Here is a 56,986-nt window from a genome sequence, read left to right as displayed (position 1 = left end):
ACCGGAGCAACTGGTGCGACTGGTGCCACGGGCGCGACGGGAGCAACGGGAGCCACAGGTGCGACCGGCGATACCGGCGCAACTGGAGCAACTGGTGCCACCGGCTCGACCGGGGCAACTGGAGCGACTGGTGCCACCGGCTCGACGGGAGCAACCGGAGCCACAGGCTCGACGGGAGCAACTGGAGCCACAGGTGCGACGGGCGATACCGGCGCCACTGGAGCAACCGGTGCCACAGGCTCAACCGGAGCTACCGGATCCACAGGTGCGACCGGCGCCACTGGCGCAACTGGTGCCACCGGCTCAACCGGGGCTACCGGAGCAACGGGAGCCACAGGTGCGACGGGCGATACCGGCGCCACTGGAGCGACTGGTGCCACCGGCTCAACTGGTGCGACCGGAGCGACTGGTGCTACCGGCTCAACCGGAGCGACGGGTAGCGGCGGTCCGACCGGAGCCACCGGACCGACAGGCCCAGGCGGCGAAACCGGGCATCAAGGTCCGCAGGGCAACAACGGGCACGGCAATGGCGAACAGAACGCGCCAGGCAATTCTGGCGACCACAACAATGCCGATAACAGCTCGCATCAAGGACAGGGCAACTCTGCCGGTGGCCAAGGCAATGGAAATGGCGGGCCCCACGCCACCGTAACGGCAAGCACGCTGGGGCTGACGGACTCCAAGCAGTTCTTGAAGTCCGGCTCGTCCGGCGGCGGCGGCCCTGCCTCGTTCGGGAAGCTTGTCAGCCAGGCTGCCAATTCGGCGACGACCGATCTCTTGAACGTGCTCAACACGGTCAAAGGCTTTGGCCAGAACCAGAATAAGCCGTCCGGCGCGACGTCCGACCTGGTATCGGACAAGGGCAAGCAAGGTGCTGGCTACGGTCAGGCCGACGACACGCTGAAAAAGGCTCTGAAGGATATTCTGAAGCCGAATGACTGAGTGTCGGTCAAGAAAAGCACGCGCGGGCTTTGCGGAAACGCAGGGCCCGCGCCCTTGCGTCTTGGACAGAGGGAAAAGGCTCGTGCCGTGGCCTTGTTCGCATTACAATAGAGTTGCCGTGCACCCACGCCGGCGCAGTCGTTGCGGCAGCGTTCTCGAACCCTCGCAAGGTCGCAGGGGAAGTAGATGGTGAGCGTTCCTCAATACACCCTGGCTCAGCCGGTCCCAATCCGTACGGATATGGAAGCGCGCAAAGCCGGGAACGGTCAACAGATCGCAGAGGACCGGACCCCTGGCGGCCCCGCCGCTTTCGATCGGATCGGGCCGCGAGTCAAGGCAATGCTCCAGGTCGCCCGCTATCACGGTGTCGAACTGGATCCTAATGAATTCCGAGCAACGGCCGAAGGCTCGTTTCCAACCGCCTCCGACCTCTCGCAGTGGGCCCAGAACGCCGGGATGTGGTCTCGTGCGTTGCGTATCCGCTGGTCGCATCTGTTGCGCTTTGAGCACGCGGGGCCAATCGTCCTCCTGTTCAACGATGGCGGAGCCGGTCTCCTTGTCGGGGCAAGCGCCGAACACAACCTCGTTTTCCTCAAGAGCGTCGACGCTTCCGACGACGCGGACGCTCTACCAATCGACGAGCTCCGCCTCGCTCAGGTGTGGTCTGGCGAGGCCGTCTTGTTGCGGGCTGCGCGGTCCCACGTCGCGGCGGACGCGCCATTCACGTTTGGTTGGCTGATCGATCTGGTGCGGCTCGAGAGCCGCCCGCTACGCGACATTGGCATCGCCTCGTTTACGCTTAGTATTCTTACCGTTCTGCCACCTCTCATCGTAATGACGGTGGTCAACAAGGTGCTGCAGTTCAGCAGCTTTTCGACCTTGGTGCTTCTCTCGGCCGTGATTGCTGTTGTCTTCGTCTACGAGACACTACTCGGCCATGCTCGGCGGCTGATCGTCAACGTTGTCGGCGCGCGTCTGGACACGAAGCTCAATCTGCATGTTTTCGGCAGGCTGTTGCGCCTGCCTCTCGACTATTTCGAGCGGCATCCTGCAGGCGAGACGATGTATCACCTTGCCCAGGTTTATCGCATTCGTGAGTTCCTGACCGGCAAGCTCCTCAGCACATTCCTGGATCTGATCACGCTGTGTGTCCTGATCCCGGTCATCTTCTACATAAATCCCATACTGGCCTGGATGGTGCTCGCCTGTGCGGTCGTGATCATGGCGACGATCTTCGCCTTCCTCGCGCCGCTGCGCCGACGCTATCAACGCGTCGTGGACGCGGAGACCTTGAAGGCAGCCGCGCTCGGCGAGACCGTCGTCGGCATCAAGACCGTCAAGGCGCTCGGGCTCGAACCGCAGCGCAAGGCGATGTGGGACGAACGGGTGGCCGACGCCGGCAAGGCGCGTCTCGCTTTCGGGCAACTGGCCAACTGGCCGCAGACTCTCGTCACGCCGATCGAGCGTGTGATGGTTCTCGGCACCATGCTCATCGGCGCCTATCTCGCGATGAACGACCGGTCGGGCTACATGGTCGGCAGCCTGTTCGCTTTCATGATGATCGCCCAGCGCGTCGCCCAGCCACTGGTCGGACTGGCACGGCTGGTCGAGGATTATGAGGAGGTCAGCGCCGCGATCGGGGAAGCCGCTTCGGTTCTCAACCGGCCATTGGAGAGCAGTTCCAATTCTGCCGGCCTGCGGCCAAGGCTCGTCGGCGAGATCAAGTTCAGCGATCTGACATTCAGTTACATCGGCACCAAGACACCGGCACTCGACCGGGTCAGCTTCGATGTCCCGGCCGGTACCATGTTCGGCATTGTCGGGCGCAGCGGATCAGGCAAATCGACGATCGCGCGCCTGTTGCAGGGAATAAACCGTGACTACAGCGGGTTCCTTAAGCTCGATGGGGTTGATCTCAAGGAAATCAACCTCCGCCATTTGCGCCAGGGACTGGGCGTCGTCCTTCAGGACAATTTTCTGTTCCGCGGCTCGATCAGGGACAACATCATCGCGGGACGTCCTGGTCTGACGCTGTCCGACGCGATGCGTGCCGCTCAACTGGCAGGTGCGGCCGAATTCATCGAGCGCATGCCGAACGGCTACGACACCTATATCGAGGAGGGTTCGCCCAACCTATCTGGCGGCCAGAAGCAGCGGCTGGCAATCGCTCGTGCGCTCGTTCACGATCCGACGATCCTGATCCTCGACGAGGCGACGAGCGCGCTCGATCCGGAGAGCGAGGCCGTAGTGAGCGCGAACCTGATGCGCATCGCCAGCGGTCGCACGATGATCATCGTTTCGCATCGGCTCGCCTCTTTAACCGAATGCGACCAGATCCTCGTCATCGACCAGGGCAAGGTGCTCGATGTCGCTTCTCACCCGGTGCTTCTGGAGCGGTGCGCTGTCTATCGCCAGCTCTGGTTCCAGCAGAACCGGCATCTTGACGGGCGTCATGGCCGTCTGGCGGCAGTGCCGTCTCGACCCGACTGAGCTGGCCGGCAATGAGCAGCACCACTCATTCCACCCTTCCAGTTCACCGGCGCCGGCGAGATGCGAGCGATCCGACTGCTCCTGCCATTCTTGAGTTCAAATGGCCGTCGACGGCAGTCGCCAATGCGCCGATTCCCTGGGTGGCGCGCAGTATCGTGTGGATTATCTCCAGCATGGTCGCCGCCTTGATTGTGCTCGCGGCGCTGATCCCCGTCGACCAGGTCGTCACCACAAGGGGGCTTGTGGTCTCGCAATCGCCCAACATCATCGTCCAGCCGTTGGAGACTGCGATCGTACGATCGATCGAGGTGCGCGAAGGCCAGCGTGTAAAGGCCGGCCAGGTGCTGGCTCGCCTGGATGCCACCTTCGCTTCAGCGGACCTTACGGCGCTGGCCACTCAGGTCTCAACCCTCGAAGCCGAAGTGGCGCGCCTCAAAGCCGAGGCCGAGGGCTTGCCTTTCAGCTATGATGGACTGGACCCGAGCTGGACATTGCAGGCCGCGATCTTCGATCGCCGAAAGGCGGTATATGATGCAAAGCTGGAAAGCTTCGACAGGCAGCGTGACGAGTTGAGCTCCGTCATCTCGCGCTCACAATCCGACGCAGAGGGCTATCGGCAGCGTCTGGCTGTCGCGGCATCGATCGAAAAGATGCGTCAGCAGCTCGAAGAAAGGCAGGTTGGGAGCCGTCTCAACACGCTTCTCGCCGAGGACAACTCGGCGGAGATGTCGCGCTCGCTGAACAACGCCGAGCAGACGACCGAGGCTGCCAAGCGTCAGCAGGCCGCGGCCGCAGCCGAGCGTGACGGCTACGTGCAGAGCTGGCGTGCCGATGTCTCGCAGAGCCTTTCGGAAGCGAATTCACGCATGTCGGACGCGCGCGAGCTTCTAAACAAGGCGAAGCTGCGCAAGCAGCTGGTGGAGTTGAAGAGCGAAGCCGATGCGACCGTTCAGTCGGTCGCCAAGGTGTCGGTGGGTTCGGTTCTGCAGTCCGGCGAGCGCCTGATCACACTTGTCCCATCCGACGCGGTGCTCGAGATCGAGACCAATATCGTTGGGCGCAGCAGCGGCTTCGTCCATGTCGGCGACCCTGTGGCTATCAAGTTCGATACCTTTCCCTACTCGCAATATGGCTTGGCGCATGGCACCGTTCGCGCGGTCAGCCCGGACTCCTTTTCGGCCAGGGAACAAGCGCGCGATCCAAACAGTTCGCTGGCAATGCTGCCCTCCGATGCGGACCTATTCTATCGCACCCAGATATCTATCGACGATGTCGCACTCCACGGTTTGCCGGCGGACTTCGCGATCAGTCCCGGCATGCCTGTGACTGCTGACGTGAAGGTGGGCCGCCGCACAGTGCTAAAATATCTGCTGGGCGCCCTGCTGCCGATCGGACAGGAAGCGATGCGGGAGCCCTAGATGGCGATCCTCGACCGCCTGACCGCACGTATTCATCCCGCGCTGGCACTTCGCCGGGCGGTTCAGCTCTCCGGCAGCGGCAAGCCTGAAGAAGCTTTTGTGCTGATGGCCATTGCCGCGCGCGGCGGCATTGTGGAAGCGCAATATCAGGTCGGCCGTTGCTACCTGGAAGGCATTGGCGTGCCGCCAAGCCATTCGGAGGGCGCGCGCTGGTTGCGGCGCGCAGCCGATCGCGGCAGCCCCGATGCGCAAGCCCTCCTAGCTGCGCTCTGCGTAGCCGGGCTGGCGCCACAAGAAATTGGAGTTGGTTCAGAAGGCTTGTTCGAACGAAATTCCTCGGGCGAGCCAGACTTCGCGGCAGCGCTCGACCTCGCGCGGAAAGCCGCCGAAGCCGGATCCGCTACAGGACAAGCCCTGCTCGGCTACATACTGAGCAAGGGTCCAAAAGCGATGCGCGATCTTGACGCCGCGCATGGCTGGTACGAAAAATCAGCGGCGGCCGGTTGCCCGGAAGGATGCCTTGGCCTGGCCCTTTCTTTGACCCGATTGAGGCAGCCGGAGCAGAGAACCAGAATCGCCTCAGAGCTTCGCCGGGCGGCGGACGCCGGTCTGCCGACGGCGATCTATCTGCTTGCCGTGCTCACCGAGCACGGGATGGGAGTGGCTGTCGATCTGGACGCGGCTCAGCGGCTTTACAGGGATGCGGCGGAGACGGGACTCGCATCCGCTCAATTCCGGCTGGGGCTGGCACTCATCGAGGGTAGCCTGGTGGATCTGGACCCTGTCGCCGGTGAAGCCTGGATGCGTCGCGCCGCGCTGGCAGGAAATATCGAAGCCGCTTATCGCTTGGGCGAACTGTATGCGAGCCGGCCTCAGCGGGACTTTGCGGAGGCAGCGAGCTGGTACCGCCGGGCTGCTGATGGCGGTCACCAGCCGGCCTTACGTGCATTGGCTTCGCTCTATCTCTCGGGCAATGGTGTGGCTCAGGACGCTGAGGAAGGAACTCGCTTGCTGCGTTCCGCAGCAGCCAGCGGCGACCGCGACTCCCAAGTTGACCTAGCAAACCTCGTCCTTGAAGGCGCGGGCGAACCAGATGACGCTGTCAGCGTAGCCGGATGGTTTGGGGCAACCGCATCATCAGGCGATCTGGTTGCGGCGTTCAATCTCGGTCTCTGCTTCGCGGAAGGCGTGGGTGTCGGCAAGGACCAGGAGCGTGCGGCGCGTTGGATGGGGCGGGCGGCCGAAGGCGTTGCCGAGGCACAATATATGTATGCCCGCATGCTTCAGGAAGGACGAGGCGTGGCTGCCGATCAGAGGCAGGCTCGCGTCTGGTTTGAGCGGGCGGCAAAAGCTGGCCTTGTGGGCGCGCAGGTCGCTCTTGCCGAAATGCTTTACAACGGTCGCGGTGGAGAACGCTCTGTCGTTGCCGCAGCCTATCTTTTCAAGCAAGCCGCCGCTGCTGGACATGCCGGGGCGATGTTCGCGATCGGGGCATTGTACGAGACCGGACAAGGCCTATCGATCAATCCTAAAGCGGCGCAGGAATGGTTTGCAGCGGCCGCTGAAAGAGGCCACGGGCATGCGCAGCTCATGCTTGGCCGCTATCTCTCCAGGGGCATTGCCGGCGACCATGACTCCGCTGCCGCCCGCATTTGGTTCGAGCGGGCGGCAGCGCACGGTGTCCAGGAAGCCTCCGACGAGCTCGCCGAAACATAGCGGCGATATAGCTCGCGGTTTTTGGCTTCCGGGATCGGTATCTGGGATACGCCTCAGATGTTCGCCGGCGTGAGGCATGCAAGCACGCAGGCCGCCGATCGACGCCCTAGGGGAATAAGCTTGAAGCGAGGGCAAGCAGAGGCTCAACGGCCAGTTGGTGTTGAAGCGGGCTCGATCGGCTACATATTTAAGGCATGCCCGTCCGTCGAAAAGTCGACTTAGCAGAAAAACTGATAGCAGAGTGGCCACTCTCCCCAGCGGCAACACTTGGATCGTCCGTAAGGGCGAGGGGCATTTTCCTCGACATGGGGCGCGCCTACCTCTTGCACTGAGAAAGCTGCTTCACATCGAATCCAGGGTGCTCAGCCTGAGGCTGCCGGAAGGCGATGACGCCGATGTTGAATCGGCCTCCGCAATCATCACTCAAGCAATGCACAACATCGAAGACCTGCCGGTGATCCCCCGCGAAGTCGAGGACATCCTGACAATCTCCTCCGCCGAGCGGCACCGCTGGCTGAAGGACGGGCGCTTGCAGAGCGCCGGAACCAGAACGGTCAAACTTCGCGGCCGCGCAAGAAAGATCACCTTCCACGTCTTCGAGCCGCGCCATATCGAAGATGTGCTCGACCGCGACCTGGTCAGCGCCTGGCGGGACGAGGATGCCGCGACCTCTGCTGAGAACCGGCGACGCGCTGCCGCGAAGGCTGCCCTGAAGCGTGCTCAAAAAAGTGGCCGTAGGGGTTCAACTTCAGGCGATGGCGACCGGGACAATGCATCTCGCTCCAACTTGCGCGGCTGGGAGGATTTCGAGAGTGAGGGTCTTCTGCGCTGACAATTTTAAGGCGCGCCTCGGCAACTTGGCGGGCGATCCCGACTGACGGGCGTCAATCCTCAGAACTTGTAGACTCTGCCAAGCGGGCGTACAGTATTGTTTGGTTGCTACATGTTACAGAAGTATAGAATAAGAATTTAACAAATTTAAAACGAAGGACATTCGCCGGGGCGGAGGGCAACCGAGCGGTATCGGTTGGCGTGAACTCGTGGTCCTGGAGGCCGGCTATGGCGAAGACGATCAACAAGGGCTTGGGCGTTGGCCAGCCTGGGCCAGATCAGCCGTTTCTCGACACCACCGCCTACGGATCCGGGCCGGACGACTCTGTCTCGGATGTGACCGAGAACGCCGCCATCACCCACCACGTGGCCACGGTGAACGGGATTTCCGTTTCCTACACCGCGACAGCCGGTCATCTTGTCGCCGTCGATCCGTCGAGTTCGAAGCCGGCCGCCAAGGTCTTCTATGTCGCCTTCACGGCGGACGGCATGGACGCGACAACCCGGCCGGTGACCTTCTTCTACAATGGCGGGCCTGGCTCGTCATCGGTCTTCCTGCTGCTCGGCTCGTTTGCGCCCAGGCGCATCAGAACCAGCATGCCCGGCTTCACGCCGCCTCCGCCCTACGCCATGGAGGACAATCCCGATAGCCTGATCGAACGCAGCGACCTGGTCTACATCAACCCGGTCGGCACCGGCTATTCCGCGGCGATCGCACCTTTCAAGAATCGCGACTTCTGGGGAGTCGATCAGGACGCCGTCTCGATCAAGCAGTTCATCAAGCGGTATCTCAGCGCTTTCAATCGCTGGAACTCGCCGCGCTTCCTGCTCGGCGAATCCTACGGCACGGCTCGCAGCTGCGTGCTGGCTTGGCTGCTGCACGAGGACGGCCTCGACCTCAACGGAATCACGCTGCAATCCAGCGTGCTTGACTATCCCGCCAACTTCTCCAACGCGGTCGGCCTCATGCCGACCTTTGCCGCAGATGCGTGGTTTCACAAGAAGACCGGCATCGAGCCACTGCCAGCTGACCTCGCCTCATACATGGAGACCGTGACTCAGTTCGCGCAGGGCCCCTACAGCGCAGCACTTAACGCTTTCCCGAAGGCAGACCCCGTGGCGGTGGAGACGCTGAGCCGCTACCTCGGCTTGCCCGCCAGCGAACTCGGTGCTTGGCGGCTGAACGTGGAGGCTGCCGACCGGCTCGGTCATTCCGCCTTCCTAATCGAGCTTCTGCAGGACCAGGGCCTGGCGCTGGGCGCCTATGACGGGCGGGTGACCGGCATCGATACGGGCATATCGGCCATCGTCTCGCCCGATGGCGGCATGAACGACCCGACCATGGCGGCTGTGGGCGGTGTCTACACCACAATGTGGAACAGCTATCTCAGCAACGACCTCAAATTCACTGCCACCTCGAACTTCATCGACCTCAACGATCAGGCCTTCCAGTTTTGGGACTTTAGTCACACCGATCCGACGGGCGCAGTGCAGAAGCCGGACAGCCAGGGCAACCCGACCCTCTACACGGCAGGCGATCTCGCCGCCACAATGGCCGCCAATCCCGACCTGCTGGTGCTCTCGGCCAACGGCTACTACGATTCGGTGACGCCTTTTTTCCAAACCAAGCTGACGCTGGACACGATGCCGCTGGAGGACGCCCGGGTGCGCGCCAATCTTGCGATCAGAAATTACCCCTCGGGACACATGATCTACCTCGACGGCGCTTCGCGAACGGCCATGAAAGCCGATCTCGCCGCCATGTACGACCGGGCGGTCGGCACACGTCGCGCCCAGTTGCAAGCTAGAGCGGCGCTGTCGCGCGCGGTGCCCAACATCATCCGGCCCTATTTCAAGCTGCCCGGCGTCGGCGACGTCGCCTTCCGTCCTGCTGCTGCCGGTGCAGAAGCGTGGAATGTACCGGATCTGTGCCGGGCCTATGGCTGGCCGAGCGGCCTCGTCGGCGGCGGCGTCATCGCGATCATCGAGTTCGGCGGCGGGTGGGTGCAGAAGGATATTGATGCCTATTTCCGCTCGACGGGCCTGCCGGCACCGACCATCGTCGACGTGCCGATCGGGGGCGGCCGCAACGATGCGAACAAGCACTCCGGCAACCCGGCTGCCGACCCGGACCGCGAAGTCGCGCTCGACATCGAAGTCGCCGCCGCAGCCTATTCCGTGGCCACCGGCGATGCGGCAAGCATCCGCGTCTACTGGGCTGACGGGAGCGACTGGGGCGCGATGGCGACCGCGATCATCGCCGCCGCGGCCGACGGCTGTGATGTCTGCTCTGTGTCTTGGGGCTCCGACGAGGCCAACTGGACGTCGGCGGCAACAATGGCAGGCACCGACTATCCCGGCAGGCTGAATAAAGCGGCGGAGGCCGCCACCAAGGCCGGCATGATTGTCTTCGCCGCATCGGGCGACAACGATTCCTCGGACGGCGGGGCCGATCCGGCCAATGTTGACCTGCCGTCCTCCAGCCCGTTCGTCGTTGGCTGCGGCGGCACCATGAAGCCGCACGGCGCCAATGCGGAAGAGACCGTCTGGAACGACGATCCCGGCAACCCGAACGGCTCGGGAACGGGCGGCGGCTTCTCGGAGCTCTTCCGCCCCATGCCGGCATGGCAGGCGGGAGCTCCGCACGGCCCCGGCCGCATGGTGCCCGACGTCTCCGCCAGTGCCGATCCCTATACGGGCTACGGTGTCTTCGTGCACGGCCGGCAGGAAGTGATCGGCGGCACCAGCGCCGTGGCGCCGCTCTATGCCGGACTATTTGCCGCCTTCGGGCGCAAGCTCGGAATGGTGGCGCCGCAGCTTTGGCTGAACCACACCTGCTTCAACGACATAACCAGCGGCGATAACGGTTATTTCCGCGCCCGCATCGGCCCGGACCCCTGCACCGGCATCGGCACTCCTATCGCGGACAAATTGGGCGCGCTGTTTGAGGCGCCACGCAAGCCTGCTGCCGAAACGGCGCGCCCAGCGCCCCGCCGACGGCGAAATGCAGCGGCGGCTGCTTGAAACCGCCGGCGCTCCCGAAGACCTGATTGCGGCGCGACCCCCGGGACCCAGGCGGTTTGTATATGCTTGTATAGATAAGTTCGATCGGCTAGGCTCGAGTGAGATCGCTAAGCAGACCGTTCCAAGGAGGATCGCATGCGCAACGCTCCGCTCTTCGACCTGTCGGGCCGGAAAGCGCTTGTTACCGGCGCAAGCCGCGGCATCGGGCGTTCCATTGCCGAGGCACTGAGCGCGGCCGGCGCCGATGTCGCCGTCACGGCACGCAGCCTTGCCTCGCTTGGGGAGACGACGGCAGCCATCGGCGCCGCAGGTGGAGTAGCGCATGCCATCGCCTTGGACGTCACCGATGTCGGCCGCTGCAGGACGGCGACAGCCGAGGCCGCCAGCCTGCTCGGCGGTCTCGATATTCTCGTCAACAATGCCGGGATGGAGGAAGTCCGCCCCTCGCTCGATGTCGACGAGGCGCTTTGGGACAGAATCGTCGACACGAATCTCAAAGGCGCATTCTTCTGCGCCCAGGCCGCCGCGCAGCGCATGAAGGATGCCGGCCGGCCCGGCGCCATCATCAATCTTTGCTCGCTCACCTCCGAAGTCGGGATTCCGACGGCTGTGCCCTATGGCTCGTCGAAGTCGGGTCTGCTCGGCATGACGCGCGCGCTGGCGGCCGAGTGGGCGGATCTGGGGATCAGGGTCAACGCCATCGCCCCCGGCTATTTCAGGACAGCAATGACGGAAGTGTTCTACGGCAATGAGGCATGGCGGCAATCCATGCTCGCCAAGATTCCGCAGCACCGCTTCGGCGACCTATCGGACCTGCACGGGATTGCGGTATTCCTCGCCTCCGATGCCTCGGCCTACATAACCGGCCAGTCCATCCCCGTCGATGGCGGCTTTCTCGCGTCGATCTGAGGTGGCCTCCCATCAGCTGGGCTCGAGTTGGCGGGACGCAGAAAATGCTGACAGCTGTTATACGTACATGTATATGCTTTTGTAGTCTGGCAATTGTTCTACCTGCGATCCTTGCCCCGTATTGCCGGTCTCAAGGCCTTCCAGGCGTGTGACCGGCCATCGCCAATTGCCACTGCGTTCCAGGAGAAGGAGCAGCCATGTCCGATATCAGCTTCCACGACCTGTCGGCCCTCGATGCCGACCGGCGGGCCAGCCTGCTGAGGCGCGCCGAAACCGATCTTTCTGTCTTCGTCGAAAAAGTCCGTCCGATCATCGAGGCGGTCAGGACCGAAGGTGATGCGGCCCTGCTTCGGTTCGCGCGCGAGTTCGACAAGGCCGAAGTGGCCGATGGCGGGCTCAAGGTCTCGGAAGCGGAGTTCGGCGCGGCATTCGACAAGGTCGAAAAGGATGTCGTGGAGAGCATCCGGTTCGGTATCGAGAACATCAGGCATTTCCACGAGGAGCAGCGTCCGGAAACGATGTGGCTGAAGGAAGTCCGGCCGGGCGCCTATGCGGGTGACAGATACACCCCGATCGCCTCCGTGGCGCTTTATGTTCCGCGCGGCAAGGGCGCCTTCCCGTCGGTGACGATGATGACCTCGGTTCCGGCTGTGATTGCCGGCGTGCCCCAGATAGCGATCGTGACGCCGCCGACTTCCGATGGATCCGTCGATGCCGCGACCCTGGTTGCCGCACGCCTCGCCGGCGTCGAGACCGTGTACAAATGCGGTGGCGCCCAGGCGGTCGCTGCTGTCGCCTATGGCACCGAGACGGTGAAGCCCGCCGTCAAGATCGTCGGGCCGGGCAGTCCCTGGGTGGTGGCGGCAAAGAGCCTGCTGTCCTCGGTCATCAACACCGGCCTTCCAGCTGGCCCGTCCGAAGCGATCATCTTTGCCGATGACAGCGTCGATGGCGGCCTTGCCGCGCTGGACCTTTTGATCGAAGCCGAGCACGGGCCGGATTCCTCGGCCTATCTGGTGACGCACAGCCGCAAGGTCGCCGAGGCCGCCCTTGCGGCGCTGCCGCAGCATTGGTCCCGCATGAGCGAACAGCGCGTCGAATTCTCGCGCGCGGTGCTGACTGGAAAGCGCGGCGGCATCGTGCTTACCGCGTCCCTTGAAGACAGCTACCGCTTCATCAACGACTATGCCCCGGAGCATCTCGAGATCCTGTCGACGGAACCATTCGCGCATCTCGGGCACATCACCGAAGCGGCCGAAATCCTTATGGGTCCGCATACGCCGGTGACGCTCGCCAACTTTGTCCTCGGGCCCAATGCCGTGTTGCCGACCAGCCGGTGGGCGCGCACCTATGGGCCGCTGTCGGTCACGGATTTCGTCAAGCGCTCGTCGGTCGGCTATGTGACGTCGGCGGCCTATCCGGAACTCGCCCAGCATGCGCGCAGGCTCGCCCGCTACGAAGGCTTCAGCTCGCATGAAAACGCGGTGTCGGAAATCCGCAGCCAGTATCTCTCGGTCTGAGAGAAAGCGAAGACGATGAAGGCCGCGCGGCTTTACGGACCCGGCGACTTGCGGGTTGAGGATATCGCTGCCCCGGACGTCCCCGATGCGGGCTGGGTGAAGCTCAAGGTGGACGCCGCGGGCATATGCGGGTCCGACCTGCACAATTTCCGCACCGGCCAATGGATAAGCCGCTCGCCTTCGACGGCCGGCCATGAATTGACGGGCACGGTGATCGCCGTCGGAGAGGGCGTCGACACCATCGCCATTGGCGACCGGGTGGTCGCCGATTCCCGCTTCTGGTGCGGAGAGTGCGCGCAATGCCGTTGTGGCGGCCGGCATCTCTGCACCTCGCTCGGCTTCGTCGGCGAAATATGCGATGGCGGATTTGCCGAACAGGCGGTTCTCCCTGCGCGCCTGCTGCATCGTGTCGACGCCGCGCTTGACGTACGGGTGGCGGCGATGGCCGAGCCGCTCGCCGTTGCGCTGCACGCGGTGCGGCGCCTGCCGAAAACAGCAGGCTCGGTGCTTGTCCTCGGCTGCGGGACCATCGGCGGCCTTGCCGCGTTGCTGCTCTCGCGCACCTTCGCGGGCACTGTGCTGATCGCCGACCGCAACCAGGCCCGCTGCGCCCGCGTTGCCCGCGTGACCGGCGCCACGATCGTTGATCTGGACCCGCATGCCATTGCCTCAGCGACTGCGAATACCCCTTTGCTCGCGGCCGTCGAGGCGACAGGCAGCATCGCCGCGCTCGGTCAGTTGCTGGGTGTTCTCGGCCCGGGCGGCACCATTGCGATGGTCGGCATCTTCCACGGCCGGCTCGACATCGACCCAAACATGCTGGTCGAGCGGGAGATCGCGTTGCTGGGCTGCCACGCCTTCGCCGGCGAGCTTCCCGATGCCATCCGGATGCTGGGTGACCTGAGCGAGCCGCGGATCAGCCTGATCGACCGCGAGATCGGCCTGGATGACGTCCCCGCGGCCTATCAGCGGCTGTTGGCAGGCCAGGGCGACGGTTTGAAAACAATCATTCGAATGCGGCAACCTCTCGAGCATTCCCGATTTCCGATGCTTGCCGGAAAGGACATCTGAAATGAACACTTTGCCCGATACGGCCAGCCCCCTCTACGAGAAGGTCAAGGACTACATCCTGACGAACATCGGAACCGGCCGATGGAGCAAGGACCGTAAGCTGCCGTCGGAAAATGAATTCGTGGCAGCGCTTGGTGTGTCCAGGATGACGATTCACCGCGCCTTACGGGAACTGACCTCCGCGGGATTTCTGATCCGGCTCCAGGGGGTGGGAACATTCATCGCGCCGCCGCGGCCGCAATCGGCCCTGATCGAGATCAACAATATCGTCGCCGAGATCCTGGCACGCGGCAACAAGCATCGTTCCGAGGTTCTCGTCCTCGAAAAAATCATGCCGGCAAAGGAGCTTGCGCTGTCCTTCGAATTCGCCAGGCGCTCGTCGGTCTACCATTCCGTCGTCGTCAATTTCGAGAACGATCTGCCCGTGCAGCTGGAAGAGCGCTTCGTCAATCCGAGCCTGATACCCGACTACGACAAGCAGGATTTTTCCAAGACCGCTACCTACGACTACCTGATGCAGAAGACACCGGTGACCGAGGTCGAGCATATCATCTCGGCCATCCCCGCCGATGCCGAGACGGCGCGGCATCTGGGCATCGATGCCGGCAGCTGCTGCCTGCTTCTGAACCGCCGAACGTGGACGGGAGCGATCGTCGCCACCATTAGCAAGCTGACCTACGTCGGCAGCCGCTATTCGCTCGGCAGCCGGTACTCGCCTTCCAAAAGCGGCTGATCGCGACAAGCGAGTCCCGTTCCGGCGCAAACCGCGTGACGGATTTCCTGGATGCGCTCGACCCGAACGCCATGCGGCAAACGGATGCGGCCCGATGCCCAGGAAGCCGCGGGTTCGAGCGGCTCCAGCTTGTATATGCATGTATGTATTTTCGCCTTGACATTCACCGCCGCTGACGTTGACTATCCTTGCGCTTCCGTTGAAGTGGCAGGTAAGACGCCGAGGCACAGTGCCGCAAGAGCATAAGCCTGCATTCTCATCCAGGCCGGATATCCAGTTCAAAGAGCGTCGCGATCATAAAGGGGAACAGAGATGATGCATAACCTAGCAGGACAATTTCGTGCACTCGTCGCGGCTGCCGTCATCGGGTTCGCCCCGGCGGCCTATGCCGCCGACGCGGCCATTCCCGCGAAACCTGAAGCGGGAACCTTCAAGATCGGCATCGAGCCATGGCTCGGCTATGGCCAGTGGCACGTCGCCGAAGCCAAGGGTCTTTTCAAGGCAAGCGGGCTGTCGGACGTCCAAATCGTCAACTTCGCCGAGGACAAGGACATCAACGCCGCGCTCGCGAGCGGCCAGCTCGATGGCGCCAACATCGCGACCCATACCGCGATGGGCATGGTTGCGGCGGGCCTTCCGGTGAAGATCGTGCTGTTGCTCGACGTCAGCATGACGGCCGACGCCATGATCGCCGGTAAGGACATTTCCTCCGTCGCCGACCTCAAGGGCAAGCAGGTCGCCTTCGAGGAGGGCACGACCAGCGACATCCTGCTCAAATATGCCCTTGCCAAGAACGGCATGTCCATTGCCGATGTGCAGCCGGTGCCGATGCCGGCGGCTGACGCCGGCAGCGCGCTGATTGCCGGGCAGGTCCCGGTCGCGGTCACCTACGAACCTTATCTCACCGCGGCCAGGGCGCAGAACAAGGACGTCAAGCTCCTCTTCACCGCCGGCGAGGATCCCGGCCTGATCAGCGACGTGCTTGTGGTGCGCGACGAGGTGATCAAGTCGCGTCCCGGCCAGGTGCTTGCCATGATCAAGACCTGGGATGCGGCCCTGAAAGACTACAATGGCGACACCGCTGGCGGCCGCGCCATCATTTCCAAGGCCGTCGGTTCCAGTGTCGAGGACCTCAACACCGCCTTCGACGGCGTGCGCTATTATTCCCTCGCCGAGAACAAGAGCGCTCTGACCGGCGAGTTCTCCACCAAGACATTCGCTGATGTCGAAGCCGCCGCCAAGAATGCCGGGCTCCTCCAGGCCGACGTGACGCCGGAGCAGATGATCGACCCGTCATTCGTCAAGGCCGCGGAATGACCAAGGCTGCGTTACGGTGGTAGCGCGGATGTCCGAGCAGCGCGCCGCCAAAACGAGCCAGTCCGGCCCAGCACAAAGACCGGCTGCGAGACCGGTGTCGCGCCGACGATCCTCCGGGATCGGCGCGCCCATCACGCGGTCGCGTTTCCTGATGATCGCCGTGGCCGTTTTTGCCGGCCTCGGCCTTGCCTGGTGGGCGGCGACAGGCCTGGAGCTGGTGAAGCCCATCTTCCTGCCTTCGCCGGAAAGCGTGGCGGGGCAGCTCGGCAAGCTCTGGAGCGACGGCACGTTGTGGCTGGACCTCAAGGCCTCGATATATCGCATCTCCGTCGGCTTCCTGATCGCCTCGGCACTGGCGATTCCGATCGGCGTGCTGATCGGCAGCTTCAGGGTCTGGGAAGCTGCCATTGAGCCGCTTGTGGATTTCATCCGCTATATGCCGGTGGTCGCCTTCGTGCCGCTTTCGATCCTGTGGTCGGGCACCGGCGATGCCCAGAAGTTCCTGATCATCTTCATTGGCACCTTCTTCCAGCAGGTTCTGATGATCATGGACAATGTGAAGCGGGTTCCAACGGATTTCGTCGGCCTCGGCAGGACGCTCGGCCTGCCGGACCGCAAGATCCTGACGCGGATCGTGGTTCCCAGCGCCCTGCCAGGCATCTGGGACACGCTGCGCATCAGCCTGGGCTGGGCGTGGACCTGGCTCGTGCTGGCGGAACTCGTCGCGGCGACTTCCGGCCTCGGCTACCGCATCACCGTGTCGCAGCGCTATTTCCAGACCAACACCATCATCGGCTACATCCTGCTGTTGGGCGTGCTCGGTCTCATCACAGACCAGGTGATGAAGGCGCTGGGAAAGGTGCTGTTCCGGCAGGAAGGCCACGCGCAATGAGGTTCGGCCGATGAGTTTGCCCAAACTGCGCGTCGAAGGCCTGCACAAGAGCTTTGGCACCGGGGAGCGGCGCACCCAGGTGCTGCGCGACATCAATCTCGACCTTGCCGACAACGAGTTCGTCTCGCTGGTGGGCACGTCGGGTTGCGGCAAGAGCACGCTGCTGTCGATCGTGGCCGGGCTGCAGGATTTCGACGCGGGCGAGCTCGACATCGACGGCTCCCCGATCCTCAAGCCGGGCCTCGATCGCGGCGTCGTCTTCCAGTCCTACACGCTGCTGCCCTGGCTGACGGCGCAGCAGAACATAGAATTTGCCCTCAAGGCCGCGGGCTATGATCGCTCGACCTGCCGCAGGATCGCGCGCGAGCATCTCGACCTCGTCAAGCTCCCGCACTGCGCCGACCTCTATCCGTCGGAATTGTCGGGCGGCATGAAGCAGCGCGTCGCCATCGCGCGGGCGCTGTCTTATCGCCCCAAGATGCTGCTCATGGACGAGCCCTTCGGCGCGCTCGACGCCTTGACCAGGCACCAGATGCAGGAGCTGCTGACGCAGATCTGGGAGGAGCATCGGCTAACCGTGCTCTTCGTCACCCATGACGTGGAGGAGGCCGTCTACCTGTCCGATCGCATCGTCGTCATGGGGATCGGCCCGGGACGCATCATGCGAACCTTCAACGTCGACATAGAGCGCCCGCGCCGGGAAGAGATCATGGAAAGCGCGGAGTTCATGGACCTGCAGCGCAATGTCCACAAGGCGATCCGAGAAGCTTCGAGACGTCCAGAAACGGCATGAGGCGAGCCAGCCTTGCCGGCCGCCCACAGTATCGCCGGCGTTGAATTGGCGGCGCGGTTATACGGGAGGACGCGGGATTAGTTTAGTCCTCCTCGTGATCCCTGGGTTCGCCAGACCATACGAGAGAATACGAAGGGGACAGGACATGGAAAGCCGCGTCAACGAATTGCTCGCCAACATTTGACGACAGGTTTCTCGAGAACTCTCCCGACCCGCGGCTGGAAACAGTCGCGGGTCGAAGGTTCGAAAAAGTAGCGCCACGGCAATACTCCCTCGACACCTGGCCAACCTCTCGCCCAGGTCGGTATGGCGAATTCGCTGGCGAGTCTCGATGGTGCGGCCTTCGCGGGCTGATCTTTGGACGGCGGCGCCATGACGGCTGCCCGTCAGCCATCTCGCAAGGGTCACTTTCAACAGTGCCTTGCGCGCGCACTGCGGGGACGGCACAGCCGTCATTTGATGACGTTCTAGTGAGTTCCACAGCCCATGTTGCCCGAGCGCAACACGGCCGAACGCGCGCCGCGTCGAACGCGCCGCGTTAGGGCAGGGGAGCCTAGCAGCTCCCCTGCTCAACCTGGGAAGATCGTGAAACCGCCATCGACGCGGATGACCTGCCCGTTGATGAAGCGCGCGCGGGGGCCAGCGAGAAAGGCCACCGCTTCGGCGATCTCTTCCGGCTCCGCATACCGGTTTAGCGATTTCTTGCTCGAGTCCATGCGCGCCGGATCGACCACGCGGGTCGCCTGGAACCGTGCCGTCTTGGTTGCGCCGGGGCTGACCGCATTGATGCGCACGCCGTCGTCGATCAGTTCCTTGGCGAGGCAGCGCGTGTAATGCACGACCGCGGCCTTCAACGTCGAGTAGACGACCTCGGGCGAGCAGCCGAGGTGAGCCGCCGCCGACGCGATGTTGATAACGGAGCCGCCGCCGCGCTGCTTCATGGGCGGCACGAAGGCCTGGCAGACCAGCATCGTGCCGATCAGATTGTTCTCGGTCAGCACGCGGATGTCCTCGAGTTCGATGTCGAGGGCGTTGTTCGGGTTCGGCTTGCCGCCCCTGGCGCCGATGTCGCCCCCGGCACAATTGACCAGCACATGCACGTCGCCGAGATCGGCCTCGATTTTGCGCTTCATCTCGGCCACCGCCTCCCGGTCGCCAATGTTGCCGGTCACCCACGTGACCTTCGTCCCATGCCGCTTCAGGCGCTCGACCACCTCGCCGAGATTGGCGAACTCGCCGTATTTGGCCGGAGCTGTTTCGTCGATGTCGTGGACCGCGACATTGGCGCCGAGTTCCGCCAGGCGCTCGGCCATCACCCGGCCAAGACCTCGGCCGGAACCGGTCACGAAGGCGGTCAATCCATCGAGTTCACGTGTCGTCACCAGATCTTCTCCACTTCATCAAACCAAATTGCGCATTTTAGCGGCGCTGCGCCGGATCATGTCGAGCTCGTAGGAAACCAGGGAACCGTCGTCTTCGCGCTCCCAAGGAGTGCGGTAATCGGCATCGTCGGGCAGCCGATTGCGCTGCGCGGCCCGCAGGCAGGCCGCAAACTCGCGCGCCGTCTTCGGCGGGTAGCCGTGCCACCAGTCGTCGCGCAGAAAGCGGACATGCCGCGCCTCCAATGCGCCCGGTTCGAGAACAGCCGTCATGTGATCGTGGTGTTCGGCAAGAATTGCGAACAGCTCGGCAAACGGCACCGCGCCATCGCCGATGGCACAACGGATCAGCCGGTAGCCTTCGGCCGTGAACTGCACACGGTAATCCTTGAGGTGGACATGGCGGACACAAGGTGCGATCCGCCGCGTAAAATCGAGCGGCGCTTCGCCGACCGGGAACGTGTTGCCGGTGTCGAAGGTGACGCCGACGCCTTCGCCGCCGAGTGCGCAGAAATCGACGAGTTCCTGGCTGGTGAAATCCTGGTGGTTTTCGATGGCAAGGACGTGGCCTTCGGCAATCGCGCGGGGACCCCATTCCTTCAACCTGTCTCGAATGATGGCGGCGAACTCGCTCCATTTGTCGCCGGCAGCGTTGCGGTCGCCGCATAGAACCGGCGTCAGCGCCGTCCGGATGATTTGGGCCCTCAGAAGACGTGCGGCCCGAAATGCCTGGTCGAGCGGTTCGCTCACCAGAAGACCGCCGCTGACGATCGGTGTGATCCCAAGGCTGGCGAGCCTTTCTCGCAACGCGATCACCGCATCGTCGGAGAGTTCGGCCAGCCAGGGCACCCAGATCTCCAGCACCCGTGCGCCGAGCTCGGTCGCGAGCGCGATGAAACCTTCCAGCCCTGCCGGTTGGGGATTGGCGCGTGACGTGCCGCGGCCCTGGAGGCCGAGATGATAGGTCAGACCGTATGGGTTCAGGCCGACCTGGAGCATGGAGCGATCCTTGGGTTCGGGTTTTGCGGTCATCGCAGGCCGGCGTCCACAGTGATCGACTGCTTGGTGATCATGCGGCTGTCGTCGGCGGCGAGAAACAGCACCGTGCGCGCGATCTCTCCGCCGGTCAGAACCCGGCGGATCATCTGGCGCTGCACGACCTGGTCGACCGACGCCTGCGTCTTGTACCAAAGCTGCCGTTGCCGGTCGGTGATGACGGCACCCGGCTCGATGGCGTTGACGCGGATGTTGTCGGGGCCAAACGCCCGCGCCAGCGCAAATGTCAACCCGACCACCGCAGCCTTGGCCGTCGCATAGGGCGCCATGTCTGCCGCGCCGAAACGCCAGGCGATCGAGGAAAAATTCACGATCGAACCAAAGCCCAACTCCTTCATGTGTGGATGCACGGCTTGGGCGGCAAAGAAGTGGTGCCTGAGGTTCACGTCCTGGGCGTGATCCCAGTACTCCTGCGTCACGTCGGCAACTGGGTGGCGGTTGTCGTCGGCGGCGTTGTTGACCAGCACCGCGACAGATCCGAGGCGGTCGCGCACCGTGCCGATCGCGACCTGGAGCGCGGGAATATCGGTCACGTCGCAGTGCATGAATAGTGGCGCGTGCGGCGCCGAGACGGCGAGTTCCCGCGCAAGCCTCTCGCCGGCTTCCTGCTGCAGATCGAAAAACGCGACGCGTGCGCCATTGGCGGCGAAGGCGCGGACCGTGTCGGCGCCGATGCCCGACGCGCCGCCAGTGATCAGGACGACGCGATCGGCCAGGCTCGGATAGGTGGCAAAGGACAAATGCGGAACTCTCTTCAGATCAGGCGTTGGGTCGTCGGGTCGAACAAGCAGGCACGCGCCATGTCGATGCCGAGCGTCACCGTCTCGCCCATCCTTGGTGTGCCGTCGGGGTCGAAACGACCGGTGATCTCCTTGGCGCCCAGGCGCAGAACAGCCATGGTTTCCGCACCTGTCGGCTCGACCAGTTCGACCACGGCATCGATTTGCGCGATGCCTGGCTTGCGACGCTGAAGATCGGGATCAAACCGGTAGATGTGCTCCGGCCGAATGCCGAGAACGAGCTGTCGCGGCGCACCGGACGGAAGCGTCTGGACGACCGACAGGCCGACCGTCTTGCCGCCGGCGGTCGGCAGGGCGACCCTGGGGCGACCGCCTTCTTCGCTCAGTTCGGCCGGCAGGAAGTTCATCGCCGGCGAACCCATGAAGCCCGCGACGAACATATTGGCCGGACGGTTGTAGATCGTGGCCGGCTCGTCGAATTGCTGGACCGAGCCTTGATGCATCACGGCGATGCGCGAGGCGAGCGTCATCGCCTCGACCTGATCGTGGGTGACGTAAACCGTCGTCTTGCCGACGCGGTGATGCAGCTTCTTGATTTCCGTACGCATGTCGACGCGCAGCTTGGCGTCGAGATTGGAGAGCGGCTCGTCGAACAGGAACAGTTTCGGATCACGCACCAGCGCCCGGCCCATCGCGACGCGCTGGCGCTGGCCGCCCGAAAGCTGTCCGGGCTTGCGCCCAAGCAGCGGTTCGATCTGCAGAAAAGCAGCAACCCGCTTGACGGCCTCGTCCTGCTGCGGCTTCGGTACGCGGCGGCTTTCCATGCCGAAGGTGATGTTCTCGCGCACCGTCATCGTCGGGTAAAGCGCGTAGGACTGGAACACCATGGCGATATCGCGGTCCTTCGGCGCAACCGAATTGACCAGCCGGCCGTCGATGCGGATCTCGCCGGAGGTTACGGTTTCCAGCCCGGCGATCATCGCGAGCAGGGTGGACTTGCCGCAGCCGGACGGTCCGACCAAGGCGATGAATTCGCCGTTCTGCGCCTCGAGATCGATGCCCTTCAACACCTCGACCGTGCCGTAGTTCTTGCGCAGGGATCGGATGGTCAATGTCGACATACGGTGCCCTTCTTCGGGGAGCGGACGATCGGCGACATGCGATGAGGCCCGTTCACTTGATCGCGCCTTGGGTCAGGCCGCGGACGAAATACTTGCCGCCGAAGAGATAGATCAGCAGCGGCGGCAGCGCGCCGATCAGCACGGCGGCGCTCATGACATCATAGGCGCGTACATTCGTGCCGCTCGCCGTCAGCGCGACGAGCGCGGCCGTGATCGGCTGTTGCTGCCCGGAGGTGAAGACGACGCCGAACAGATATTCGTTCCAGATGCCGGTGAACTGCCAGATCACGGTGACGATCAGGATCGGCGAGGAAAGCGGCAGAATGATCTTGCGGAAGATGCGCCAGAAGCCTGCGCCGTCGATGCGCGCCGCCTTGATCAGATCGTCGGGGATGCTGACGTAGTAGTTGCGGCAGAACAGGGTGGTGAACGAAATGCCCTGGATCGCGTGGATGACGATGAGCCCGTAGGTCGAATTGCTGAGGCCCAGATTGCCGAGGATGAACGCCCACGGCATCAACGAGATCTGGCCCGGAATGAAGACGCCGAGCAGCATGCAGGTGAACAGCGCTTCCGAACCCTTGAAGCGCCATTTCGACAGGATGTAACCGTTCATCGCGCCGACCGTCGTCGAGATGATCGTTGCCGGAATGGTCATTTTCAGGGAGTTGTAGAAGTTGCGCTGCATGCCCTCGCAGGTGCCGCCGATGCAATAGGTGCTCCAGGCCTGGCTCCAGGCTTCGAGGCGGAAGCTGCGTGGCAGCGAGATCAACCCGTTGCGCGCGATCTCTTGCTGATCGCGGAATGAATTCAGCACCACGACCAACAACGGGACCAGATAGATCGCCGCGAAGACAACCAACAGCCCATAGATGACTAAGCGGGTGAGGAAATGCCTGCGCGCTGCAACCGTGGCGGCGCGATGATCGAGCGACTGGTCCAGCGCTGCGTCAACCATGTCCGGCTTCCTTGCGCCGGCGCCAAACCACCCAGAACGAATAGGGCACCAGCACCACGGCAAGAGCGGCAAGCATCATGATGGCAGCCGCGGCGCCTTCGCCGATCTGGCCGCGTTGGAACATCAGGTCATAGACATAGATGGCGGGGAACGTGGTCGAGATTCCCGGCCCGCCTTTCGTGAGGGCCGCCACGAGGTCGAAGGTCTTGATGGCGAACTGGATCTGGATGACGGCGACGGCCAGGAAGATCGGCGCAATCGTTGGCAGAAGCACTTTGCGATAGATGCGGAAGGTCGAGGCGCCGTCGATCTGGGCGGCCTTGACGAGGTCCGAATCCACCGAGCGCAAACCAGCCAGGAAGAGCGCCATGGCAAAGCCCGAGGATTGCCAGACACCGGTGATGATCACCGCGTAGATCGCATGGTGCCGATCGCTGGCGAGTGCGAAACTGAAATTCGTCCAGCCCAATCCGCGCACCATCGCCTGGATACCGTCGGTCGGGTTGTAGAGCCAACTCCAGACCGTGCCGGTGACGATGAAGGAGACGGCCAGCGGATAGAGGAAGATCGTCCGCCAGACCGCTTCGCCGCGCACGCGCTGGTCGATCAGGATCGCCAGCAGCAGTCCCACGGCCATCGAGCCGACGATGTAAAAACCACTGAAGAGAAAGAGGTTGTTGTAGGCGATGTTCCAGCGCCGGTTCGCCCAGAGCGACGCATAATTGTCCAGGCCGACAAAGCCGTAGCTCGGGAGCAGCGAAGAATTCGAGAGCGAGATGTAGAGCGTCCAGCCGGTGAACACGAAGACATAGACGAAACTCGCCACAAGGGAGGGGCCGAGCACCAGCAAGGGCACCGCGGAGCCCAGCCGCTCCCGCCAGGGGCGGGCGGGCGCCGGGACCGATAGGGTCAGGTCGTGATTTGACATTTCGAGCGCGGGACTGAGATGGAGGATGGCCGGGTGCGGCTAGCCATTGCGCCCGGCCGTTTCCGTCTACTTCTGTGCTTCTGCCGCGTCGGCCATCGCATTGGCGCCGTCCTCGGCTGACATGTCGGGCGTCGCCACGAACTCGGTGATGGCGTCCATGATCGCGCCGCGCATCTTCTGCGGGATGGTCATATTGTGCGCCATCGAGCGGACCAGCGTGCCTTCCTTGATCGAAGCCTGCAGATCCTTTTGCGAGACCTGCTGGCACGGATTGAAACCCTTCGACAGATCGATGTCGAGGCGTGCGGGGATCGAGCCCTTGGCCTGGTTGAAGACCGTCTGGAAGTCAGGCGACAGGATCAGGCTGGCAAGCAGTTTCTGGCCGTCGATGTAATCCTGGTCCTTCTGCTTGAAGAAGACGACCGAGTCCGAGTTGAGGATGAAGCCGGGCTTGCCCCAATCGGTCGGCGCCTGGGCGCAGACATAGTCGGTGCCTTCCTTGAAGCCGGCGGCGGTCAGCAGGCCGATTGTCCAGTCGCCCATGATGTGGAACGCCGCGTCGCCCTTGCCGACCAGCGCCGACATCGAATCCCAGTCGCGGCCAACCATGCCCGGATCCATATACTTGCTCGTCATCAGGCGCATCTGCTCGAAGGCCTTGACCATCCCCGGGCTGCGCATCGATTCGACATCGCCTTCGACGAAGGCCTTGCGATAGAGATCGATGTCCTGGCCGTAGAGCACGACCTCGAACACCGTCGAATCCGTCCAGTCGGCGGTCGAATGCGAGATGCAGATCTTGCCTAAGGCGACGATCTTGTCGCAGGCTGCATTGAACTCGGCCCAGGTCTTGGGCATTTCCGCCACGCCAGCCGCCTGCATGACCTTCGGCGAGGCCCAGAGCCAGTTGATGCGGTGGATGTTCATGGGAGCGGCGACCCATTTGCCGGTCGGCTTCATCACCGGAAGCAATTCCGGCGCGACGACTTTCTCCCATCCTTCCGAGCCCGCCAACTCGTCGAGATCGGCGGTCATGCCGGTCTGGTTCCACTCGGCGATTTCCGGGCCCTTAAGCTGCACGGCAGGCGGGGCATTGCCGGCGATCACGTCGGCACGCAGCTTGGCCAGCGTATTGGCGGTGTGACCGGCGATAGAGGTCTGTTCCCATTTGCCGCCCTTGGCGGTGAACATCTCGCCGAGCTTGGCGATCGCCTGGGCGTCCGATCCCGTCGCCCATTGGTGCAGCAGGTTCGTCTTGGGCTCGGCGAAGGCTGTCCCGGCGACAAAGGTCCAGGCAGCAGCTGCCGCTAAGGCGGTCATGACGCATTTCATCGTTTCACTCCCATATGGTGTTGCACGGTTCGTATCGACCGCTTATGGCCGCGGTTTGAAGCCGCCGCCGGCGAGATGCGTTAATCTCGAGTTCTTTCCAAGATGACATATTGGAGCTATCAGTCAACGATGTTTATGTTGATTCATGACAAAACCTTCGCTTAGAACCTGGCTGATCGACAGACCGTCCGCGTCGCCGGAGAGCATGATCGTGCGGTGCCTGAGTGAGCGCGGTATACTCTCCGCATCGCAGATTACACGCGTCACCGGTCTGGCGCGCTCGACGGTCTCAACCGCGCTCAACGGTTTGAGAAAATCGGGGATGGTGATCGAAGCCCCGGCCAACCGGGACGGGGTCAGAAGCATCGGCAGGCCGGCTGCGGCCTTGACGCTCAATCCGACAGCGGGCACTTGCGTTGGAATTCACCTGGCTCTTCAGGAGATACGGCTCATCGTCGCCGATGTCTCGCATTCCGTCATTGCCGAACAAATTATCTCGATGCCTCTGGACTACCAGCCGCAACAGGCGGCCCAGATGGTCAAATCGGCAATTGCCCAATCTTACAAGGAAAACGGTTTGCCGGTGGCCGGGCTCCTGGGGGTTGGGGTGTCCGTCTCTGGCCCTGTCAGCCGCGATGGAGTGGTGCTGCGCGCGAGCATGGTTCCAACCTGGGCCGGCGTCAACATACGAGATGTGTTCGGACCCGTCCTGGAGCAGCCGATCTTCGCCGACAACGAAAGCAACTGCTCGGCCATTGCGGAGCTGATGTGGGGTGCGGCCATCGGCCAAGACGATTTCGTGCTGTTCAAGATCGATCTGGGTGTCGGTGGGGCCATTGTCCAGCATGGCCGGCTGGTGACGGGCATCGCCGGCGGCGCCGGCGAATTCGGGCACATCAGCATCGATCCCGGCGGCGATCTTTGCCGCTGCGGCAATCGCGGATGCCTGGAGCTCTATGCGAGTTTTGCCCGGCCACTGGAACAGATCTCGCGTATCGTGCGGCGGCAAGTCACCATGGGCGACGTCATCACGATGGCAGAGCAGGGGGACATCCGGGCGTTGCGGATGATCGAGGATACCGCCGAGATCGCCGGCCGGGGTCTCGGCTTGATCGGCTCGGTGCTTAATCCGCCGCTCATCATCATCGGCGGCCACATGGCTTTAGCTGGCGACATTCTGTTGACGCCGCTGATCGCGTCCTATGAACGCCACACGCTCATCAAGTCCCGCGATATCGCTCCGGCCCTGCGCACGCGGATAATCGTAGGCAAGCACACCGAAAACGATGCGTTGCTGGGCGCCGTCGGCCTCGTGCTGAGACATCAGACAGAGGGACTGTCGATCGGCTGATCGGCCAGACCGCTCAGAGAATGGTTCCGGGAGCTAACGACGCTCAAGAAGCTGGCGAACTATAGTACCGAAGGCTGGGTCTGCAGCCAGCTTGTCCCGCCATCGTATCGGAGCGAGCATCTGGCACGGCTAGTCGAACTGACGATTGCCAGACCAGCGACACCTGTTGCAGGCGCGAGTCTCCATTGCACGTGCACGGTTTCCGCTATAAAAAAATCGACCGGCTCGCATTCAAGCTTTGCCTATCGGATGGCTCAATCGGCCAGCCTCTAAAAATATCCACGAGCGTCGGATCAAAATCGCCACTGGCACGTTTAGCCTAGTTAAGCAGGATGGATATGGCCAAGCCGAGATTCCCTATTGTCGGCATCGGCGCTTCGGCCGGCGGCATCCCCGCCATGGAAGAACTCTTTCATGGGGTCCCTTCCAGCCTTGGCGTTGGCTTTGTTATCGTTACGCATTTAAGTCCGGAACGCGAGAGCCTCCTGCATGAAGTGGTTGGCCGATATACCGACATTCCCGTCAAGGTCGCCGAGGATGGGATCGAAGTTCGGCCCGACGTCATTTACGTCATGCCGCCCAATGCGATCTTAACGATCGAAAACACCGCGCTCAGACTACGGCACCCGAACTCCGTATCGAGAGAGCGCAAGCCGATCGACATCTTCTTTAGCGCGCTGGCTGAGGACCACGGGGAATACGCGGTCGGAATTGTTCTGTCCGGCGGAGATTCGGACGGGACGCTGGGTGTGAAGGCGATCAAAGAGCATGGCGGACTGACGCTCGCTCAAATCCCCGACGGGTCTGGGCCGCGTAATCCGGACATGCCTCAAAGCGCCATCGGTTCAGGGTTGATCGACATTGCCGTCCCAGCACGCGATATGGGAGAAAAGCTTGCCGAATTCGCGCGCAGTTTCGAATTGGTGGACGACCCGGTGGCTGACGGCAGGGCGGAGGAGGGGAGCGTCCGCGACGCGCAAAATGAAATATACGCCATCCTGCGCAGCCACTCCGGACATGATTTCTCGGGTTACAAGCCGAAGACGGTGCTTCGTCGCGTCAGGCGCCGCATGCAGATCAAGCAGCTCAGCTCGATCGATAGGTATGTCGACCTGCTGCGCTCGAGCGCAGACGAGGTCCGCTTCCTGTTTCGCGACTTGTTGATCAACGTCACCAACTTTTTTCGCGACACCGATGCCTTCAAGATTTTGGAAGATACGGTGATCCCAAAACTGTTCGAAGGCCGCGACGCCAATGACACGATCCGCATCTGGGTTCCCGGGTGTGCGACGGGAGAAGAGGTCTTCTCGATCGGCATGCTGATGCGTGAGCACATGGACACGCTGCCGGTGGTGCCGCGTGTGCAGATATTCGCAACCGATATCGATGACGCCGCACTGAGTGCCGCCCGCTCGGGACGCTATACCGAACCGTTGCTGGCCGGGGTTTCACCCGAACGTCGCGAACGCTTCTTCAACAATGACGGCACCAGCTTTGTGCTGCATAAGAGCGTGCGCGATCTTTGCATCTTCTCTGCCCACAACGTCATTCGCGATCCGCCGTTCTCACGCATGGACATGGTCTCATGCCGAAATCTGTTGATCTACTTCGGGCCCGACGTTCAAAAGCAGGTCATTCCGACATTTCACTACTCACTGAAGCCAGGCGGCTATCTGTTCCTCGGCACGTCGGAGAGCCTGAGCCAACACAGCGAACTGTTCGCGCCGGTCGACAAGAAGCATCGCATCTTCAAGGCACGCGAACACGCAGCGCCGCCGCGCCTGCCCCTTCTGCTTAATGCAGCGTCTTCGAGCAGCCAGCTAAAAGGCGGCGACGCCCGTGCGGGGCGCGGCTTGTCCTATTCGCTGCGCCAGGTCGTCGAAGCTCAGGTACTGGAGCGCTTCGCGCCAGCCCATGTCGTCGTCAACGGCGAAGGAGATGTCGTCTATTATTCCGGCAGAACGGGCAAGTATCTTGAACCGCCGCAAGGTGTGCCGAGCCGTCAATTGCTGACGATGGTGCGCAGTGGGCTGCGCCTGGAACTGCGTGGCGCGTTACGGGAAGCGGCCGAAAACAGGCGTCCCGTCGTGCGGGAGGCGATTGCCGTTGAGGAGGACGACGACCGCGTCCAGTTTGTAACCTTGACCGTCGAACCTCTGGCCGATCGCGGAAGCGAACCGCTTTTCCTTGTCCTTTTCGAGCCGGTCGGGCGTTCGCAGCCGCGGACGGCCCAGACGGGTTCCCAGTCGGCGGCCGGCGGATTGGCGGATCTGGAGCGCGAGCTGCGCGACACCCGCGAGCGCCTGCAATCGACAATCGAAGAGTATGAAACCGCGCTGGAGGAACTCAAATCCTCCAACGAGGAATTGGTCTCGGTCAATGAGGAAGCGCAGTCGTCCAACGAGGAGCTCGAAGCCTCCAAGGAGGAGATGCAGTCCCTCAACGAGGAGCTGAGCACGATCAATGCCGAGCTGGTATCGAAGGTCGAGGATCTCGATCGCGCCAACAGTGACCTGAAGAACCTGTTCGACAGCACCAAGATTGCGACTGTCTTTCTTGATCCGAGGCTGGTCATTCGAAGCTTCACGCCGGCTGCTTCTTCATTCTTCAATCTGCTGCCGAGCGATGTCGGTCGTCCGCTTACCGATCTTGCCAGCCGGCTCGATTATCCGCAGTTGCGCGAACACATCGCGCAGGTTTTTCGGTCAGGCGAGATGATCGAGCATCAGCTTTCGCGCGATGGTGACGGCGTTCACTATCTCGTCCGCCTAATCCCCTACCGGGATGCCGTCGGCAAGATACAGGGCGTCGTCGTGACCTTCGTTGACGTCACGACCCTGGCCCAAGCGGAAGCTCATCAGCGGGTCCTCATCTCCGAGCTCAATCATCGGGTCAAGAACATGCTGGCTGTTACCGTGAGCATTGCCAGCCAGACCCTGAAGAATGCTGAATCGCCGGAAGTCTTTGCCGAAGCGCTGATCGGCCGCCTGCAGGCGATGGCGAGGGCCTACGGCGTGCTGTCGCGTGAAAGCTGGAAAGAGGCTTCGGCTGAGGAGATCGTTCGGCAGGAGTTAGAACCCTTTGGTTTGGAGCGCAGCACCAGGGCTGGTGATGACGTCCGTTTGAAACCCCAACAGGCTCTTTCCCTTGGAATGGTTGTCCACGAACTGGCGACCAATGCCGCCAAATACGGAGCGCTATCCTCGGCGAGCGGCAAGGTGTCAGTCACTTGGTCCGTCCTTGGCCAGGAATTCCGCTTGGAATGGACTGAAACGGGCGGCCCACCGGTCAAGCAGCCCGAAAACTCCGGATTTGGCTTGGCTCTGGTCAAAGGGGAAATCGAATACCGGCTGGGCGGCAAATTCGAAACAGCTTACGACTCCGACGGTTTTAAGCTGCGATTGGCGTTTCCACTCGATCGCCGGGAGACGGCGGTTGGCTAACGCACGGATTCTGGTTGTTGAGGACGAGTGGCTGATCGCCGAGGATCACAAGGATGTTCTCGAAAAAGCGGGCTATGAAGTCGTGGGACCTGCCGCATCCGTACGCAGCGCGATCGGGCTGATCGAAAACGAAGTTATCTCGGCGGCGGTGCTGGACATCGGTCTCAACGGCGAGACGAGCGCTGCGCTGATACCATTCCTTACAGAACGAGACATTCCGTTCGTTTTTGCGAGCGGATATGTGCCGCCGGACGTTCCAATGGAATTACGTGCCTATCGGATACTGCCAAAGCCTGTGCTGGCCCTTACGCTCATTCAAGCCGTTAGCGGCATGCTTAATGGCAGCGGCGCTAGTCATACCGCCTGTTGACAGGCGCGAACTTGACGAAGCCGCCACTGGGGACTCCTCCGCCAATGTCCCTCGGCGCTAGCGAGATGGCGCCGAAGTCGTCATCACGCGGACCGGCACCGACTTTGCCGCCGGCACATGTGCCTTTTCGGCTCGGTGCCACAGCGGAATGAGCGGATTGAGCTCGGGATAATAGCCGGCACAATCGCCGCGTGGAATGGAATAGGGAGTGACGCGCAATCCGTGTACACGGCGCTCGACACCGTCGCCTGCCGCAGATTCCAGATCGATCTCCTGTCCGTCATGGAGTCCCAGCCGTTCGATATCGTGCTCGTTCATGAGCAACACCATGCGCGTCCCGTCGATGCCGCGAAGGCGATCGCGGTAGCCGTAGACGGTGGTGTTGAATTGATCGTTGGAGCGAACCGTGATCAGCGTCAGCACGTTGGATTGCGAGACGTCAATGTCCGGATCCGTTTCCAGCATCGTCGGCGGCTTGAAGTTGGCCTTCTTGTTGGGGGTCTGCCACACCCGCTTCGAAGCCTTGATATCGCGGTGAAACCCGCCCGGCGCCAGGAAGCGTTTGTTGAAGTCCTTGAAGTGATCCGGATAACAACGTTCGATCTCGTCCCGCACGCGGGCATAGTCGGCTACCCATTCATCCCACGGAATCGAGCTCTTGCCGGCAACTGTCGCTTTGGCGAGTTCGGCGACGATCCGCGGCTCGGAGAGCAGGTTGGGTCCGGCTGGCGTGCGATGGCCGAAGGAGCCATGGATGCAGGCGGTGGAATCCTCGATGGAGACATGTTGCTCGCCGGTAGCCTGCAGGTCCTTCTCGATGCGCGAAAGGCAGGGCAGCAAATAGGTGACGGCTCCCGGTATCAGGTGACTGCGGTTCAGCTTCGTGGCGATCTGGACATGCAATCTCAGGTGCCGCCAGGCGTCTTCGACGAGCCCGGTTTCCGGGACGGCCCGTACGAAATTGCCGCCCAGTCCAATGAACGCCTTCACCGAGCCGTCGATCACGCCTTCGCATGTTTCGACGGTGTCGCGCCCTTTCTCGCGTGGCGGTTCGAACCGATAAAATTCGGCAAACTTGTCGAGCGGCACCAGCTCGGGCTTTTCGGAGATGCCGACGGTTCTTTGGCCTTGAACATTGGAATGGCCGCGAAGCGGGGACACGCCGGCGCCCGGTTTGCCGATATTGCCGCGCATCAGGAGCAGGTTGCAAAGCATGTGGACGTTTTCGGTCCCGTGCCGGTGCTGCGTCAGGCCCATGCCGTAATTGCCGATGACCGCCGAAGCCTTGCTGTAGATGTCCGCCACATGCTCGAGGTCGGCGCGCGCGATGCCCGAACGCATCTCGATTTTTTCCCACGGTGTGCGGCGTAGATAGGCCTCGAACGCATCGAAACCTTGCGTGTGTTCTTCGATGAAAGCGGTGTCGAGGACGCGCGGCGCGCCGGTCCGCCTCGCCGCGTCGTCGAGCGCGAGAACGGCTTTCGCAATGCCGGTCATGGCGGCGATATCGCCGCCGCCGCGGATCTGGAAGAAGTCGCTGGACATCTTTGTGCCGGCGCCCGGCGACAGCATTTCAATTGGGTTCTGCGGATTCTTGAAACGTTTCAGGCCGCGTTCCGGCAATGGATTGAACGTGATGACGGGTATGCCGCGCTGGCGCGCGTCCTCGATCGGGTGGAGCAATCGCGGCGCGGTCACGCCGGTATTGTGGCCGAAGAAGAACATCAGGTCGCAACGGCTGAAATCCTCCAGTTGCACGGTGCCGACCGGCGAGCCGATCGACTCAGGCAGGCCGACCGAGGTCGACTCGTGGCACATGTTCGAAGAGTCCGGCAGATTGCTCGAGCCGTAGATGCGTGCGAAGAGCTGATACATGAACGATGTCTCGAGCGAAGCGCGGCCCGAGGTGTAGAACACGACCGATTTCGGATCGAGTTGGCTCAGCTCTTCGCCGATATCCCGGAATGCGGCCTCCCACGCCACCCGCTCATATTTGTCGGTGACCTCGTTGTAGCGCATCGGCTCGAGCAGGCGACCCTGCTTTTCCAGATCGTGATCGGGCCAGTCGAGCAGCTCGTTCACGGAATGCGCGGCGAAGAACTCCGGGCCGCAGCGCCGCTTCGTCTGATCCCAGATCGTCGCCTTGGCGCCATTCTCGCAGAACTCGAACGGGCGCGGCTCGGCAGGCTTCGCCCAGGAACAGGAGACGCACATATAGCCGTCCGCCTTGTTCTGCTTGAGCAGCGTGCTCCAGATGCCGGACGTCAGCAGACCTTCTGCGCGAGCCTTGCGGATCAGCGATCTGAGGGATCCCCATCCGCCGGTCGGGTGATTGTATTTGCGGATTTCGATGTGGTTGGTGGTAGAGGGCCTCATGGTGGAACTCGGTCGGCTATCGCTTTGATCTCCAACCCTTCTGGCGCCGCTATGTTCCAGTGCCGGCGAACGCTGCGGCAGAGTCGTTTTGCGCGAGATGGGCCGCCAGGCCTGCTCAGCTGTCGACAACTGCCCGCCGCGAACCTGTTGCGGCAGCGGAACATTTGACCCCTTTACCGGTTAGCCAAGACCGGGCGCTTAGCGCATCACCGGCAACCCCGGCTGCGGGAGCATTGCCTTCGATCCGGGAAGGAAGACCAATGTCAGGCACCGATTTGTGGTTCATCGTCGTCGCGGGCGGTCCCCTCATTCTTTTGCTCGTGATCGTCTACGTTCTCCTCACCCGCCGGCGCCGCGGACCGGCGGAGCAACGCGAAAGCGACCGGGCAGCCGAGCGTCTGTACCGGGAGAAAGGCGACTAGAGCGGTCCGCCTCGCCGGCGCCGCATCCAAGGCAGTGTCGTTGAGGGCGGAACAACGCGGGCCCGTCGCAATTATCGAAGCGGACGTGAAGATCGACACCGGAGCAACGGTTGATGGCCAACGACGAGTTGCCGGGAGTGCTGGCGACGCTGCCTGTGATCGACGCCAAGGCGGAGCCGACGCCGAAGAGCGCGGAGGCGGAAGCGTTCTATACGCAGGCGATCCGCGAGCTCGCCGCCACCGACATTCCTTTTCTGGTTGCGGGGACCTATGCGGTGAGCGCCTATACCGGCGTCGTGCGCCAGACCAAGGACCTCGATATCTTCTGCAAGGCCGGCGATTGCGCGCGCGTCCTCGCCCATTTCAAGGATATCGGCTACGCCGTCGAGATTGAGGACGATCGCTGGCTGGGGAAGGTCTTCGAAGGTTCGCATTTCTTCGATGTGATCTTTGCATCGGCCAATGGCACCATGCTGGTCGACGACCAGTGGCTGGAGCATGCCCGCCAGGTCGAGCTGCTCGGCAGCCGTGTCCGGATCATCGGACCGACGGAGCTCATCTGGTCGAAATGCTTCATTCAGGACAGGGGTCGTCATGATGGCGCCGACATCGCCCATACCATTCTCAAGGCGCATGACCAGATCGACTGGCAGAGGCTGCTTTCCTATCTCGACGTCCACTGGGAGGTGCTTTTGATGCAGCTGCTCAACTTCCGCTGGATCTATCCGAGCGAGCGCGACCTTGTCCCCGACTGGCTGCTCGACGAACTGCTCGAGCGGCTGGCCACACAGCGGCGGCTGCCGTCGCCCAGAATGAAGATCTGCCGTGGCCGGCTGCTGTCGCAGATCGATTATGAGATCGACGTCAAGGAATGGGGCTTCGCAGGCGTTGGCGGCGTTGGAGAATTCCGCGATGGCTGAACAAAGCAAGGCAGACCGCAAAGCGGACGGAAACGGCAAGGTCAAAGTCGCCGCTGTGGGCGATCTGCATGTTCAGGAAGATGCGCAGACCTCCTACCGCGATCTGTTCGGCGAGGTTTCGCGCGAAGCCGATGTCCTGGTGCTTACCGGGGATCTCACCAATCTTGGCAAGCCGAAGGAGGCCGAGCTTCTGGCGGAGGATCTGCGGGCCTGCTCGATTCCCGTGGTTGCGGTGCTCGGCAACCACGACTACGAATCCGGTTGCGCAGAGCAGATCGCGGCGACGCTTCGCCATGCCGGCGTTCATCTCCTCGACGGACAGGCGACGGAGCTGATGGAGGTCGGCTTTGTCGGCGTGAAGGGCTTTGTCGGCGGTTTCGGCCCGAGGATGCTCGGGTCCTTCGGTGAGCCGGCAATCAAGGCCATGGTGGCCGAGAGCGTCAGCGAGGCGATGCGGCTCGAAAATGCCATGCGGCAAGTCCGCGCCAAGCGCACGCTTGTGGTGCTTCACTACGCACCGATCGCGGAGACGGTCGCCGGCGAGCCGCCGGAAATCTTCCCGTTCCTCGGCTCTTCCCGGCTTGCGGAAACGATCGACCGGTTCAAGGTGAGCGCCGTCGTGCATGGGCATGCTCATCGCGGCACTTTCGAAGGCCAAACTCCCGGCGGCGCGAAAGTTTACAATGTCGCCATGCATATCGCGAAACCGACCGGCCGGCCTTACGCACTGCTCGAGATCTGAGCCGGCCAGCGATTTGGTGACCGGCTAGACTTCGTCAAACCGGCTGCCTTCCTTGGAAGGATCCTTGGACAGCACACGCTCTTCCTGATCGTCGGGCAAGGCTTCGTCACTTTCCTGGAAGGGGTTATCGTCATCCTCTTCCGGCGGGTCGCCTTCCGCTTCAGCATCATCCTGCGGGTCACCGTTCACGGCAACGCTGTCAGGCAGGATTCTGCCGCCCTCCAGGGCATCCCAGTCCTGCTGCTCGATGGTCGGGGCTTCGGTTTCTTCGGTCTTTGCAGGCCGCTGTTTGTCGCGCGGGTCCATGACGTTCTCCAATGCTGAGCTTCGAGTGAAAAACCCTTCGCCGAAACAGTTGTTCCGCTTCTTATCCAATCACGAACGGTTGGCGCGACTGCCCGGCACCGGCCTTCCCATCATCGGCAGCGTGCCCGGTCATCCGCGAATTCATGCGGTGATGGGCTATGGCGGCAACGGGATCACCTTTTCACAGATTGCTTCCGAGATCGTTTCCGCCTCGATCGCCGGCGCACAGGATGCCGATGCGGATCTCTTCGCTTCAAAACGTGTTCTGAGAGCCATCGTTGCGAGCGGATTGGAAGCTATTCGATCTGCTCGAACGTGCATTGGCTCGGCGCCTTGTCGGGTCGCCAGCGCAAGAGCCTCGTGCCGTGCCGGAAACGGCCGCCGGTAACATGGTCGAAGCGGACCTCGACGACCAGTTTTGGCCGCACCGGTTCCCACTCTCCGCTGCGTTCGGTGCTCCATCGGCTCGGCCCGCCCGGTGCCTTGCCGGTGAAGCCTGACCCGCCACGCAATTTTTCGAGCCTCTCGGTGAGAGCGGCGCGCTCGCCACTGGCGATGGTCGAGGTGAAGCCGACATGATCGAGCTGCCCATTGTCGTTGTAGAGGCCGAGCAACAGCGATCCGACTAGCCGCGTACCATTGAGATAGCGAAAGCCGCCGACCACGCAATCGGCCGTGCGCAGCCGTTTTACCTTGATCATAGCGCGCTCGCCGGGCCGATATGGCTCGTCGAGCCCCTTGGCGACAACCCCGTCGGTCGAACCCTGGCCCGAGCCCCGCAGCCATTGCTCGGCAGTCGCAATGTCGGTGGTCGATCGCGACAGCCGCAGCGCTGCGCCTGCGTAGCCGGACAAGAACGTCTCCAATGCCGCGCGTCGGTCCGCCAGGGGCGCTTCGAGCATGATCTTGCCGGTCGGCGCGACAAGCATGTCGAACAGGATCAATCGCGCCGGCGTCTCCATGCTCAGCTTGCGAATGCGGCTTTCCGCCGGATGCAGCCGCATCTGCAACGCGTCGAAGGAAGCGCGACCGTCGATCTCGATCACGATCTCGCCGTCGACGACGAAATCCTTGGCGTCGAGCCTTCGCACCATGGTGATCAGCTCCGGAAAGTAGCGCCCGAGCGGCTTGCCGGACTTTGCGCGAAGATCGACGTCCTCCTTGCCCTTGAAGGCGAGGCAGCGGAAGCCATCCCATTTCGGCTCATACTGCCAAGGCCCGTTCTCCGTCGGCAACGTTTCCGCAGTTCGCGCTTCCATTGGCGGCGTGTCCAACGGCAATGGGAAGCTGTTTGCCCGCGCGGCTACCATCGCTCTTCCGTATCGCGATGAGGCAGGTCGATGCCGCAGCAAACCCAGCCGAGCCGCTGCGAAGATCCGTAATTGTATTGCGGCTCAAGATCGGCCGGATTGTCGAAGGTTCCGACATGCAGCGCGATCTCGCTGAGGGCTGCGTCGTAGGCCAGGGTAAGAGGAGAGCCGCAAACCTGGCAGAAGCCGCGTCTGGCGAGAGGTGATGAGCGCCGGAAGCACGGCTCGTCGCCCAGCCATGACACGTCGGCACAAGGCAGCCAAGCGAGCACCGCGAAGGCGCTGCCGGTCGCGCGGCGGCACATGTCGCAATGACAGTAGTGCACACGTGGATTGCCGGTCACGCGGTAACGGATCTTGCCGCAGAGGCATCCGCCTGAACGTTCGCCAGTCGCCGCGTTGGTGAGAGTCTCTGCTGCATCCATTCAGCTTGAACGGTCGGCGCGGGATCTGGTTTCCGGCGGGAACAGCCAACGAACCAAAGCGTTGTTCAACATTCCAAGGACCAGGCCTTGATCTCCAATCACCACTGCCGCGCGTTGCCGTACATGCATTTCCGCTTCATCCCGCTTCCGCCGAGCCGAATTTATCGGGTGTTCTGATGTCAGCTCCGGGCTTGACCTATGGGCCGCTTGGCGATCACTGCGCCCATCTTTGTGTCGACATGCAAAAGCTGTTTGCCGAGCCGTCGGAATGGGCGACGCCCTGGATTACCCGGGTCCTTCCGAGAATTGTGAGTCTGGTCGAAAGAAAGGCCGAGCAGACGATCTTTACCCGCTTTATTCCGGCGGCGCGGGCGGGGCAGGGCGTAGGCACCTGGAGACGCTACTACGAGCGATGGGCCTCGATGACGGTCGAAGCCGTCGGCCCGCAGATGGTGGACTTGCTGCCGGCGCTGCGCGCATTTTGCCCGCCGGCCCAAGTGATCGACAAGCATGTCTATTCGCCCTGGCCGGAGGGCAGACTGCAGGCTGAGCTTGCCGGCCGAGGTGTCGATACTTTGGTGATCACCGGCGGCGAAACCGATGTCTGCGTTCTAGCCACCGTTCTGGGAGCGATCGACGTCGGCTACCGCGTCGTGCTGGTCACGGATGCGCTTTGCAGCTCTTCCGACGCTACTCATGATGCGCTGATGACCGTCTATCACCAGCGCTTTGCCCAGCAGGTTGAGACGGTGGAGATGGAGGTCGTTCTCTCGGCCTGGAATTGAGAGGCTGCTCCGCCTCGAGATCGATCAGCGCAACGCCAAGCTCGGAACGCTTCCGGCGGCGCAGGTGGCCAGGCGATTCCAGCACCGTGACCTCCAGCGTGGGTCGCACGTAGCCTTCCAGCAGGTGTCCGCCCCGCGTCGACCCATCGCCGAGGCCGAGCACGGCATGCACGTGAGGACTGGGTTTGCCTTTATCGTCGACGGCAATGTCGCCGATCGCGCTCAACACCTCGCACTGCTCATCGACAGGAATCCTGCGATAGGATTTCGACTGGAAATCGAACCAGCCGACCACCGCCTTCTCGAATGCCCCGATTGCGGTCAGGGATGCAGCGGTCATCCCCTGCTCGACCGCAAAGGCGGTCAGGCAAGCGAAAGCTTCTTCGCCCGGGTCAAGCACGACCACAAATGTCCTTTGTTCGGATGTCTCGCCAACCAGCTTCGATTTCATGATCAACTCGCTTCAACGGCCATCATCAAGGTCGAACTCGGAATCGGGCCGCGTGTTCCTTGCCCTGGTTCGGGAGCCGTGGAGCACCTTTTTGTGAAGTCGGCCGTTTCGGAACAATGCTTCGGCTCATTGGTTGGGCCCAATGACCAGCCAGCGACGGAGCGAGCGATGTCCAAGCCTTCAGCCTCCCATGTTGCTGCTCTCAACCGACGAAATTTCATGACAGGCACGGTGTCCGCCGCCGCGGCCGTGCCTCTGCTTGGCTCACAGGCCAAGACGCAAGAGGTCACACAGTCAGGGGCACGGCTAAGGGAGCCGGTCGTCACGACGTTGCGGATCAACAGGCAACGTCACGAGCTTTCGCTCGATCCAAGAACGAGCCTGCTCGACGCGTTGCGCGATCACGCCGGGCTCACCGGCACCAAGAAGGGCTGCGATCACGGCCAGTGCGGCGCGTGCACGGTGCTGGTCGACGGCAAGCGCGTGCTTTCTTGCCTGAGCTTCGCCGTGATGAACGACGGCAAGGATGTGACGACAATCGAAGGGCTCGCGTCCAGCGACGGCAAGCTGCATCCGATGCAGCAGGCCTTTATCGACCACGATGCCTTCCAATGCGGCTACTGCACGCCGGGCCAGATCATGTCGGCGATCGGCTGCGTCAATGAAGGTCATGCCGAATCCGAGAATGACATCCGTGAATATATGAGCGGCAATATCTGCCGCTGCGCCGCTTATCCCAACATCGTCGCCGCCGTTCTGCAGGCACGCGGCGAGACGAGAGGAGCATGAGATGCGACCTTTCGTCTATGAACGACCGACCGACATTTCGGCAGCGGTCGCGCTTGCGTCCAACTTCAACACCCGCGACGATCAGCCGACGCGAGCCAATGCGCAGTTCATCGCCGGCGGCACCAATCTCGCCGACTATATGAAATTAGGGGTCGCTGAGCCGAACCGTCTGCTCGACCTCAACCGGCTCGAGGAGCAAAAGCTCAGGCAGATCCGGGTAACGGAAGACGGCATCCGCTTCGGTGCCCTGGTGCGAATGGGCGAGGCTGCAGATCACCGCGAGGTCAAGGAGCGCTATCCGGTCATTGCCGAGAGTTTGCGTTTGGCGGCAAGCGGCCAGATCCGCAACATGGCAAGCCTCGCCGGCAATGTCCTGCAACGCACGCGCTGCGAATATTTTCGCGAGACGTCTTGGGCTTGCAACAAACGTATGCCGGGGTCGGGCTGTGCCGCGATGGAAGGCTTCAACCGGCAGCATGCGGTGCTGGGAGGCAGCGACTCGTGTATCGCCACCTATCATGGCGACTTCGCTCAGGCGCTGATCGCGCTCGACGCCGTCGTTCTCACCGAGGGTTCGCGCGGCGCGCGCAAAATCCCGTTCGCCAAACTGCATCGGCAGCCCGGGGATACGCCGCATATCGAGACGGATCTCGCCGCCGACGAGATCATCACTGCCATTGAGGTGCCGGCTCTGCCGTGGGGCCGGCGCTCGCTCTATCTGAAGATCCGTGACCGCGAATCCTATGCCTTTGCGCTGGCTTCGGCGGCCGTTGCTCTCGACCTCGACGGCGAGACTGTGCGCGAGGCACGCATTGCGCTCGGCGGCGTGGCGACCGTGCCGTGGCGCGCCAGCGCGGCCGAGGAAATCCTGCAAGGGAAGAAGCTTGACGATGCGTCGGCAGGAGCAGCGGCGGACGCCGCCTTCGCCGAGGCCCAGCCCCGCCAACACAACGCGTTCAAGATCGAACTCGGCAAGCGAGCATTGGTGCGCGCGCTGCTCGAAACCCGCGACATGAAGGTGTGACCATGGACGCTGCCGCTCCAAGACCCAAGGAAAACCAGGGTGAACCGCTGCCGCGCGTCGATGCGCGGTTGAAAGTCACCGGGCAGGCGCACTACCCCGCCGACCTGCCGGCCGCCAACATCGCCTATGGCGCGCTGGCCACCAGCAGCATCGCCAGAGGCAAGGTGACGAAGCTTCGTCTCGACGATGCCCGCGCTGTGCCTGGCCTGCTCGACATCGTCACCTATGGTGACATGGACAAGGTCGACAAGCCGAAATTCGGCAATTCCGGCGCCACATCGATCGGTCCACTGCATGACCGGACGATCTTCCATGACGGCCAGATCATCGCGCTCGCGGTTGCCGAGACTTTCGAGGCGGCCGAAGAGGCGGCGCAGTTGATCCGCGCCGAATATGAGGAGGACAGGCCGACCGCGAGCTTTGACAGTCCGGGCACGAAGACCGTTGCGGCGGCCGGCAAAAGCCCGATGTTCAAGGAGGACGTCAAGGCCGGCGACTTCGATGCAGCCTTTGCCGCGGCGGCGGTCAAGATCGACCAGCGCTATTCGACGCCCACCCAGCATCACAATCCGATCGAACTGTTCTCGACGACCGCGTACTGGCAGGGCGACCAACTCGTCGTGCATGAGCCTTCGCAGAACGTCACCGGCTGGAAAGTCGAGCTTGCCAGGCAACTGAAGATGGATCCGGCGAATGTGCGCATCGTAAGCCCCTTCATCGGTGGCGCGTTCGGCTCGAAAGGGCCGATGACGCCGCGCACCGCGATCGTTGCCGTTGCCGCCAAGCGGCTCGGGCGTCCGGTGCGTTGCGTGACAAGCCGCATGCAGGCTTTCGGCACCCAGACCTACCGGGCTGAAACGCGTCACCGCATCAGGATCGGCGCCGGCAAGGACGGCCGCATCACCGCTTTCGCGCATGAAGGCTGGGAGGTGACCTCGCGGCCCGATCTCTATGTCGTTGGCGGCACGTCGGCCACGGGCCGCATGTACGGCTATGGCTCGGTACTGACCCATGTCTCGCTGGTGCAGGCGGACCGCAACACGCCGGGCTACATGCGTTCACCGCCCGAGACGCCTTATGTTTATGCACTTGAAAACGCCATGGACGAGATGGCGGTGGCGCTTGGCATGGATCCGGTCGAGTTCCGCCGGATCAACGAACCGAAGACGGAGCCGATCGGCAAGAAGCCGTTCTCCAGCCGCTCGCTGATCCAGTGCTACGACCAGGCGGCGGAGGCCTTCAGATGGGCCAGGCGCGATCCGAAGATCGGCGCGATGCGCTACGGCGACTGGCTGATCGGCATGGGCTGCGCCACGGCAATCTATCCCACCGCCGTCGCGCCATGCGCGGCGCGCGTGCGCCTGACGGTCGATGGCGATGTGCGCCTGCAATGCGGTTCGCACGAGATCGGCACCGGCGTGCGCACCGTGGCCGGCCAGATGGCGTCGGAGCGGCTCGGCGTCGCTATCGACAAAATCAGTGTCGAAATGGGCGACAGCAGCCTGCCTCCTGCGCCCGTCTCAGGCGGCTCGATCTCCACGGCCAGCGTGTGTTCGGCGGTGCTCAAGGCCTGCGACGCTATCCGAACCAAGCTGTTTGCCGCCGCGACTGCCGAGGGCGGTCCGCTGGCCGGCTCCCATAATGAGGAATTCGAGCTTGCCGACGGGAAGATCGTGGCGAAGAGCGGCGCATCGGCCAAGGTCGAGGACGTCCTGAAAGCCATGCAGGTCGGCGCGATCGAGGAATATGCCGAGTTCGCGCCCAAGGGGGCGACGCCGGAGGCGCTGAAGAAGCTCTATGCGGGCACGCCGGAATTCCACGGCGGCGAGCAAGACGAGGATTCGGTGAAATATGCCTTCGGCGCCGAGTTCGTGGAAGTGCGCATCAATCGCTACACCAGGGAAATCCGCGTGCCACGCATCGTCGGCGCGTTCGCGGCCGGCCGCATCATGAACACGCGCACGGCGCGCAGCCAGCTGATGGGCGGCATGATCTGGGGCATCGGCCAGGCGCTGCATGAGGCGACCGAGGTCGACAGGCGCTACGCCCGCTACGTGAACCGCGACCTGCAGGACTACCTCGTGCCGGTCAATGCCGACATCAAGGACCTGCAGGTGATCCTGGTTCCGGAGATCGATCACGCGGTCAACCCAGCCGGCGTGAAAGGCTTGGGCGAACTGGGCAATGTCGGCACGGCCGCCGCCGTCGCCAGCGCGGTCTACCACGCGACGGGCAAGCGCATCCGTGACCTGCCGATAAGGATCGAGCAGTTGCTCGCTTGAGCATGCCTGCGATGCATGCGCACAGCTATTTTCTCTAATAGGGCGAAACCCATGTTTCACCTTGGCGTGTGGATGCTGCCGATCGCGGGCATCCCTCTGATCCTCATTCTGTTCTGGATGTATTTCCTCGCCAGGCGCCGAAGCCGGCGGCCGGCGGAGCGGAAGGGCGGTCCGTCACGAGAGACGGGGCGGCGTCGCAACGACCTGAAGCACTGAAGTCTTTAGCCCGGCTGGCCGATCTCTGTCACCCGGCCGGCAAAGCGTAGGCTATGACTTCGTCGCCGACCTTGGTTTCCGTGAAGTGGTGACCGCCGGAGCGGCTGCGGTTGCGGGTTAAATCCGCGACCCGTTCCCGGTTGCAGTCACCATTCTGTGATTCCGACACGGGCTCGGAACCTTAGCGGCGAAAGCACCGTTAGGGGTCAACTCTGGGTTTGCCTTCAGCAGAATCGGCGAGGGGATGCCGCAAATCTTCTCGAAAAACGCCAATGGCGTTGCGCGCTTTGTCATCTGGGGAAGCTGTGCAGTTCTGTTGATCGCCGCCGCGATCGGGACAATCCTTCCCCGTTCGGACCTGGTTACGGGAGTAGGTGAACCATTGGCGCAGCCGGTGCCGTTCAGTCACAAGCACCATGTCGGCCAGCTCGGCATCGACTGCCGTTATTGTCACAATGGCGTCGAGACCTCGTCTTCGGCGGGCCTGCCGGCGACCGAAGTCTGCATGACCTGCCATTCGCAGCTTTTCACCAATGCCGATATGCTGGCGCCGGTCCGCGCAAGCTTGGCCGGCGGCAAGCCGATCGAATGGCAGCGCGTCAACGGCGTGCCCGACTTCGTGTTCTTCAACCACGCCATTCACGTCAACAAGGGCGTCGCCTGCGAGACCTGTCATGGCGAGGTCGACGACATGCCGCTGACGAGGCGGGCGCATACGCTGAGCATGGAATGGTGCCTCGGCTGCCATCGCAACCCGGAACCCAATCTGCGTCCCCCAGAGGACGTGTTCCTGATGCACTGGCAGCCGTCTGCGGACATCGATCAGATCAGGCGGCAGCTGATCGGCGTGCTCGACATCCACCCCGAGACGATGACGGATTGCTATGTCTGCCATCGCTGACGACAGGCCTGGTTCCGCCATCGATATCGAGGCTCTGCGCAAGCGGCTGGCGCATGGCGGCGAAATATGGCGCAGCCTGGACGAGATCGCCGGCGCTGCCGAATTCCGCCGCTTCGTCCAGGCCGAGTTCCCGGCAATCGCGGAACGCCTGCCGGCAAAGCCGAACCGGCGGACGCTGCTGAAGCTGATGGGCGCATCGCTGTCGCTTGCCGGGCTGGCCGCCTGCAGCAAAGCGGAAAACATCCTGCCCTATGTGCGCCAGCCGGAAATCCTGATCCCAGGCAAGCCTGTCTACTACGCGACGACGCTGTCGAGTGACGGCTTCGGTATCGGCGCCATCGTCGAAAGCCATGAAGGGCGGCCGACCAAGGTCGAGGGCAATCCCGATCATCCGGCCTCGCGCGGCGCCACCGACGCGGTGATGCAGGCGGCGGTGCTGACGCTGTTCGATCCCGACCGTTCACGCACGCCGCTCAAGGATGGCCAGCCGGCATCATATGGCGATTTCCTCAAGGACATGGCGGCGCTTGTCTCGCGGTGGACGGTATCGCAGGGGCGGGGCGGGGCGTTGCTTCTCGATGCCTATACGTCGCCTACGCTCGCGGCCCAGATCGATGCGTTGCGGGCTCGCTATCCGAAACTGAAAATCTTCCGCCACGACCCGTTGGCGATGCCGGCCGCGGGGGAGGCGTCGCGTGCCCTGTTCGGGTCGGTGCTGACGCCGGTCTACCGCTTCGATCGTGCGGAAACGATCGTCAGCTTCGACGCCGATTTCCTTGGCGAAGGGCCTGGTCGGCTTGCCTATGCGCGCGACTTTGTAGCGCGGCGACGTGTACGCGATCCGTCCGACCGGATGAGCCGGCTTTATGCGGTGGGGTCGACGCCGACAATCACTGGGGCTGCCGCCGATCATCGACTAGCGATCAAGCCAAGTGAAGTCGAAGCCGTGGCTGCCGGATTGAACGCGGCGTTGACTGGCCAAACCGGAACTTCCGGCTCGCCGATCGACCAGGCGTGGATGGCGGCGCTGGTCGACGATTTGAGGGCGGCGGGCCGCGACGCGCTGGTCATCGCAGGAGCGCAGCAGAGCGCCTTCGTTCACGCCGCCGCGCTTGCCGCCAATGCGAAGCTTGGCGCGCTTGGCAACACGGTCGAGCTGATCGAGCCGCCGGATGCGCTGTCGGTCGACGGCGATCTCGGAGCGCTGCGCGAGGCAATCGGCGATGGGGCTGTGGACACCGTCGTGGCGCTGGGGACCAATCCGCTGCACACGGCCCCGGCAAGTGTCGACGCGCATAAGGCATTCTCCGGCTTGAATTTGTTCGTCCATCACGGACTCTATCGTGACGAGACGGCGTTCCTGGCGCACTGGCATGTGCCGGCGGCGCATGAACTTGAGAGTTGGAGCGACATCCGCGCCTATGACGGCACTGCCTCGCTGGTGCAGCCGCTGATCAAGCCGCTCTATGACGGCAAGACCGTGCACGAATTGCTCGCCGTGCTTGGCGGCCAGTTCGAGACCGATCCGCTGTCGCTCGTCCAGCAACATTGGGCAGCACTCGATGACGATGCCTGGAAGAAGGCGTTGCGCGACGGCACTGTGCCGAACGGCGCTGCCAGGCCCGTACCCGTCACCATGCCGCCGGATCTGGGCGGACTAAGGCCAGCGGCGAAAGCGGGTGACGGTATCGAAATACGGTTCGTCGCCGATCCGTGGCTGCGCGACGGCCGCTTTGCCAATGCGTCGTGGCTGCAGGAATTGCCGCGGCCGCTGACCAAGATCGTCTGGGGCAATGCGGCGCTCATCTCGCCCGCCACCGCGCAGCGGCTGAAGATCGCAAATGGCAAGGTCATCAACATCGCATCCGACGGGGCGGACGTCGCTGCGCCGGCCTGGATCCTGCCCGGTCATCCGGACGAAACGATAACGCTTTCCTTCGGCTTCGGACGCAAGGCCGGTTCCGTTGCCGCGCTGGCAGAAGGCTGCGACGCATTTCGCTTGCGCAGCGGCGCTGAATGGTTCGCGGCCGGCGCGGCCATCGCGCCCCGCAAGAATAGCGTGCGGGTCATCACCACGCAGCATCACCAGGCGATGGAAGGCCGCGCCATCGTGCGCCATGCGTCCCTCGATGCCTTCCGACAGAATCCGGATTTCGTCCGCCAGGATGCGCCGCCAACGCCGACGGAATCACTCTATCCCGATTGGCCCTACGACCAGGAAGCCTGGGCGATGGCGATCGACCTCTCGGCCTGCATCGGCTGCATGGCCTGCGTCTCCGCTTGCCAGGCCGAGAACAACATCGCGCCGGTCGGCCCGGAAGAATGCGAGCGCGGCCACGAGATGCACTGGCTGCGGGTCGACCGCTACTATGCCGGGCCGTTGGATGCGCCCGAGACGCTTTTCCAGCCGGTCCCCTGCATGCATTGCGAGAAGGCGCCATGCGAGGTTGTCTGCCCGGTCAACGCCACCGTGCACACGCATGATGGGCTGAATGCGCAGGTCTATAACCGCTGCATCGGCACGCGCTACTGCTCGCAGAATTGCCCCTACAAGGTGCGGCGCTTCAATTTCCTCGACCATCAATCCTTCGACAAGGATGAGGCAGGTCCGGAGCAGGGCGTCCATAACCCCAATGTCAGCGTGCGCTCGCGCGGGGTGATGGAGAAATGCACCTATTGCGTCCAGCGCATCAGCGCCAAGCGCATCCAGGCGCAGATCGAGAACCGCGACATCGCCGATGGCGAAGTTGTCACCGCCTGCCAGCAGGCCTGCCCGACGCAAGCTATCACCTTCGGCGATCGCAACAAGAAAGATGCAAAGGTCGTTCGCGAAAAGAGCGCGCCGCAGAATTACGCGCTGCTGGAGGAGCTGAACACACGGCCGCGCACCACCTATCTCGGCAAGATTTCCAATCCCAACGGCAAGCTTGCCAAGCCGGGCAAGGCGACCGATGGCTGAAGCGAGCGCGAACAACCCGGTCGTCCTGCGCGGCCGCCACGATTTTCCCGAGATCAGCGGACGCATCGGCTCGATCGTGCTCAACGGCCGCCTGCCGCGGCATTTCTGGACCGCGTTCTTCCTCTGCTTCCTGCTGATTTTGCTGCTGCTCTATTCGATCACATATCTGATAGCGGTCGGCGTCGGCGGCCTCGGCATCAACATGCCGGTGGTCTGGGGCACGATGATCTCCAACTTCGTCTGGTGGATCGGCATCGGCCATGCCGGCACGCTGATCTCGGCGGTGCTGTTGCTGCTGCGCCAACCATGGCGCGCCTCGATCAACCGCTTCGCCGAAGCCATGACGCTGTTTGCCGTCGCCATGGCCGGCCTGTTTCCCATCCTGCATCTTGGGCGACCGTGGTTCTTCTACTGGCTGCTGCCGCTGCCCAATGTGCATATGCACTGGCCGCAGTGGCGAAGTCCGCTGGTCTGGGATTTCGCGGCGATCGCCACCTACGCCACCGCCTCGCTGCTGTTCTGGTATATGGGCTTGCTGCCCGACCTGGCGGTGCTGCGCGACCGCGCCAGGTCGAGACCGGCGCAGCTCTTCTACGGCATATTGGCGCTCGGCTGGCGCGGCTCGGCCTATCATTGGGCGCGCTACCAGGTTGTCTATTTCCTGCTTGCCGCTTTGGCCACGCCGCTGGTCGTTTCGGTGCATTCGATCGTCTCACTCGACTTCACCTTCGCGATCACGCCCGGTTACCACTCGACGATCTTCCCGCCCTATTTCGTCGCCGGCGCGCTGCTCTCCGGCTTCGCCATGGTGCTCACCATCGCCATCCCATTGCGCTGGGCCTTCTCGGTCAAGGACCTGATCACGCTCCGGCACATGGACAATGCCGCCAAGCTGATGATCGCCGCCGGCATGGTCGTCGCCTATGGCTATGTCTCGGAAGCATTCTTCGCCTGGTATTCGGGCGAGCCGTATGAGCGCGCCATGATGGCGCAGCGCGCCCTGGGTCCCTATGCGCCGCTGTTCTGGATAATGCTGAGCCTGAACTGCGGCGTGCTGCAATTGCTGTGGTTCAGAGGCATCCGGCGCAACATGCCGCTGCTGTTCGCGATCGCCGTCGCCATCAATGTCGGCATGTGGATCGAGCGCTACATCATCGTGGTGACGGGGCCGAGCCGAGATTATCTGCCGACCTCCTGGGGCGAGCAATCGTTGACCTGGCTCGATTTCGGCATCCTGTTCGGCTCGATCGGCACCTTCTTCGCGCTCGTCTTCCTGTTCATCCGCATCCTGCCAGCGATCACCATCTTCGAGGTCGAGGAACTGGCTGAGGAAGAGGGCAAGCTCGGATGAGCCTCTACGGTCTCATGGCGGTGTTTGCCGAGCCGGAAGCGCTGATAGAAGCCGCGCGCGGCATGCGCGAGCGCGGCTATCGGCGCATGGATGCGTTCTCGCCGTTTCCGATGAAGGAGCTTGACGGGATATTGGAGATCCCGAAAACGCGCCTGCCTTGGATCGTGCTCGCCGGCGGCATCGCCGGGGCCGTACTCGTCTATGCGCTGATCTGGTACTCGGTCGAGATCGACTACCCTGTCAATGTCGGCGGCCGGCCGCTGCATTCCTGGCCGCCTTTCGTCGTCATCGCTTTCGAGGCGGGCATTCTGGGCGCTGCCTTCGCGGGGTTCCTGGGCGTGCTCGCGGCCAACGGGTTGCCCCGCTATCACCATCCGGTGTTCAACGCCGAGAGCTTCAGCTACGCGCGCGGCGGCAAGTTCTATCTGCTGATCGAAACGGCCGATCCCAAATACCGCAAAGGCGTGACGAGGGGCCAGCTGACGCGGCTCGGCGCCGAGCTCGTCGAGGAGGTCGAGGCGTGAGCCGCCTCGGCCTCACGCTCATGGTCGGTGCGCTGGCCGTCGCCGGCTGCCGGCAGGATATGGAGGACCAGCCGCGCTACGATCCGCTGGAGGCGAGCAACCAGTTCGCCGACGGCATGTCGGCGCGCACGCCGGTGCCGGGTACGGTGGCGCGCGACGCCGATCTGACGCCGGTCCCCGACAAAATCCCTTATCCGATCACGATCGAGCTTCTGCAGCGCGGACGACAGCGTTTCGACATCTTCTGCTCACCCTGCCACGGCCGTACCGGCAATGGTCACGGCATGATCGTCCAGCGCGGCTTTCCGGAGCCGCCGAGCTACCATCAGGATGCGCTGCGCAAGGCCTCGGACCGGCACTTCTACGATGTCATCACCAACGGCTATGGCGCCATGTATTCCTACGCGGCGCGAGTGCCGTCGCAGGACCGGTGGGCGATCGTCGCCTATATCCGCGCGCTGCAATATTCGCGCGCCGCGCCGGTCGCCGAACTTCCGCAAGCGTTGCGCACGCGGCTCGAGGCATCGCCATGAGCCGCATCGAGCAAGGCTTTCTGTCGGCGGGCGCCGCAGGACTTGTCGTCTGCGGTCTGGGCGTATCGCTCGATGCCAAGGCGATGCTGAGCGCCTGGCTCCCCGCAATTCTCTTCGCGCTCAGCCTCCCGCTCGGCGCGCTGACCATGCTGATGGTGCACGGGCTGACCGGTGGACGCTGGGGCGATGCGGTCCGCCAGCCTTTGCGGATCATGATCGCGATGCTGCCATTTGCGCTCATCCTGCTCCTGCCGGTGCTGATGCGGCTCGACCTGATCTTCCCATGGGCCGGCGCCGATCCCGCGATGCTTCCTGAGCAGGTTCGAGAGAAGCTTGCTTATCTCAACATGCCGTTCTTCCTGCTGCGCTTCGCCTTCTGCGCTGCGGTCTGGCTCGTTCTTGCCTGGACGATGCTTACTGTAGAGGACCCCGCAAAGCGTGGCAGCGGCAGGAAATATGCCCTCGGCCTCATCCTTCATGCGCTTGGCGTCAGCGTTTTTGCCATCGACTGGATGCTGTCGCTCGAGCCTGAATTCACCTCGACCATCTATGCGCTTTGCGAAGCCTCGGCCGAGGTGGTCGGGGCATTCGCGGTTGCCGTCCTGGTGCTGGCGGCAACGCGGGCAGTGGAAGTCATGCCCGGCGGCGAGGAAGACGTCGCGCTCAGCGAAGATCTTGCCAACATGCTGCTCGGCTTCGTGCTGACATGGATCTATCTCGCTTTCATGCAATGGCTGGTGGTCTGGGGCGGCGATCTGCCCGATGAGATCCATTGGTACGTCATCCGCGGCGACGATGGATGGCACTACCTGCTTTACCTGTTGGTCGCCTTGCAGATGGCTGCCTTCGCGGGTCTGCTCAGTCGGAACCTGAAACGCAGCCACGCCGGCCTGGTCTGGCTCGCCGGAATTGCCTTGGCAGGCCATTTCGCCGATGTGTTCTGGCGTATCCGCCCGCCACTCTTTTCCGGCGGCGTCCCGGCATTGTGGCATGATGCGGCCGCCTGGATGGGAGTGGGCGGGCTGTGGCTCGCGCTATTCCTCTTCCTGCTCCGCCGACCGGACAAGATCGTCTGGTGGAAGCGCGAGGTCGTCCATGGCTAAGGCGCACCGTCACCCCGAGACGCGCGATGTCCAGCCGCGTGTGCTGCTCGCTTTCGGCGGCGGGCTGTTGCTGTTCATCGCTTTAGCCGCGATCGGCGTGAAGCTCATCTTCAACACCGCGCCGACCTGGCTGCCGCTGCCAGCCAACACCAATCCCGAAAACCCGGATCTGCAGACCACGCCGCAACAGGATCTGACCGCGTTCCGCGCCGAGGAGGATCGCCAGCTCAAGACGCTTGGCTGGGTCGATCGCAACGCCGGCATTGCGCGCATCCCGATCGACGACGCCATGTGGGCAGTGGTCAGCCACGGCCTGCCGGATTGGTCAGCGGCCACGGAGCCTGATGATTGCGCCTTGCTTACAAATGCGGTTCCCCGCGCACCGCAGGCCGAAAATTGCCGGCAGCAGGACGGGACAGGGCGATGAGAAGCTTGTTGGCTGCGCTTTGTTTGTTCGTCGCCGGCACGGCGTTTGCCACCGAACGACCGATATTCGATCCGAAGCCCGGCGCGCAGCTCAGCCTTGAGCGAGAATTGGTCGATACAAGCGGCCGGAAGCTGACGCTTGGCGAGACGCTCGATGGGCGTCCGGCGCTCGTCATCTTTGGCTACGACAAATGCCCGAACCTTTGCGGCGCTACCCAGCAGGCCGTCGCGTCCGACCTGAAGAAGACATCGCTTCGCCCTGCAGATTATCGCGCGCTGTTCATTTCGATCGACCCCGATGAGACCTCCGCCGATGCCGCAGAGGCGCAAGCCGAAATCGCGTCCGCCGCCGGTCCTGCTGGCGCCTCCGCTTGGCGTTTCCTTACTGGCAGTGATGGCGCCGGTGCAGCGCTGGCCAACGAGGCCGGCATCACTTTCGACCGACGTAAGAGCATCGATCAGTTCGTGCATCCGATCGCGGTCATTGCGCTGACGCCTTCCGGCCGAATTTCGCAGGTATTGCCGGCCTTGACCTTCACGCCGCGCGATCTGCGGCTCGCGCTGGTCGAGGCGTCGGCCAACAAGCTCGGGTCGATTGCCGATCATGTCTTTCTGTTTTGCGCGGGATTCGACAGTTCGAAAGGCCAGTACACTCCCGTAATCTGGGCAGCGCTGAAAGCGTCAAGCCTGGCAACGGCCCTTGGTCTCGCCGCGACGGTGCTCTGGCTAACGCGCAGGAGGGCAAGGTGAGCTTCGGCGTTCCCTTCTTCCCGCAGGAAGCCTCGTCGGAAGCCGGCCATGTCGATGCGCTGTTTTACACGCTGCTCGTTTTCTCAGCCGTTCTCGGATTGACACTCACCGGCCTCGTCGTCGGCTACGCCGTGAAATACCGCGTCGGGTCGAAGGCGGATCGCACGGGACAGCGTTCCCGCACCATGTGGCTGGAGATGAGCTGGACCGTCGCCAGCCTGATCATTGCCTTCATCTTCTTCGGCTGGGGCGCAGTGCTCTTCGTTCGCCGCGATCATCCGCCGGCGGACGCGCTCGAGATCACGGGGCTTGGCAAACAGTGGATGTGGGAGTTCAGGCAACCCGGCGGCCAGCGCGAGATCAACGAGCTGCACGTTCCGGTCGGCAAACCGGTCGTGGTGTCGCTCGCCTCGCAGGACGTTATCCACTCCTTCTACGTGCCGGCCTTCCGCATCAAGCAGGACGCGGTGCCCGGCCGCACGACGCGCATCTGGTTCATCGCCACCGAGCCCGGCCGCTACCATCTGTTCTGCGCCCAATATTGCGGCACGCAGCATTCCGAAATGGGCGGCTGGGTGACTGTGATGGCTCCCGAGCAATACGCATCCTGGCTGAACGGCCAGGGCGAAGGCGAGACGCTTGCCGCGAGCGGCGAGAAACTGTTTCGCGCGCTGGGCTGCTCCGGCTGCCATGGCGCGAGCAGCAAGGTGAGGGCGCCGTCGCTTGACGGCATCTTCGGCCGGCCGGTGGCGCTCGACAATCAGCAGACGGTGATCGCCGACGAGCGCTATTTGCGCGACTCCATCCTCAACCCGAAGAAGGAGATCGCGGCGGGCTACGAGCCGGTCATGCCGAGCTTCGACGGCCTGATCGACGAAGGCGAGCTGCAGATGCTGCTTGCCTATCTGAAGTCGCTTTCGCCTCGGCCAACGGCTGGAGCCAAGCCATGAGCAACGCGGCGATGCAGGGTACATATCTCGGCGAAGGCAGCGGCCTGCGGGCATGGCTTCTCACCACCGACCATAAGCGCGTCGCGTGGCTCTATCTCATCTCGCTGACGGTCTTCTTCTTTCTCGGCGGCGCCATGGCGGTGCTGATGCGGATCGAGCTGGCGACACCGGCAGGCGACCTCGTCTCCGACGATGTCTACAACAGGCTGTTCTCGCTGCACGGCATCATCATGGTCTGGTTCTTCCTCGTGCCGTCGATCCCGGCGACCATGGGCAATTTCCTTTTGCCGCTGATGATCGGCGCGCGCGACCTTGCTTTCCCGCGGCTCAACCTCGCCAGCTGGTACGTCTTCATTTTCGGCAGCCTGTTCGCGCTGTTTGCGGTGGTGGCCGGCGGCGTCGACACCGGCTGGACCTTCTACACGCCGCTGTCGACGCTCTATGCCAATGGCTTCGTCTCGACCGCCGCGTTCGGCGTCTTCATCGTCGGCTTCTCGACGATCATGACCGGCATCAACTTCATCGTCACCGTGCACACGCTACGCGCGCCGGGGCTCACCTGGTTCCGACTGCCGATTTTCGTGTGGACGCTCTACGCCACCAGCCTGGTGATGGTGCTGGCAACCCCGGTGCTCGCCGCCTCTCTGATCCTGATCGTGCTGGAGCGCGTGTTCGGCATCGGCATCTTCAATCCCGATCTCGGTGGCGACCCACTGCTCTTCCAGCATCTCTTCTGGTTTTACTCGCACCCGGCGGTCTACATCATGATCCTGCCCGGCATGGGTGTGGTGTCGGAGGTGCTACCCTGCTTCAGCCGCCGGCCGCTGTTCGGCTACAAGGCGGTGGCGATGTCGTCGATGGCGATCGCCGTCTTCGGCTTCCTGGTCTGGGGCCACCATATGTTCGTCAGCGGACAGTCGGCCTATGCCGGCGTGGTGTTCTCGTTCCTGTCCTTCTGCGTCGCGATCCCGTCGGCGATCAAGGTTTTCAACTGGAGCCTGACGCTGCGCAAGGGCGAGATCAGCTTCGAGACGCCGATGCTCTATGCGTTGTTTTTCCTGGGGCTGTTCACTTTCGGCGGATTGGCCGGGCTCTTCCTTGCGGCGTTGGCGGTCGATGTCCATGTCCACGATACGTATTTCGTCATCGCGCATTTTCACTACATCATGGTCGGCGGCATGGTGACGGCCTATATGGCTGGCCTGCATTTCTGGTGGCCGAAATTGACCGGCCGCATGTATTCGGAAACGGCGGGGCGTATAGCGGCGACCGTTACCTTCGTCGGCTTCAATCTGACCTTCTTCCCGCAATATATGCTGGGCTTCAACGGCATGCCCCGGCGCTATCATACCTATCCGCCGGAGTTCCAGTTCTGGAACGTATTGTCCTCGGCCGGCGCGGTGGTGCTGGCGATCGGCTACCTGATGCCCTTGTTCTACCTCGGCTGGTCGCTGTTTCGCGGCGCCCGGGCGCCCGATAATCCGTGGAACGCGACCGGGCTCGAATGGCAGACAAGCTCGCCGCCGCCGCCGCATAATTTCGAGACCATGCCGGTCGTGACGCGACCGGCCTATGCCTACGACATGAAGGGGCTCGAGCACGAGAGCTTCAGTCCGCACCGGGAGGAGGCGGCGCGATGAGCGGCACTGAAAGCGTCGCTTTCGACACGCCCCTGCGCGAACGGCGCGCCGACACTTTTGCGATGTGGGTGTTCATCGGCTCCGAGGCGATGCTGTTCGGCGCGATTTTCCTTGTCTTTCTCGTCGCCCATATCGATTTCGGCCCCGCTTTCGCCGCCGCCTCGAAGCGCCTTTCTCTGCCGCTCGGCACCTTGAACACGGCCGTGCTGATCACCAGCAGCTTCACTATGGCATTGGCGGATATGCTTGCGCTTCATAGACATTGGCGCCCGACAATTTGGGCGCTGGTCGCGACTGCGGCGCTGGGCTTGTGCTTCCTGATCGTGAAAGGGATCGAATACGGCAAGGAGATCAGCGAAGGACTGGCCCCGCTTCTCGGCCTGCCGTTCCGCTATGCAGGACCGGATCCCGTGCACGCCGAATCCTTCTTCGGCCTCTATTTCACGATGACCTCGCTCCATGCGCTGCACCTGATCGGCGGCATCGTCGTCATCGCCGGCATGATCGCGCTCTGGCCGACTTCCAGCCCTGCCAACCGCCTGCGCCGGGTGGTTGCCGTCGGCCTTTACTGGCATTTCGTCGATATCATCTGGGTGTTCATGTTCCCAGTCCTTTATCTGATCAACCGATGAGCGAATTGCGCAAACTCACCTTCGGCTATCTCGGGCTGCTCGCGCTGCTGACACTGACGGTCGGCTCGTCCTTCGTCGATCTCGGCGGGTTCAACGTCGCGCTCAACCTGGCGATCGCCGCCGCAAAGGCGATCCTGATCGCCATGCTGTTCATGCATCTGACCGGCACGTTGCCGCGGCTGGCCGTCGCGGCCGCCGGGCTTTGGCTCGTCATCCTGTTCGGGTTGACGCTGATCGGGCGATAAACGGTAAGGCTGGTGGCCTACGATCTGAGCTTTTCTCATCGTTACACTCGACCAGCTGCTGCACATGTCTGGCGCCGTCGCATTCGAAGCGACCGGTCAGCTGATTAGCCCTGCAATATGCCCGATGTTCCATTGGTGCCGATTGACGCGCCACATGCAGCTCGATCGAGCCTGGTAGGAAGCCGTGTCGTTGCGAAGATGTCCGGGAACATTGGACATCGCTGGCAGTTCGGGTTTGCTTCAGACGCCGCTTCAAGGCGTCTGTCGAAGATCGGTGGGCAACACCTGATCGGCCCGGGTCTGTCCCTCGCAGGCGTGGGCTTTGTGCCCCGGCAGGATCTGCCGTGCCGCTGTGCAGATGTCGCCGCCACAACCACAGGAGACAGCAATGAAGCATCAGACCTCATATGAACTTCAATCGGTGGCAGTCGTCGATCGGCTTGGATTGGTTCCTCTGGCAACAAGAGCGCAGCGGATCGAGCGGTGGGCGGAATTGCTCGACCGAAATCCTCTGCGTTGCCTCTCGGCCCTGACGGGAACCGAATATGTCGATCCTGAAGTTCGCGAACGGGTGCGGGCGGACGGATCCCCGCTCACGGTTGCGTTTGATGATCCGTTGCTTCGCGCGGCCGGATTGCAATCGGACACTTATGGCGAGGCGAAGCGCTTTTTCGAACTCTCCGATTGGCAATTGCATGACGTCGTCTGCAGCTGCCATGCCGGGTCGACGATGCAGGCCAGTTGGGCCGCGGCGCGGGTGCGTAGGCTGATTAGCGGCAACCGGTTCTTCGCCTGGCTCAGAAGCCGCTTCCTGCATTGAAGAAGGCTAGCCGCCCGGCGAGCGCAGGTCGCCGGCGGCTCGGCGCGCCGCGCCCGACAAGGAGTTCGCACGGAAACTGATCGATGAAATGCGAGGGCGGCTGTTCGTTCCCGTGCCTATGCACATCGGTCGGGCGGCAGGCCGCATGGAACCTTTCCGCTGGCACTACGAAGTCGAACCATGACAACGGCAGCGCGGGGGGAATCTTCCGGAGACGACGTCGCCACCCGGTGACGCGGCTCCATCCTCTCAGCCATTCTGGTCGATAGCGTGCGGCGAAGGCTGCTGGGCACCGCCGCTCGGACGCCTGCTGGTGTGGTCGGCCCAGACCCATACAGCGACCGCCACGATCACCACGATGACGACCAAGGCAATGATACGACGCATCGGGCTCTAGCCGCCTGGCTTGTTGACGGTCGGATCGGAGCCGACGCCAACCACCGGATCGGGGGCAACCGGGCCGCGCTCGGCTTCCGAACTTTCCGACTCGATCTCCTGGACAGCCTGATCCCAATGTTCCTGCTGGCGTCCCTCGGGGCGGCCTTCGCGCTCCCAGATCTCATGGGCGCGTTCTCTGATACGTTCTTCCCTGTCCATGCGGAACCTCCTCTCGCGCCGGGCTGGCGCTGAAGCCAGGCCTAATCGGGCGACGGGAGGTTTGTTCCATCAAGACTTGAATCGGACCGCGCCGCATTGGGAACGCCGCCTTCGTCGAAATGTTATCTTTCATCCAACAGGAGATCGTCATGAAGGACAGCCAGAACCGCCGCGAGACGGGCGCCAGGAAATATCCCCCCAACACCGATCCGGATCCAAGCGACCAGTTCTCCCAGGACGCCGCCAGCAACGAAAAGCCCCATGTCGGTCCAGGTCTCAGCCGCAAGCAAGGTGAGGTCGAGGACAAAACCCATCAGTCCGAGGGCCGCAATCCGGCCCGTCAGACACCAAGCCCGGCGACGGAAAAGAGTTCAGGCGCAGGCCCGGCCGTCGCGGAGCGCTCCAAGGACGCAAAGGCGCCCCGGAGCGGCCGTCAGCCCGGCGCCTATGTGAAGGACTGAGCCGGACCGGATGCGCCGTGGAACATAGCTTCGACTTTGAGGTTCGGTAGCAACCGCCGTCGGCGACTCCGCATGCCGGCGGCGGATTGTGAGGCCCCGGGGCCTATCCGGGGCCGCCGCAGACACGGCGGACCGGCGATGGACAGAACAGCCCCAAGCAGATGCCTCCCAAAACGGACAGGCGCGGTGGCCTGCCGATCAACCAAGCAGCGCCGATCGAAGGTCTGGCTGGTTTTGCCGGCAAGCATCGTAACAAGTTTCCTTTGCGTCCCGGCATTGGCGCACCAGGCGCCGGCAGGCTGGCAGTACGATCCTTCATGCTGCGCCGGGGTGGATTGCTATCAGGCGCCGCCTTCGGACGTGAAGGAGACGAAATACGGCTATCAGCTCTCGACCGGCGAACTGATCCCCTACAGCGATCACCGCATCAAGCGATCGCGTGACGAGTATTTTCACGAGTGCAAGCCTGGCGGCGACACCCAATCCCAGCACTCCTTCTGCCTTTATGTTCCGGACCGCGGGATGTAGGGCGGGAGGCTCGACCGCAGATCGCCAAGGAAGAAGGCCCGTCCCTGAAAGGCGGGCCTTTTTCTGTGCAAGGCAGCAGGATGACGAGCCTACTTGTTGCAATTCTGCATGTTGGATGTGGTGTTGCCACTGGCGGTGTTGTTATCGATGTCGTTTCCGGCCGCGTCCTTGCACCGGTCGCTGC

General features: G+C 62.9%; 52 protein-coding genes and 3 pseudogenes (1 of these 55 running past the window's edge). 40 read left to right on the top strand and 15 right to left on the bottom strand.

Going from position 1 to position 56,986, the window contains the following annotated elements:
* Positions 1–690 precede the first annotated feature (690 nt).
* The 13 genes and pseudogenes from LB528_RS11270 to LB528_RS11210 all read left to right on the top strand — a co-directional run bounded on the left by LB528_RS11270 (position 691) and on the right by LB528_RS11210 (position 17,656).
* The gene (locus LB528_RS11270) at positions 691–942 is read left to right on the top strand and encodes a hypothetical protein (RefSeq protein ID WP_224714913.1); all 252 of its coding nucleotides are present in this window, start codon (positions 691–693) and stop codon (positions 940–942) included.
* Positions 943–1,128: 186 nt separating this feature from the next.
* Positions 1,129–3,432 carry a peptidase domain-containing ABC transporter gene (locus LB528_RS11265; protein ID WP_224714912.1) on the top strand — a complete coding sequence of 768 codons (2,304 nt, stop codon included), beginning with the start codon at positions 1,129–1,131 and terminating at the stop codon, positions 3,430–3,432.
* Positions 3,433–3,572: 140 nt separating this feature from the next.
* Positions 3,573–4,850 (top strand): HlyD family type I secretion periplasmic adaptor subunit, encoded by a 1,278-nt coding sequence (locus LB528_RS11260; protein WP_224714911.1) that lies wholly within the window; start codon positions 3,573–3,575, stop codon positions 4,848–4,850.
* On the top strand, positions 4,851–6,566 hold the full coding sequence (locus LB528_RS11255; protein WP_224714910.1) for a tetratricopeptide repeat protein: 1,716 nt from the start codon (positions 4,851–4,853) through the stop codon (positions 6,564–6,566).
* A gap of 194 nt (positions 6,567–6,760) precedes the next feature.
* Positions 6,761–7,398 (top strand): annotated as a pseudogene (locus LB528_RS11250) (hypothetical protein).
* A 227-nt stretch (positions 7,399–7,625) separates the two neighbouring features.
* The gene (locus LB528_RS11245) at positions 7,626–10,421 is read left to right on the top strand and encodes a S10 family serine carboxypeptidase-like protein (RefSeq protein WP_224714909.1); all 2,796 of its coding nucleotides are present in this window, start codon (positions 7,626–7,628) and stop codon (positions 10,419–10,421) included.
* Between the two features lie 135 nt (positions 10,422–10,556).
* Positions 10,557–11,330, top strand: a complete 774-nt coding sequence (locus LB528_RS11240) for an SDR family NAD(P)-dependent oxidoreductase (RefSeq protein WP_224714908.1) — start codon at positions 10,557–10,559, stop codon at positions 11,328–11,330.
* A 197-nt stretch (positions 11,331–11,527) separates the two neighbouring features.
* On the top strand, positions 11,528–12,850 hold the full coding sequence (hisD, locus tag LB528_RS11235) for a histidinol dehydrogenase (RefSeq protein WP_224514851.1): 1,323 nt from the start codon (positions 11,528–11,530) through the stop codon (positions 12,848–12,850).
* Between the two features lie 15 nt (positions 12,851–12,865).
* Complete coding sequence (locus tag LB528_RS11230; protein ID WP_224714907.1) at positions 12,866–13,921, top strand: zinc-dependent alcohol dehydrogenase; 1,056 nt, start codon at positions 12,866–12,868, stop codon at positions 13,919–13,921.
* A gap of 1 nt (position 13,922) precedes the next feature.
* A complete protein-coding gene (gene hutC / locus LB528_RS11225) occupies positions 13,923–14,654 on the top strand; it encodes a histidine utilization repressor (RefSeq protein ID WP_224514847.1) in 732 nt (243 codons plus the stop codon).
* 315 nt (positions 14,655–14,969) lie between these two features.
* On the top strand, positions 14,970–15,971 hold the full coding sequence (locus tag LB528_RS11220; RefSeq protein ID WP_224714916.1) for an ABC transporter substrate-binding protein: 1,002 nt from the start codon (positions 14,970–14,972) through the stop codon (positions 15,969–15,971).
* Between the two features lie 28 nt (positions 15,972–15,999).
* Positions 16,000–16,863 (top strand): ABC transporter permease, encoded by an 864-nt coding sequence (locus LB528_RS11215; protein WP_411962143.1) that lies wholly within the window; start codon positions 16,000–16,002, stop codon positions 16,861–16,863.
* Between the two features lie 10 nt (positions 16,864–16,873).
* Positions 16,874–17,656: an ABC transporter ATP-binding protein gene (locus tag LB528_RS11210; protein WP_224514843.1), complete on the top strand. Its 783-nt coding sequence runs from the start codon at positions 16,874–16,876 to the stop codon at positions 17,654–17,656.
* A gap of 569 nt (positions 17,657–18,225) precedes the next feature.
* Here LB528_RS11210 and LB528_RS11205 read toward each other — a convergent pair.
* From LB528_RS11205 to LB528_RS11175, 7 genes are all read right to left on the bottom strand, one after another.
* Positions 18,226–19,038, bottom strand: coding sequence for an SDR family NAD(P)-dependent oxidoreductase (locus LB528_RS11205; RefSeq protein ID WP_224714906.1), 813 nt, complete (start codon positions 19,036–19,038; stop codon positions 18,226–18,228).
* 18 nt (positions 19,039–19,056) lie between these two features.
* On the bottom strand, positions 19,057–20,034 hold the full coding sequence (locus tag LB528_RS11200; RefSeq protein WP_224714905.1) for a sugar phosphate isomerase/epimerase family protein: 978 nt from the start codon (positions 20,032–20,034) through the stop codon (positions 19,057–19,059).
* A 29-nt stretch (positions 20,035–20,063) separates the two neighbouring features.
* On the bottom strand, positions 20,064–20,831 hold the full coding sequence (locus LB528_RS11195) for an SDR family NAD(P)-dependent oxidoreductase (RefSeq protein WP_224714904.1): 768 nt from the start codon (positions 20,829–20,831) through the stop codon (positions 20,064–20,066).
* A 14-nt stretch (positions 20,832–20,845) separates the two neighbouring features.
* Entirely contained in the window at positions 20,846–21,952 is a 1,107-nt protein-coding gene (locus tag LB528_RS11190; RefSeq protein WP_224714903.1) for an ABC transporter ATP-binding protein, read from the bottom strand.
* 52 nt (positions 21,953–22,004) lie between these two features.
* A complete protein-coding gene (locus LB528_RS11185; RefSeq protein WP_224714902.1) occupies positions 22,005–22,910 on the bottom strand; it encodes a carbohydrate ABC transporter permease in 906 nt (301 codons plus the stop codon).
* Positions 22,903–23,838 carry a carbohydrate ABC transporter permease gene (locus LB528_RS11180; protein ID WP_224514831.1) on the bottom strand — a complete coding sequence of 312 codons (936 nt, stop codon included), beginning with the start codon at positions 23,836–23,838 and terminating at the stop codon, positions 22,903–22,905. Before LB528_RS11180 ends, LB528_RS11185 begins: the two co-directional genes overlap by 8 nt.
* Positions 23,839–23,904: 66 nt before the next feature.
* Positions 23,905–25,158, bottom strand: a complete 1,254-nt coding sequence (locus LB528_RS11175; RefSeq protein WP_224714901.1) for an ABC transporter substrate-binding protein — start codon at positions 25,156–25,158, stop codon at positions 23,905–23,907.
* Between the two features lie 157 nt (positions 25,159–25,315).
* Between LB528_RS11175 and LB528_RS11170 the strand changes: the two genes are divergently transcribed.
* From LB528_RS11170 to LB528_RS11160, 3 genes are all read left to right on the top strand, one after another.
* Entirely contained in the window at positions 25,316–26,521 is a 1,206-nt protein-coding gene (locus LB528_RS11170) for an ROK family transcriptional regulator (protein ID WP_224714900.1), read from the top strand.
* 332 nt (positions 26,522–26,853) lie between these two features.
* Complete coding sequence (locus LB528_RS11165; protein WP_411962142.1) at positions 26,854–29,964, top strand: CheR family methyltransferase; 3,111 nt, start codon at positions 26,854–26,856, stop codon at positions 29,962–29,964.
* A complete protein-coding gene (locus LB528_RS11160) occupies positions 29,957–30,334 on the top strand; it encodes a response regulator (protein ID WP_224514824.1) in 378 nt (125 codons plus the stop codon). The genes LB528_RS11165 and LB528_RS11160 overlap by 8 nt, the downstream gene beginning before the upstream one ends.
* 57 nt (positions 30,335–30,391) lie before the next feature.
* On the opposite strand, the gene LB528_RS11155 is transcribed toward LB528_RS11160, so the two are convergent.
* Positions 30,392–32,710 carry an FdhF/YdeP family oxidoreductase gene (locus LB528_RS11155; RefSeq protein WP_224714898.1) on the bottom strand — a complete coding sequence of 773 codons (2,319 nt, stop codon included), beginning with the start codon at positions 32,708–32,710 and terminating at the stop codon, positions 30,392–30,394.
* 260 nt (positions 32,711–32,970) lie between these two features.
* Between LB528_RS11155 and LB528_RS11150 the strand changes: the two genes are divergently transcribed.
* The 3 genes from LB528_RS11150 to LB528_RS11140 all read left to right on the top strand — a co-directional run bounded on the left by LB528_RS11150 (position 32,971) and on the right by LB528_RS11140 (position 34,794).
* Positions 32,971–33,132: a hypothetical protein gene (locus LB528_RS11150; protein ID WP_224514820.1), complete on the top strand. Its 162-nt coding sequence runs from the start codon at positions 32,971–32,973 to the stop codon at positions 33,130–33,132.
* Positions 33,133–33,245: 113 nt separating this feature from the next.
* Entirely contained in the window at positions 33,246–34,052 is an 807-nt protein-coding gene (locus tag LB528_RS11145) for a nucleotidyltransferase (protein ID WP_224714897.1), read from the top strand.
* Positions 34,045–34,794, top strand: coding sequence for a metallophosphoesterase (locus LB528_RS11140; RefSeq protein WP_224714896.1), 750 nt, complete (start codon positions 34,045–34,047; stop codon positions 34,792–34,794). Before LB528_RS11145 ends, LB528_RS11140 begins: the two co-directional genes overlap by 8 nt.
* Positions 34,795–34,818: 24 nt before the next feature.
* Here the strand turns inward: LB528_RS11140 and LB528_RS11135 are convergent, their stop codons facing one another.
* Positions 34,819–35,100, bottom strand: coding sequence for a hypothetical protein (locus LB528_RS11135; protein WP_224714895.1), 282 nt, complete (start codon positions 35,098–35,100; stop codon positions 34,819–34,821).
* A 97-nt stretch (positions 35,101–35,197) separates the two neighbouring features.
* On the opposite strand from LB528_RS11135, the pseudogene LB528_RS11130 reads away from it, so the two are divergent.
* Positions 35,198–35,362 (top strand): annotated as a pseudogene (locus LB528_RS11130) (FAD-binding oxidoreductase); the annotation flags it as partial.
* Positions 35,363–35,396: 34 nt separating this feature from the next.
* Here the strand turns inward: LB528_RS11130 and LB528_RS11125 are convergent.
* Both LB528_RS11125 and LB528_RS11120 read right to left on the bottom strand, forming a co-directional pair.
* Positions 35,397–36,410, bottom strand: coding sequence for an ATP-dependent DNA ligase (locus LB528_RS11125; RefSeq protein ID WP_224714894.1), 1,014 nt, complete (start codon positions 36,408–36,410; stop codon positions 35,397–35,399).
* Complete coding sequence (locus LB528_RS11120) at positions 36,404–36,835, bottom strand: GFA family protein (protein WP_224514811.1); 432 nt, start codon at positions 36,833–36,835, stop codon at positions 36,404–36,406. The genes LB528_RS11125 and LB528_RS11120 overlap by 7 nt, the downstream gene beginning before the upstream one ends.
* A 176-nt stretch (positions 36,836–37,011) precedes the next feature.
* On the opposite strand from LB528_RS11120, the gene LB528_RS11115 reads away from it, so the two are divergent.
* Complete coding sequence (locus LB528_RS11115; RefSeq protein WP_224514873.1) at positions 37,012–37,620, top strand: cysteine hydrolase family protein; 609 nt, start codon at positions 37,012–37,014, stop codon at positions 37,618–37,620.
* Positions 37,621–37,627: 7 nt separating this feature from the next.
* On the opposite strand, the pseudogene LB528_RS11110 reads toward LB528_RS11115, so the two are convergent.
* Positions 37,628–38,071, bottom strand: a pseudogene (locus tag LB528_RS11110) (PPC domain-containing DNA-binding protein); the annotation flags it as partial.
* 168 nt (positions 38,072–38,239) lie between these two features.
* On the opposite strand from LB528_RS11110, the gene LB528_RS11105 reads away from it, so the two are divergent.
* The 17 genes from LB528_RS11105 (at position 38,240) to LB528_RS11025 (ending at position 55,216) form a co-directional block, all read left to right on the top strand.
* Positions 38,240–38,860 carry a (2Fe-2S)-binding protein gene (locus tag LB528_RS11105; protein ID WP_411962141.1) on the top strand — a complete coding sequence of 207 codons (621 nt, stop codon included), beginning with the start codon at positions 38,240–38,242 and terminating at the stop codon, positions 38,858–38,860.
* A gap of 1 nt (position 38,861) precedes the next feature.
* Positions 38,862–39,884, top strand: a complete 1,023-nt coding sequence (locus tag LB528_RS11100) for an FAD binding domain-containing protein (RefSeq protein WP_224714892.1) — start codon at positions 38,862–38,864, stop codon at positions 39,882–39,884.
* A 2-nt stretch (positions 39,885–39,886) separates the two neighbouring features.
* Positions 39,887–42,166, top strand: a complete 2,280-nt coding sequence (locus LB528_RS11095) for a xanthine dehydrogenase family protein molybdopterin-binding subunit (RefSeq protein WP_224714891.1) — start codon at positions 39,887–39,889, stop codon at positions 42,164–42,166.
* Positions 42,167–42,217: 51 nt separating this feature from the next.
* A complete protein-coding gene (locus LB528_RS11090; RefSeq protein ID WP_224714890.1) occupies positions 42,218–42,382 on the top strand; it encodes a hypothetical protein in 165 nt (54 codons plus the stop codon).
* A gap of 244 nt (positions 42,383–42,626) precedes the next feature.
* Positions 42,627–43,283, top strand: a complete 657-nt coding sequence (locus LB528_RS11085; protein ID WP_224714889.1) for a cytochrome c3 family protein — start codon at positions 42,627–42,629, stop codon at positions 43,281–43,283.
* Positions 43,267–46,242, top strand: coding sequence for a TAT-variant-translocated molybdopterin oxidoreductase (locus tag LB528_RS11080; RefSeq protein ID WP_224714888.1), 2,976 nt, complete (start codon positions 43,267–43,269; stop codon positions 46,240–46,242). The genes LB528_RS11085 and LB528_RS11080 overlap by 17 nt, the downstream gene beginning before the upstream one ends.
* Complete coding sequence (nrfD, locus tag LB528_RS11075; RefSeq protein WP_224714887.1) at positions 46,235–47,593, top strand: NrfD/PsrC family molybdoenzyme membrane anchor subunit; 1,359 nt, start codon at positions 46,235–46,237, stop codon at positions 47,591–47,593. The genes LB528_RS11080 and nrfD overlap by 8 nt, the downstream gene beginning before the upstream one ends.
* A complete protein-coding gene (locus tag LB528_RS11070; protein WP_224514801.1) occupies positions 47,590–48,117 on the top strand; it encodes a DUF3341 domain-containing protein in 528 nt (175 codons plus the stop codon). Before nrfD ends, LB528_RS11070 begins: the two co-directional genes overlap by 4 nt.
* Positions 48,114–48,650 carry a c-type cytochrome gene (locus LB528_RS11065; protein WP_224714886.1) on the top strand — a complete coding sequence of 179 codons (537 nt, stop codon included), beginning with the start codon at positions 48,114–48,116 and terminating at the stop codon, positions 48,648–48,650. The genes LB528_RS11070 and LB528_RS11065 overlap by 4 nt, the downstream gene beginning before the upstream one ends.
* Positions 48,647–49,753, top strand: coding sequence for a hypothetical protein (locus LB528_RS11060; protein WP_224714885.1), 1,107 nt, complete (start codon positions 48,647–48,649; stop codon positions 49,751–49,753). Before LB528_RS11065 ends, LB528_RS11060 begins: the two co-directional genes overlap by 4 nt.
* Positions 49,746–50,180, top strand: coding sequence for a hypothetical protein (locus LB528_RS11055; RefSeq protein ID WP_224714884.1), 435 nt, complete (start codon positions 49,746–49,748; stop codon positions 50,178–50,180). The genes LB528_RS11060 and LB528_RS11055 overlap by 8 nt, the downstream gene beginning before the upstream one ends.
* 8 nt (positions 50,181–50,188) lie before the next feature.
* On the top strand, positions 50,189–50,929 hold the full coding sequence (locus tag LB528_RS11050; protein WP_224714883.1) for an SCO family protein: 741 nt from the start codon (positions 50,189–50,191) through the stop codon (positions 50,927–50,929).
* On the top strand, positions 50,926–51,879 hold the full coding sequence (gene coxB / locus LB528_RS11045; protein WP_224714882.1) for a cytochrome c oxidase subunit II: 954 nt from the start codon (positions 50,926–50,928) through the stop codon (positions 51,877–51,879). Before LB528_RS11050 ends, coxB begins: the two co-directional genes overlap by 4 nt.
* On the top strand, positions 51,876–53,519 hold the full coding sequence (ctaD, locus tag LB528_RS11040) for a cytochrome c oxidase subunit I (protein ID WP_224714881.1): 1,644 nt from the start codon (positions 51,876–51,878) through the stop codon (positions 53,517–53,519). Before coxB ends, ctaD begins: the two co-directional genes overlap by 4 nt.
* Positions 53,516–54,151, top strand: a complete 636-nt coding sequence (locus LB528_RS11035; RefSeq protein WP_224714880.1) for a cytochrome c oxidase subunit 3 — start codon at positions 53,516–53,518, stop codon at positions 54,149–54,151. Before ctaD ends, LB528_RS11035 begins: the two co-directional genes overlap by 4 nt.
* Positions 54,148–54,396, top strand: coding sequence for a cytochrome C oxidase subunit IV family protein (locus tag LB528_RS11030; protein ID WP_224514784.1), 249 nt, complete (start codon positions 54,148–54,150; stop codon positions 54,394–54,396). Before LB528_RS11035 ends, LB528_RS11030 begins: the two co-directional genes overlap by 4 nt.
* A 388-nt stretch (positions 54,397–54,784) precedes the next feature.
* Positions 54,785–55,216, top strand: coding sequence for a hypothetical protein (locus LB528_RS11025; RefSeq protein ID WP_224514782.1), 432 nt, complete (start codon positions 54,785–54,787; stop codon positions 55,214–55,216).
* Positions 55,217–55,465: 249 nt separating this feature from the next.
* On the opposite strand, the gene LB528_RS11020 is transcribed toward LB528_RS11025, so the two are convergent.
* Together LB528_RS11020 and LB528_RS11015 are read right to left on the bottom strand one after the other, a co-directional pair.
* On the bottom strand, positions 55,466–55,603 hold the full coding sequence (locus LB528_RS11020) for a hypothetical protein (RefSeq protein ID WP_224714879.1): 138 nt from the start codon (positions 55,601–55,603) through the stop codon (positions 55,466–55,468).
* A gap of 6 nt (positions 55,604–55,609) precedes the next feature.
* On the bottom strand, positions 55,610–55,813 hold the full coding sequence (locus tag LB528_RS11015) for a DUF2934 domain-containing protein (RefSeq protein ID WP_224714878.1): 204 nt from the start codon (positions 55,811–55,813) through the stop codon (positions 55,610–55,612).
* A gap of 149 nt (positions 55,814–55,962) precedes the next feature.
* Here LB528_RS11015 and LB528_RS11010 point away from each other — a divergent pair, with 149 nt between their 5' ends.
* Positions 55,963–56,274, top strand: coding sequence for a hypothetical protein (locus LB528_RS11010; protein WP_224714877.1), 312 nt, complete (start codon positions 55,963–55,965; stop codon positions 56,272–56,274).
* A 186-nt stretch (positions 56,275–56,460) separates the two neighbouring features.
* Positions 56,461–56,802, top strand: a complete 342-nt coding sequence (locus LB528_RS11005; RefSeq protein ID WP_224714876.1) for a hypothetical protein — start codon at positions 56,461–56,463, stop codon at positions 56,800–56,802.
* A gap of 89 nt (positions 56,803–56,891) precedes the next feature.
* On the opposite strand, the gene LB528_RS11000 is transcribed toward LB528_RS11005, so the two are convergent.
* Positions 56,892–56,986: the 3' portion of a hypothetical protein gene (locus tag LB528_RS11000; RefSeq protein ID WP_224714875.1), read on the bottom strand. The gene runs 79 nt beyond the window's last position; only the last 95 of its 174 coding nucleotides appear in the window; its start codon lies off the right edge, out of view; the stop codon is at positions 56,892–56,894.

Source organism: Mesorhizobium sp. CA4 (genome assembly GCF_020165075.1).
Classification (GTDB): domain Bacteria; phylum Pseudomonadota; class Alphaproteobacteria; order Rhizobiales; family Rhizobiaceae; genus Mesorhizobium.
This window is presented reverse-complemented; position numbering and strand designations above follow the sequence as displayed.

Excerpts from the sequence above, each read along its gene's own strand:
- LB528_RS11265 (WP_224714912.1), top strand. The coding sequence starts at position 1,129 with ATGGTGAGCGTTCCTCAATACACCCTGGCTCAGCCGGTCCCAATCCGT.
- LB528_RS11255 (WP_224714910.1), top strand. The coding sequence starts at position 4,851 with ATGGCGATCCTCGACCGCCTGACCGCACGTATTCATCCCGCGCTGGCA.
- LB528_RS11245 (WP_224714909.1), top strand. The coding sequence starts at position 7,626 with ATGGCGAAGACGATCAACAAGGGCTTGGGCGTTGGCCAGCCTGGGCCA.
- LB528_RS11240 (WP_224714908.1), top strand. The coding sequence starts at position 10,557 with ATGCGCAACGCTCCGCTCTTCGACCTGTCGGGCCGGAAAGCGCTTGTT.
- hisD (WP_224514851.1), top strand. The coding sequence starts at position 11,528 with ATGTCCGATATCAGCTTCCACGACCTGTCGGCCCTCGATGCCGACCGG.
- LB528_RS11230 (WP_224714907.1), top strand. The coding sequence starts at position 12,866 with ATGAAGGCCGCGCGGCTTTACGGACCCGGCGACTTGCGGGTTGAGGAT.
- hutC (WP_224514847.1), top strand. The coding sequence starts at position 13,923 with ATGAACACTTTGCCCGATACGGCCAGCCCCCTCTACGAGAAGGTCAAG.
- LB528_RS11220 (WP_224714916.1), top strand. The coding sequence starts at position 14,970 with ATGCATAACCTAGCAGGACAATTTCGTGCACTCGTCGCGGCTGCCGTC.
- LB528_RS11215 (WP_411962143.1), top strand. The coding sequence starts at position 16,000 with ATGTCCGAGCAGCGCGCCGCCAAAACGAGCCAGTCCGGCCCAGCACAA.
- LB528_RS11210 (WP_224514843.1), top strand. The coding sequence starts at position 16,874 with ATGAGTTTGCCCAAACTGCGCGTCGAAGGCCTGCACAAGAGCTTTGGC.
- LB528_RS11200 (WP_224714905.1), bottom strand. The coding sequence starts at position 20,034 with ATGCTCCAGGTCGGCCTGAACCCATACGGTCTGACCTATCATCTCGGC.
- LB528_RS11190 (WP_224714903.1), bottom strand. The coding sequence starts at position 21,952 with ATGTCGACATTGACCATCCGATCCCTGCGCAAGAACTACGGCACGGTC.
- LB528_RS11185 (WP_224714902.1), bottom strand. The coding sequence starts at position 22,910 with ATGGTTGACGCAGCGCTGGACCAGTCGCTCGATCATCGCGCCGCCACG.
- LB528_RS11180 (WP_224514831.1), bottom strand. The coding sequence starts at position 23,838 with ATGTCAAATCACGACCTGACCCTATCGGTCCCGGCGCCCGCCCGCCCC.
- LB528_RS11175 (WP_224714901.1), bottom strand. The coding sequence starts at position 25,158 with ATGACCGCCTTAGCGGCAGCTGCTGCCTGGACCTTTGTCGCCGGGACA.
- LB528_RS11170 (WP_224714900.1), top strand. The coding sequence starts at position 25,316 with ATGACAAAACCTTCGCTTAGAACCTGGCTGATCGACAGACCGTCCGCG.
- LB528_RS11165 (WP_411962142.1), top strand. The coding sequence starts at position 26,854 with ATGGATATGGCCAAGCCGAGATTCCCTATTGTCGGCATCGGCGCTTCG.
- LB528_RS11155 (WP_224714898.1), bottom strand. The coding sequence starts at position 32,710 with ATGAGGCCCTCTACCACCAACCACATCGAAATCCGCAAATACAATCAC.
- LB528_RS11150 (WP_224514820.1), top strand. The coding sequence starts at position 32,971 with ATGTCAGGCACCGATTTGTGGTTCATCGTCGTCGCGGGCGGTCCCCTC.
- LB528_RS11145 (WP_224714897.1), top strand. The coding sequence starts at position 33,246 with ATGGCCAACGACGAGTTGCCGGGAGTGCTGGCGACGCTGCCTGTGATC.
- LB528_RS11140 (WP_224714896.1), top strand. The coding sequence starts at position 34,045 with ATGGCTGAACAAAGCAAGGCAGACCGCAAAGCGGACGGAAACGGCAAG.
- LB528_RS11135 (WP_224714895.1), bottom strand. The coding sequence starts at position 35,100 with ATGGACCCGCGCGACAAACAGCGGCCTGCAAAGACCGAAGAAACCGAA.
- LB528_RS11125 (WP_224714894.1), bottom strand. The coding sequence starts at position 36,410 with ATGGTAGCCGCGCGGGCAAACAGCTTCCCATTGCCGTTGGACACGCCG.
- LB528_RS11120 (WP_224514811.1), bottom strand. The coding sequence starts at position 36,835 with ATGGATGCAGCAGAGACTCTCACCAACGCGGCGACTGGCGAACGTTCA.
- LB528_RS11115 (WP_224514873.1), top strand. The coding sequence starts at position 37,012 with ATGTCAGCTCCGGGCTTGACCTATGGGCCGCTTGGCGATCACTGCGCC.
- LB528_RS11105 (WP_411962141.1), top strand. The coding sequence starts at position 38,240 with ATGTCCAAGCCTTCAGCCTCCCATGTTGCTGCTCTCAACCGACGAAAT.
- LB528_RS11100 (WP_224714892.1), top strand. The coding sequence starts at position 38,862 with ATGCGACCTTTCGTCTATGAACGACCGACCGACATTTCGGCAGCGGTC.
- LB528_RS11095 (WP_224714891.1), top strand. The coding sequence starts at position 39,887 with ATGGACGCTGCCGCTCCAAGACCCAAGGAAAACCAGGGTGAACCGCTG.
- LB528_RS11090 (WP_224714890.1), top strand. The coding sequence starts at position 42,218 with ATGTTTCACCTTGGCGTGTGGATGCTGCCGATCGCGGGCATCCCTCTG.
- LB528_RS11085 (WP_224714889.1), top strand. The coding sequence starts at position 42,627 with ATGCCGCAAATCTTCTCGAAAAACGCCAATGGCGTTGCGCGCTTTGTC.
- LB528_RS11080 (WP_224714888.1), top strand. The coding sequence starts at position 43,267 with ATGTCTGCCATCGCTGACGACAGGCCTGGTTCCGCCATCGATATCGAG.
- nrfD (WP_224714887.1), top strand. The coding sequence starts at position 46,235 with ATGGCTGAAGCGAGCGCGAACAACCCGGTCGTCCTGCGCGGCCGCCAC.
- LB528_RS11070 (WP_224514801.1), top strand. The coding sequence starts at position 47,590 with ATGAGCCTCTACGGTCTCATGGCGGTGTTTGCCGAGCCGGAAGCGCTG.
- LB528_RS11060 (WP_224714885.1), top strand. The coding sequence starts at position 48,647 with ATGAGCCGCATCGAGCAAGGCTTTCTGTCGGCGGGCGCCGCAGGACTT.
- LB528_RS11055 (WP_224714884.1), top strand. The coding sequence starts at position 49,746 with ATGGCTAAGGCGCACCGTCACCCCGAGACGCGCGATGTCCAGCCGCGT.
- ctaD (WP_224714881.1), top strand. The coding sequence starts at position 51,876 with ATGAGCAACGCGGCGATGCAGGGTACATATCTCGGCGAAGGCAGCGGC.
- LB528_RS11035 (WP_224714880.1), top strand. The coding sequence starts at position 53,516 with ATGAGCGGCACTGAAAGCGTCGCTTTCGACACGCCCCTGCGCGAACGG.
- LB528_RS11030 (WP_224514784.1), top strand. The coding sequence starts at position 54,148 with ATGAGCGAATTGCGCAAACTCACCTTCGGCTATCTCGGGCTGCTCGCG.
- LB528_RS11025 (WP_224514782.1), top strand. The coding sequence starts at position 54,785 with ATGAAGCATCAGACCTCATATGAACTTCAATCGGTGGCAGTCGTCGAT.
- LB528_RS11020 (WP_224714879.1), bottom strand. The coding sequence starts at position 55,603 with ATGCGTCGTATCATTGCCTTGGTCGTCATCGTGGTGATCGTGGCGGTC.
- LB528_RS11015 (WP_224714878.1), bottom strand. The coding sequence starts at position 55,813 with ATGGACAGGGAAGAACGTATCAGAGAACGCGCCCATGAGATCTGGGAG.
- LB528_RS11010 (WP_224714877.1), top strand. The coding sequence starts at position 55,963 with ATGAAGGACAGCCAGAACCGCCGCGAGACGGGCGCCAGGAAATATCCC.